At 36.4% G+C, this 52,121-nt stretch carries 40 protein-coding genes; 14 read left to right on the forward strand and 26 right to left on the reverse strand.

Going from position 1 to position 52,121, the window contains the following annotated elements; genetic code table 11:
* The 7 genes from ACTF48_RS05495 to ACTF48_RS05525 all read right to left on the reverse strand — a co-directional run.
* On the reverse strand, positions 1-2,242 hold a 2,242-nt coding region (locus tag ACTF48_RS05495), incomplete at its 3' end, for a 3-hydroxyacyl-CoA dehydrogenase/enoyl-CoA hydratase family protein (RefSeq protein ID WP_438962143.1).
* 2 nt (positions 2,243-2,244) lie between these two features.
* Positions 2,245-2,700 carry a MarR family winged helix-turn-helix transcriptional regulator gene (locus ACTF48_RS05500; protein WP_438962144.1) on the reverse strand — a complete coding sequence of 152 codons (456 nt, stop codon included), beginning with the start codon at positions 2,698-2,700 and terminating at the stop codon, positions 2,245-2,247.
* Positions 2,701-2,873: 173 nt separating this feature from the next.
* Positions 2,874-5,777: a gliding motility-associated C-terminal domain-containing protein gene (locus ACTF48_RS05505; RefSeq protein ID WP_438962145.1), complete on the reverse strand. Its 2,904-nt coding sequence runs from the start codon at positions 5,775-5,777 to the stop codon at positions 2,874-2,876.
* Positions 5,778-5,810: 33 nt separating this feature from the next.
* Complete coding sequence (locus tag ACTF48_RS05510) at positions 5,811-7,859, reverse strand: gliding motility-associated C-terminal domain-containing protein (protein WP_438962146.1); 2,049 nt, start codon at positions 7,857-7,859, stop codon at positions 5,811-5,813.
* Positions 7,860-7,889: 30 nt separating this feature from the next.
* Positions 7,890-11,159 carry a T9SS type B sorting domain-containing protein gene (locus ACTF48_RS05515; protein WP_438962147.1) on the reverse strand — a complete coding sequence of 1,090 codons (3,270 nt, stop codon included), beginning with the start codon at positions 11,157-11,159 and terminating at the stop codon, positions 7,890-7,892.
* A gap of 89 nt (positions 11,160-11,248) precedes the next feature.
* Positions 11,249-12,091 (reverse strand): ABC transporter permease, encoded by an 843-nt coding sequence (locus ACTF48_RS05520; protein WP_438962148.1) that lies wholly within the window; start codon positions 12,089-12,091, stop codon positions 11,249-11,251.
* Between the two features lie 2 nt (positions 12,092-12,093).
* Positions 12,094-12,990 carry an ABC transporter ATP-binding protein gene (locus ACTF48_RS05525; protein WP_438962149.1) on the reverse strand — a complete coding sequence of 299 codons (897 nt, stop codon included), beginning with the start codon at positions 12,988-12,990 and terminating at the stop codon, positions 12,094-12,096.
* 71 nt (positions 12,991-13,061) lie between these two features.
* On the opposite strand from ACTF48_RS05525, the gene ACTF48_RS05530 reads away from it, so the two are divergent.
* Complete coding sequence (locus ACTF48_RS05530) at positions 13,062-14,123, forward strand: hypothetical protein (protein ID WP_438962150.1); 1,062 nt, start codon at positions 13,062-13,064, stop codon at positions 14,121-14,123.
* Between the two features lie 10 nt (positions 14,124-14,133).
* Here the strand turns inward: ACTF48_RS05530 and rmuC are convergent, their stop codons facing one another.
* Complete coding sequence (rmuC, locus tag ACTF48_RS05535; RefSeq protein ID WP_438962151.1) at positions 14,134-15,576, reverse strand: DNA recombination protein RmuC; 1,443 nt, start codon at positions 15,574-15,576, stop codon at positions 14,134-14,136.
* Positions 15,577-15,813: 237 nt separating this feature from the next.
* Positions 15,814-17,037: a diaminopimelate decarboxylase gene (gene lysA / locus ACTF48_RS05540; protein ID WP_438962152.1), complete on the reverse strand. Its 1,224-nt coding sequence runs from the start codon at positions 17,035-17,037 to the stop codon at positions 15,814-15,816.
* Between the two features lie 341 nt (positions 17,038-17,378).
* Here lysA and sucC point away from each other — a divergent pair, with 341 nt between their 5' ends.
* Positions 17,379-18,572 (forward strand): ADP-forming succinate--CoA ligase subunit beta, encoded by a 1,194-nt coding sequence (gene sucC / locus ACTF48_RS05545; protein ID WP_438962153.1) that lies wholly within the window; start codon positions 17,379-17,381, stop codon positions 18,570-18,572.
* 314 nt (positions 18,573-18,886) lie between these two features.
* Here sucC and ACTF48_RS05550 read toward each other — a convergent pair whose 3' ends face one another.
* The 8 genes from ACTF48_RS05550 to ACTF48_RS05585 form a co-directional block, all read right to left on the reverse strand.
* Entirely contained in the window at positions 18,887-21,070 is a 2,184-nt protein-coding gene (locus ACTF48_RS05550) for a DUF3857 domain-containing protein (protein ID WP_438962154.1), read from the reverse strand.
* 35 nt (positions 21,071-21,105) lie between these two features.
* Positions 21,106-23,031, reverse strand: coding sequence for a transglutaminase-like domain-containing protein (locus ACTF48_RS05555; protein ID WP_438962155.1), 1,926 nt, complete (start codon positions 23,029-23,031; stop codon positions 21,106-21,108).
* Between the two features lie 139 nt (positions 23,032-23,170).
* Positions 23,171-23,800 carry a carbonic anhydrase gene (locus tag ACTF48_RS05560; RefSeq protein WP_438962156.1) on the reverse strand — a complete coding sequence of 210 codons (630 nt, stop codon included), beginning with the start codon at positions 23,798-23,800 and terminating at the stop codon, positions 23,171-23,173.
* 139 nt (positions 23,801-23,939) lie between these two features.
* Positions 23,940-24,776 carry an alpha/beta fold hydrolase gene (locus tag ACTF48_RS05565; protein ID WP_438962157.1) on the reverse strand — a complete coding sequence of 279 codons (837 nt, stop codon included), beginning with the start codon at positions 24,774-24,776 and terminating at the stop codon, positions 23,940-23,942.
* A 57-nt stretch (positions 24,777-24,833) separates the two neighbouring features.
* Positions 24,834-26,516 (reverse strand): gliding motility-associated ABC transporter substrate-binding protein GldG, encoded by a 1,683-nt coding sequence (gldG, locus tag ACTF48_RS05570; RefSeq protein ID WP_438962158.1) that lies wholly within the window; start codon positions 26,514-26,516, stop codon positions 24,834-24,836.
* 2 nt (positions 26,517-26,518) lie between these two features.
* The gene (gldF, locus tag ACTF48_RS05575) at positions 26,519-27,244 is read right to left on the reverse strand and encodes a gliding motility-associated ABC transporter permease subunit GldF (protein WP_438962159.1); all 726 of its coding nucleotides are present in this window, start codon (positions 27,242-27,244) and stop codon (positions 26,519-26,521) included.
* The gene (locus tag ACTF48_RS05580; protein WP_438962160.1) at positions 27,241-27,537 is read right to left on the reverse strand and encodes a putative quinol monooxygenase; all 297 of its coding nucleotides are present in this window, start codon (positions 27,535-27,537) and stop codon (positions 27,241-27,243) included. The genes gldF and ACTF48_RS05580 overlap by 4 nt, the downstream gene beginning before the upstream one ends.
* Positions 27,534-28,364: an SAM hydrolase/SAM-dependent halogenase family protein gene (locus tag ACTF48_RS05585; protein ID WP_438962161.1), complete on the reverse strand. Its 831-nt coding sequence runs from the start codon at positions 28,362-28,364 to the stop codon at positions 27,534-27,536. The genes ACTF48_RS05580 and ACTF48_RS05585 overlap by 4 nt, the downstream gene beginning before the upstream one ends.
* 160 nt (positions 28,365-28,524) lie before the next feature.
* Between ACTF48_RS05585 and ACTF48_RS05590 the strand changes: the two genes are divergently transcribed.
* The gene (locus tag ACTF48_RS05590) at positions 28,525-29,478 is read left to right on the forward strand and encodes a PhoH family protein (RefSeq protein ID WP_438962162.1); all 954 of its coding nucleotides are present in this window, start codon (positions 28,525-28,527) and stop codon (positions 29,476-29,478) included.
* A 355-nt stretch (positions 29,479-29,833) separates the two neighbouring features.
* Here the strand turns inward: ACTF48_RS05590 and ACTF48_RS05595 are convergent, their stop codons facing one another.
* From ACTF48_RS05595 to ACTF48_RS05610, 4 genes are all read right to left on the reverse strand, one after another.
* Complete coding sequence (locus ACTF48_RS05595; protein ID WP_438962163.1) at positions 29,834-30,559, reverse strand: head GIN domain-containing protein; 726 nt, start codon at positions 30,557-30,559, stop codon at positions 29,834-29,836.
* 209 nt (positions 30,560-30,768) lie between these two features.
* On the reverse strand, positions 30,769-31,857 hold the full coding sequence (locus ACTF48_RS05600; RefSeq protein WP_438962164.1) for a hypothetical protein: 1,089 nt from the start codon (positions 31,855-31,857) through the stop codon (positions 30,769-30,771).
* A complete protein-coding gene (locus ACTF48_RS05605; RefSeq protein ID WP_438962165.1) occupies positions 31,841-32,419 on the reverse strand; it encodes a hypothetical protein in 579 nt (192 codons plus the stop codon). The genes ACTF48_RS05600 and ACTF48_RS05605 overlap by 17 nt, the downstream gene beginning before the upstream one ends.
* Positions 32,412-32,966, reverse strand: a complete 555-nt coding sequence (locus tag ACTF48_RS05610) for an RNA polymerase sigma factor (RefSeq protein WP_438962166.1) — start codon at positions 32,964-32,966, stop codon at positions 32,412-32,414. The genes ACTF48_RS05605 and ACTF48_RS05610 overlap by 8 nt, the downstream gene beginning before the upstream one ends.
* A 278-nt stretch (positions 32,967-33,244) precedes the next feature.
* Here ACTF48_RS05610 and lon point away from each other — a divergent pair, with 278 nt between their 5' ends.
* From lon to cmk, 3 genes are all read left to right on the forward strand, one after another.
* Complete coding sequence (gene lon / locus ACTF48_RS05615) at positions 33,245-35,701, forward strand: endopeptidase La (protein ID WP_438962167.1); 2,457 nt, start codon at positions 33,245-33,247, stop codon at positions 35,699-35,701.
* 511 nt (positions 35,702-36,212) lie between these two features.
* The gene (gene porQ, locus ACTF48_RS05620; RefSeq protein ID WP_438962168.1) at positions 36,213-37,244 is read left to right on the forward strand and encodes a type IX secretion system protein PorQ; all 1,032 of its coding nucleotides are present in this window, start codon (positions 36,213-36,215) and stop codon (positions 37,242-37,244) included.
* On the forward strand, positions 37,244-37,936 hold the full coding sequence (gene cmk, locus ACTF48_RS05625) for a (d)CMP kinase (RefSeq protein WP_438962169.1): 693 nt from the start codon (positions 37,244-37,246) through the stop codon (positions 37,934-37,936). The genes porQ and cmk overlap by 1 nt, the downstream gene beginning before the upstream one ends.
* 55 nt (positions 37,937-37,991) lie before the next feature.
* Here the strand turns inward: cmk and ACTF48_RS05630 are convergent, their stop codons facing one another.
* From ACTF48_RS05630 to ACTF48_RS05640, 3 genes are all read right to left on the reverse strand, one after another.
* On the reverse strand, positions 37,992-38,471 hold the full coding sequence (locus ACTF48_RS05630) for a hypothetical protein (protein ID WP_438962170.1): 480 nt from the start codon (positions 38,469-38,471) through the stop codon (positions 37,992-37,994).
* A gap of 1 nt (position 38,472) precedes the next feature.
* Positions 38,473-38,931, reverse strand: a complete 459-nt coding sequence (locus ACTF48_RS05635) for a DUF1801 domain-containing protein (protein ID WP_438962171.1) — start codon at positions 38,929-38,931, stop codon at positions 38,473-38,475.
* A gap of 234 nt (positions 38,932-39,165) precedes the next feature.
* Positions 39,166-41,343, reverse strand: a complete 2,178-nt coding sequence (locus ACTF48_RS05640) for a YfbK domain-containing protein (RefSeq protein ID WP_438962172.1) — start codon at positions 41,341-41,343, stop codon at positions 39,166-39,168.
* A gap of 59 nt (positions 41,344-41,402) precedes the next feature.
* Between ACTF48_RS05640 and ACTF48_RS05645 the strand changes: the two genes are divergently transcribed.
* The 6 genes from ACTF48_RS05645 to ACTF48_RS05670 all read left to right on the forward strand — a co-directional run bounded on the left by ACTF48_RS05645 (position 41,403) and on the right by ACTF48_RS05670 (position 46,701).
* Positions 41,403-41,618, forward strand: a complete 216-nt coding sequence (locus tag ACTF48_RS05645; protein ID WP_438962173.1) for a hypothetical protein — start codon at positions 41,403-41,405, stop codon at positions 41,616-41,618.
* A gap of 58 nt (positions 41,619-41,676) precedes the next feature.
* The gene (gene rpsA, locus ACTF48_RS05650) at positions 41,677-43,554 is read left to right on the forward strand and encodes a 30S ribosomal protein S1 (protein WP_438962174.1); all 1,878 of its coding nucleotides are present in this window, start codon (positions 41,677-41,679) and stop codon (positions 43,552-43,554) included.
* A 408-nt stretch (positions 43,555-43,962) separates the two neighbouring features.
* The gene (gene pyrR / locus ACTF48_RS05655) at positions 43,963-44,508 is read left to right on the forward strand and encodes a bifunctional pyr operon transcriptional regulator/uracil phosphoribosyltransferase PyrR (protein WP_438962175.1); all 546 of its coding nucleotides are present in this window, start codon (positions 43,963-43,965) and stop codon (positions 44,506-44,508) included.
* Entirely contained in the window at positions 44,508-45,446 is a 939-nt protein-coding gene (locus tag ACTF48_RS05660; protein WP_438962176.1) for an aspartate carbamoyltransferase catalytic subunit, read from the forward strand. Before pyrR ends, ACTF48_RS05660 begins: the two co-directional genes overlap by 1 nt.
* Positions 45,439-45,771 carry a ribonuclease Z gene (locus ACTF48_RS05665; protein WP_438962177.1) on the forward strand — a complete coding sequence of 111 codons (333 nt, stop codon included), beginning with the start codon at positions 45,439-45,441 and terminating at the stop codon, positions 45,769-45,771. The genes ACTF48_RS05660 and ACTF48_RS05665 overlap by 8 nt, the downstream gene beginning before the upstream one ends.
* A gap of 24 nt (positions 45,772-45,795) precedes the next feature.
* Positions 45,796-46,701, forward strand: a complete 906-nt coding sequence (locus tag ACTF48_RS05670; protein WP_438962178.1) for a ribonuclease Z — start codon at positions 45,796-45,798, stop codon at positions 46,699-46,701.
* 170 nt (positions 46,702-46,871) lie between these two features.
* Here ACTF48_RS05670 and ACTF48_RS05675 read toward each other — a convergent pair whose 3' ends face one another.
* Entirely contained in the window at positions 46,872-47,387 is a 516-nt protein-coding gene (locus ACTF48_RS05675; protein WP_438962182.1) for a DUF2892 domain-containing protein, read from the reverse strand.
* Between the two features lie 395 nt (positions 47,388-47,782).
* Here ACTF48_RS05675 and rpmH point away from each other — a divergent pair, with 395 nt between their 5' ends.
* Positions 47,783-47,947 (forward strand): 50S ribosomal protein L34, encoded by a 165-nt coding sequence (gene rpmH / locus ACTF48_RS05680; protein ID WP_438962179.1) that lies wholly within the window; start codon positions 47,783-47,785, stop codon positions 47,945-47,947.
* Between the two features lie 189 nt (positions 47,948-48,136).
* Complete coding sequence (gene carB / locus ACTF48_RS05685; protein WP_438962180.1) at positions 48,137-50,989, forward strand: carbamoyl-phosphate synthase large subunit; 2,853 nt, start codon at positions 48,137-48,139, stop codon at positions 50,987-50,989.
* A gap of 88 nt (positions 50,990-51,077) precedes the next feature.
* On the opposite strand, the gene ACTF48_RS05690 is transcribed toward carB, so the two are convergent.
* The coding region (locus ACTF48_RS05690) for an FMN-binding glutamate synthase family protein (RefSeq protein WP_438962181.1) at positions 51,078-52,121 on the reverse strand (1,044 nt) is incomplete at its 5' end.

Raw genomic sequence — 52,121 nt, forward strand, 5'->3', positions numbered from 1 at the left:
TGTTTGCGATTTTCTTATCATGTTCTGATATATATTTTCCAGCTTCCATCTGGTCTGTTCCTACCAGAAACATTCCTAGTGCCTGTTTACCCAATACCTTAATGTCCTTGCGTGGCGCTGGTTGCGTGTAACCTTTATCAGCTAGTAAGCGTGCTTGCGCTTTCGCGAAAGCGATACGACGATTATCATTCACGACTACATGATCTATTCCTTTTCTAAGAATTCCCAGGTCATAGGCTTCATAAGCGCTGGTAGCAACTTTTGCCATACCTACAGTTAGAAAGTATTCTTGAAGTCGGTTTAATTCCACATCATTTTTCTCAAAAGTGTCACTAGCGCGCAGTGCCATTTCCTTAGAACCACCACCACCAGGAATAACTCCTACGCCGAATTCCACGAGACCTATATAAGTCTCGGCACTAGCAACGGCTACATCACTGTGCATGGTCATCTCACATCCACCACCTAAGGTCATTTGATGTGGCGCGACTACGGTAGGAATACTGCTGTAGCGCAGTCTCATCACGGTATTCTGAAACTGGCGTATGGCCATATTTAGTTCGTCATATTCCTGCTCAACAGCCATCATGAATATCATCCCAATGTTTGCACCTACTGAGAAGTTAGCGCCATTATTTGCTACTACTAAACCGTCAAAACGATCCTCAGCAATGTCAATCGCTTTATTTAATCCAGCCAGTACGTCGCCACCTATAGAATTCATTTTTGACTGAAATTCTACATTTAGAATTCCGTCGCCAATATCGTGAACGGTTACACCGCTGTTTTTAAATACCGGAGCATTTGCACGTAAATTGTCTAGAATGATAAACCCATCCTGACCTGGTTTTTTTACGTAATCTTTATCTGGAATAGAGTAGTAGTAGGTGGCACCATCTTTAACGGTGTAGAAAGATTCAAAACCTTTCTCCAGCATTTCAGTTATCCAAGCAGCTGGTTCTTTTCCTATCGCTTTCATGAGTTCCACACCTTTTGCAACGCCTACGGCATCCCAAACTTGATATGGACCATGTTCCCAACCGAAACCAGCACTCATCGCGTCATCGATACGATACAATTCATCAGAGATCTCTGGAATTCTATGTTGAACATAAGCAAATAAGGACGCAAATGACTTGCGGTAAAATTCGCCAGCTTTGTCTTTTCCTTTAATCAATACCGGAAAGCGATCAGCAACATTGTCTATGGTTTTAGTTAACTCCAGCGTAGCAAACTTAGCACGTGGCTGTTTTACATACTCCATAGCATCTAGATCTAGTGCTAGAATTTCTTTGTTTCCATCTTTATCAACGTTCTTTTTATAAAAACCTTGACCTGTCTTAGAACCTAACCATTTGTTTTCCATCATGGTATTGATGAAATCTGGTAGTTGAAACGTGTCCTTATGCTCGTCATTAGGACAGTTTTCATACACGCCATTTGCAACATGTACTAAAGTATCTAATCCTACCACATCTACGGTTCTAAAAGTAGCCGACTTTGCACGACCTATAACTGGTCCGGTTAATTTATCTACTTCAGAAACGGTTAAGCCCATTTCTTTAACCGTGTGGAATAAACTCTGAATGGAAAATATACCGATGCGATTCCCTATAAATGCAGGAGTATCCTTAGCAAGAACTGATGTTTTTCCTAAGAACTTCTCACCATATTCCATTAAGAAATCCGTTACCGCTGGATCGCAGTTAGGACCTGGTATCACTTCAAACAACTTTAAATATCGCGGCGGATTAAAGAAATGCGTTACGGCAAAGTGTTTCTGGAAATCCTCACTACGTCCTTCATTCATAAAGGAGATAGGTATCCCAGAAGTATTTGATGTAATCAAGGTACCTGGTTTGCGGTGTTTCTCTATTTGTTCAAAAACGGACTTTTTAATGTCTAGTCGTTCTACAACCACTTCTATAATCCAGTCTGTATCTTTAATTTTAGATAGATCATCTTCTAGATTTCCTGTGGATATTCTACTAGCAAAAGACTTATCATAGAGTGGAGCAGGTTTACTTTTAATTGCAGCTGCTAGGTTATCATTAACCATACGGTTGCGCACGATTTTATCCTCTAGCGTAAGACCTTTGGCCTTTTCTTTATCGTTAAGTTCACGTGGTATGATGTCTAGTAATAAGACTTCACAACCTATGTTTGCAAAATGACAAGCGATACCACTTCCCATAATACCAGAACCTATGACGGTTACATGCTTTATTCTACGTTTTCCCATAATTATTTATCGGCTTTGGCTTCTTGTTTAAATATATTCTTCTGATTTACTAAATCATTAATTTTTGTAGCTACTTCTAGAAAGGTGTTTAATTTTTCCGGTTCAATATTCTGTTTTACTGCTGTGTCAAAAGATTTCACAACATTCTTAGAAAAGTTCCTCATTTCTATTCCAAAATCAGTTAAATGAATCAAAACACTGCGACCATCTTCAGGGTTTTTTTGTCTAGAAATTAGTCCTTTTTGTTCCATCATTTTTAGCGTACGAGATAGAGAAGTGGCTTCCATGCCCATCTTAGGACCTAATGCGGTACTAGGTGTGCCATCTACAGGGTCGATACTGATAAGAGCAAAACCTGTGGCCATGGTGCTTCCTTTTACAGCAGCTTGTTCATTATACATTTTTGAAATAGAGATCCACGTGGATCTTAATATATAGTCTATGGTTTTATCTCTCATTCATTAGTATTAATGTTCAAATATAATAAATATTACTATGCATGCATAATAAATTAGTTGAATTATAACGTTTTCGGAAAAAGGAATTTGAGTTGTGATATTCGCTTTCGCGAAAGCATAAAAAAAGTCCCAGTTGTTACACTGGGACTTTCTATAGAATTAGTAGAGAAAAACTAGTAGTTGATATAAAGCCAACTAGCCGTATCCTCTTCATCTGCTTCATTATATTTGATCAAATAGAAATAAGTTCCTACCGGAAGTAATCCGTCTCCAGCTAGTGCTCCTTTATTAGGGATACCGGCAAACTCTTCATAGTTGTTTGCGCTAGTTTCAAACACTACAGAACCATTACGGTTAAAAATTTGTAGCGTAAAGTTGTCGTATTGCTCTGCAAGTCCCGGAATAGAAAACGTATCGTTCACACCATCACCATTAGGTGAAAAACCTTCTGGGAAGATGATTTCACAACGATCAAAGATGATTGTAAATTGAGATGTGTTAAAGCATCCTGTTGTATTATTCTCCAGTCTGGCAAATAATAAATCTGTTGTAACGCCTGCTTGAAATGGAACGGTATAACTTAATGGAAGTGCGTTTGTATCGTTTTGAGCGTCTGCATCAGTTGTGTAATAGGTGATGGTGTAGTCTGCAGGGTTTAAACCATTCAAAACAGCGTCATCTTGAACCGATAATTCAAACAAGTTCTGATTTAAATCAACAGTATCATCACAAATATTAGTAAGGTCTGGAGCGTTTCCTATAGCAGGTGCCACTTGTACGGTAATGTCAAAATTAGTAGTTCCTGAACAACCACTAGCATTTACTAATCTAGCATAGATGGTTTCAGTTCCACTTACAGAGTAAGGAGAAGTAAGAGGTGCGTTTCCACTGTCTGCATCTGCTTGAGAGCTGTGATAAGTTACCGTTCCAGTTCCACCATTTAAAACAGCGTTATCTTGATCTGTAAGCATAAAGTCTGAGTTGCCATCTAGTGGAGCATCATCACATACTTCTATGTTTGCAACTGTACCTAAAGTAGGGAAAGGCAAAACAACTAAGTTAAATGGTGCTGTTCCAAAACAGTCTATATCATTTACATTTTGTAATCTCACATATAAAGTTTGAGGGCTTGACGTATTTGTGTAAAGTACAGATGTGTCTATGGCACCCATATTCATATCAGCATCTAATTGTGATTCATGGATAGTGTAAGTCACATCTACTGGGTTCCCAGCTTGTGCTTCAATAGTTGTGAGGAATGATGCTAGATCAAAATCTTCAAAACCATCCTGGCTTGCATCATCACAAAATTCAAAGTCTGGAATATTACTAACCGTAGGTACTGAACTTACTGTTAGGGTAAAAGAACCTATAGCAGAACATCCATCATCAATAGGAGAAGTGTTATTTGCTATACGTACCCATATCTCGTTAGTACCTAATTGAGCGTTAAAGTTATCAGGTAATGGATTCTGGTCTAAATCAGCATCAGTAGAATTAGCATGGTATGAGATGTCAAAGGTTGCAGCATCTTGTGTTCCTAAAACATCGGCAGTGAATTGTGTTAAGTCTACGATTTCATTACCAGAACCGTCATCATCACAGTAATCTAGTAAAGTAACATCAACAGGATCTACGATTCCATTCTCAAATATGGTGATGTCTTGAGTGAAATCTCTAATATCACCAGATACGTTTGTTACATTTACTTGAACGGTATAGGTTCCAGCTGCCGCATAGGTATGGTTAACCACACCAGGACCAGAAACGGAAAGTGTGTTTCCATCACCGAAGTCCCAGTTAGAAGCTGCTACCTGAGGTAAACAAGCTAAGATAAATTCTGTGGTGTCGCCTTGACACTGATCATTTACTGTGAATGAACTTGCAAAACTAGATTGAATAAAAACAGGAAGCCCTTGCTTACCTAAGCCTGGCGCTATATTAACTGCTTGAGGAATGTAAGAAGGAGTTGCAGTTTCCACTCCATCTATACGACCTAACCAAGGCTCATCAAATCGCGCTACATAAATTTCACCATCTCTACCTAGTTGCAAGGTTCCACGAGCTTCAGAAACGTTAGCAAACTCATTACGAGTAGCAAGTATGTTAGATGGGTCACACAAGTCATATTGAACAAGTCTTTTATTTCCTCCTGGACCATAATTAGGACTTATGTCATGATACAAGTATTGAGAAGAAGCTGAAAATTCAATTCCATAGACAAATCCAGTATCTAGTTGTAGTCCTGCACCACCAAATTGACCATTACCAGGATTAAAGTCATATAGGAAACATCCGTTATTTGGAGCTGTGAGGCCAAAGTTATGATTACCTAAAGCTAATTTAGTTCCGTCTGGCGATACACGTAACATTCCGTTATCACTTCCTGATGTTGCTGCTGTTGCAGGGTAATAGGATAAATTATTAGCCTGAGGAACAGGAGCTGGGAGAACAAAAGAAATGTTAGGACCAGGAATACCTCTTATTTCCCAAGCAAATAAAGCATTAAAGTCACCGCTACCTGCAACAGTTGAAGAGGAGTTACTTCTTGCAAAAGACATCACATAAGCATTATTTGATCCGGTTTGTATAGTGGCAGCAACTTTCTCTGCACATCCACGACTTAGAATTATATTTTTAATACCTGGAACAACATCTCCTAAACCACTGTTAAGATCCATCTCGACACGAGAGTATGCTAGTACACCACTAGTTCCAACCGTAACAATAAAATAAACATTAGGAGTTTCTGGAGCTTTTACGACTATCGCAGATTGAGTAGATGATGGGTTTCCTAAGAGGCCATCTCCATTAGGCATGATATTTCCGTTTCTGTTATAAACTCTAATACCATCAGTGAAAAATAATAAATTCCCTAATTCATCTGATATAGCACCTACACCTTCATCTTGATCAAATCCAGAATTTACAACAAATGGTTCCGAAGATCGATTTTGCGGGTTGGGTGTAAATTCTACGGCAGCGCCGTCGCCAAAGATCCACCAAGAGGATTCTTCTTGTCCCGAGGCAGTAAATGATATTACTAGCGTAAGTAGTACGAGTATTGCTTTTTTCATAGTGTTTTAGTTATATAGGTAGTTTAAGTTGGTTTAATTTAAATAAACATAACCAGCTATGGGATTAACTCCAGGCTCGTTAAATTCTATGATATAAAAATAAGTTCCGGTAGGTAATCTTTTACTAGAGTTATGTGCTAGACCTTTATTACTGGTACCATCCCAGGAAGGAGTGTCGTTATCACCTTCCCAAATTTTCATTCCATACCTTGTAAATATAAAAATTTTATGTTTATCATATACATCTCTCAATCCAGAAACGATGAACGTATCGTTTTTTCCGTCATCATTAGGAGTTACCACATTAAATATTTCAATGGGGCAATTTTCTACTTCTATTTTAAAGGATGTTATTTCATAACAATTTGAGTTGCTAACTCTCACATAAAGTGTTTGTGGACTGCTTGTATTAAAATAAGGTAGATTTGTGTTTATAGCATTAGTGTTATTAATAGCGTCTAGTTCAGACTCGTGAATGGTAACTATCTGTCCAGAAGTAGTGCTCACCTCAGGTTCAATTACCGATAAATCAAATCCAGCGGTATCAAACCCTTCATCACAAATTAAAATATTTGTAGGTTCATTATCGATAGTTACTTGCTCAAAAACAGTAATGTTTATCGTTTCAGTGAAACTAGAGACTAGTGTCTCAACGTTTACCGTAACAGAGTAAACTCCTGGAGCACTGAATACATGACTAGGGTTAAGTGCTGTAGAAAGATTATTTGCACTCATAGGATCTCCAAAATCCCAAAGAATACTTTCTACTTGTGCGTTAGTGTTAAATAAAAAATCTTGTTCTTCTCTAAAGCAGTGATCACTTGCTATGATATCACCATTTAACAAAAATGACTGCACAAATATGGGTAACCCATATATAGCTTGCGCTCCTGTAGTGAGTTGAAAGTCATTATATACATAGTTTGAGCCTGTACCAGCACTGTCGGGATTATTTATAACACTGAGGAAATTTTCATTTATTCTAGAATGATATATTTTATTATCTAGTCCTAGCTGTAAAGCTCCTCTAGAAGCATCAATGAGGTCTGTATGAATAATGGTTTTACTAGTAGCAATATTTGGTGCGGTAAGATCAAACTGTAATATTTCACCCCTTAAAAATTCATAAATAGTGGTGGTAGATGGTAGCATAAAATCAGCCTCGGCATAGAGGTAACGACCATTCCCTGAAAATTCAACACCATAAAAGCTGGCGCCGTCTGCTCGAGTCATTAACGGTTGCGGATTTGAAACCACGCCTGTGGCATTATTAAAATCATATAGATATAACTCGCCGCCATTTGCATAAGCTAGACTGCGTGCTTCAAGAACATTTGTAATACCGGTAAACTCTGCCGTAGTATTATTTGAAAAATGAGCCGCCACGAGTTTATCTCCTCGTGCATTCAATTTAATATAGCCTCTCATGGCAGCTACGTCTACATTTGAAATAGAAGAAGTAATGAGCTCTATAAAAGGACCTACCGTACTAGTGACTGGTATGACATTTAATCCAGCAGCACTGAGTTCATAGGCATAGTAAGTATCTTCAAATTGCGTAAGTACCCAAAAGCCGTCACCAGTTGCATTAGAAATAGCAGTAAGTTTCTCTGAGGTTAATGGTAAAAGATTAATATTTTTCTGACCTGGGACAATATCACCTGTACCACCATTTAGGTTCATGTCAACTACTGAGTAATGAAAACCTGCATTTAAACGATATTGTTGATCACTTGTGTCTACCGTAAAAATGTAATAAAGATGATCGTTTCCAGGTTGAGGAACTATAATAGCGCTAGAGGTACTCGAGGAATCGCCTAATAATCCAGTTCCATTAGGCATTAAAGTGTGAGTAGTATCATAGACCAGAGAACCATCAGTGTAAAAAAGAAGGTTTCCCATGTCATCAGATATGGTAGCGCATCCTTCTCCAGTAACCAGCTGTCCTACATTAGTGCCTACCGCAGTACCAGACGAGAAATCTATTCCAGCAGTGACTCCAAAATACCACTGTGAAGATTCTAGCTGTGCTTTCGCGAAAGCGAAACATAAAAAAATGATGCTATATAATAAGTATTTCATTGCCTAAAAGTAAAAATAGGCATTTTCTTTTTATCTTTTTAATGAAAAATGAGATGAGAATGTGGAACCATCTAATAAGGTTGCCTGAAACCAGTAATCACTGCTAGGCATAGGGTTACCATTATATGTCCCATCCCATCCCACACCATCTGCGGCGATCTGTTTTAATAGTTTACCATAACGGTCAAAGATGAAAATTTGAGCATTGGGTTCAAAGGTGAAAGATGTTCCTATTAATTGCCAGTAGTCGTTAAATCCATCATTATTAGGAGTAAAGAATCGTGGATACCCTATGATGCTGAAATCTTGCCTTACAGTTCCACAACCATTTTTATCTCTTACATATAAAGTGTAAAAACCAGGTGTAAGCCCTTCAAATACTGGAGTATCTTGAAAAGGTTCTTCTAGATCGACACGATATTCATAATTCCCTAAACCGCTTACGCTTGCCGTTGCTGTGCCATTACTGGCCGTACCGGCATGGATCACATCTATGCTGTTAATGGTGGCCACGTCACTAATAATAACCGTTACTACACGGCTGCTTGTACATCCATTTACATCAGTAACTGCTACGGTATAATCACCACCGGTAGTGACTTGAATACTAAAAGTGGTTTCGGTAGTATTCCATAGATACGTATAGTCTGCAGGTGTTCCTGTAATAATTCCTGCATCTATAGTTAAAGGTTGAGGATCGTTTCCACAGTAGTCTACTAATTCTACAGGTTCAATAACAGGTAATTCATTAACTATTAATTCTACTTCACTAATCCCGTAGCAATTCCCGTCTGGAGATTCTGCTCTAGCATAAATAGTCTGACTGTTAGGAATGGTGTTAGTATATGCAACAGGTAAAAGATTTTGTTCAGTTAAGGCATCATTAATAGTTTCATAATAGTTAACGGTTACGTTTGCTGGTGCTGCAGCAAGTACTGAAGATTCAGCATCGGTTAGATTAAAAATATTGATACCATCATTATTTCCATCATCATCACATGTAGAAAGAGTAGTGTCTTGTGCGTCACTAGCACTTACAGATAAGGTGATTTGAGAAGTGGTAAAACATCCTGTGATATCATCAGTAACTCTTGCAATAACGATTTGTAATGGTGTAGTGTTTGTGTAGCTCGTATTATCGAGTGGAGATGTATTGGCATCAGCATCATTCTGATCGATATGGTAGCTCACGGTTACTCCAGTAGCTGATCCAGTTACGGTTTCATTAAATTCTGATAAGTTAAAAATAGTTCTGCTGTCTAGGGTACCATCTTCATCACACTGAAATGCACTAGTGTCATTTGCAGCTGGTTTAGGGTTAACGATAAGGTTAAATGAGGTAGTTTCTATGCAGTTGTTTGCACTATTATTAACTACTCGCACAAAAATGGGTTGCATGAACGCAATTGTGTTGGTGTAATTAGTAGGTAATGGGGCATTACCCGAAATAGCATCGGGTTGAGATGTGTGATAGCTCACGGTAAAATCTACAGGTGATTGAGTGTCTAAAATAATTGAATTCTGAAGACTTAAATCAAAGGTCTGAAAACCATCAAAATCATCATCACAAATTTCTAAGTCATTTACCGTGTTTGCCACTGGTTGAGCAAATATTTCAATATTAAAACTAGTAGTATCAAAACAATCTTCATTATTATTATGAGCTATACGTGCATATATAGTTTGAGAAGCAAGACTAGTCGTATATGGCAGTGCGATAGGGTTAGAACCAGTATCAGCATCTGCTTGAGAGGTATAATATTCTATATTAAAAACAGTAGGGTCTTGAGTTCCCAATCCTTGTGGAGTAGCCATTGTTGCGAGATCAAATGATTCTGTACCATCATTGTTTAAATCACAAACTGCAACAGCTGCAATAGGATTTATAACGGGTGTTTCAAAAATTTGAACATTTTTACGGTAGGTTCTTATGGCGCCATTTATAGTGAGCGTTAAGGTTACATTATAAACCCCAGTGGTAGCATAGGTATGTGTAGGGTTTTCTAAACTAGAAGAGGTTCCATCACCAAAATCCCAATTTACCGAAGTAGGAGGAACATCTGAATCAAATTCAAAGGTTGTATTATCACCTAAACAAGTAAACTCAACATCTATTAGTGCAAAGAAACTTTGTATAAATGGCGGTAAACCTTGTGTAGATAGCCTTCCTGCAAGAGGTATAGCATCATGTTGATAATTACATCCTTGACCTAGTACATTAGGGTTATTAATAACTCCTAGAAAACCACTACCATCACTATATGTGTTTGATAAAGCACGATATATTTTTTTATCTATTCCTAATTGAAGAGAACCTCTATAACCTTGTCTTGTATCTATGATTATTCCTGATGCTTCTGGTATTGCACTATTCATGTCAAATTGGAATAAAGTAGAAGAATGAGCGCTTGGGGTATTCCCACCAGCATCATTAGAAGCTGTAATGTATAAAAGGTTACTATCTGGTGAAAATTCTACTCCATAACCATTACGATTAGTACCTGAAAATTGAAGCTGTCTTTCATTTGAAACTACGCCTGTAAGTTGATCATAGTCATATAGAAAAGTTCCATTTTCCATATTACAAGATACCATGTACTGTCCATCAGGAGATATTTTTAGATTTCCACGTCTTCCACCAAATGTAATAGTAGAAGAAACCTGAGATCTTACAGGAACTGGATTTACACCAGTAGGACCTACAGTAAAGGTGTAAAATGTGTCAAAAGAGGTGCCTATACCATTAAATTGAGCTAGTGCAGTTACCAGAATTTCATCGTTAACACCATGATTAATTGCTGTAATTTTCTCAGAACAGGTATTTATAAGGTTATTTGGGTTTGCGATATTAGTTACTACCGCACCTTGTCCTAGGTTTGCAGTCATGTCCACTTCATACCAGTGAAGTCCTGAATCCTGTCCTCCAGTGGCAGATGTATCAACGGTAAAGATGTAATAGGTGTCTGGATCTTGAGGTTTAGGGATAATAATAGCACTTTGAGTACTAGAAGGGTTTCCTCTCAAGCCTTGACCATTTTGCATAATCAAGTGATTTCTATCAAAAACAGTGATACCGTCTGTGTAAAAAAGTAGATTTCCATTCTCATCTGAAATGGAGGCGCAACCTTCATTAGTATTTAATTGACCGTTTGTTAAAGGAGTTACAGCTCCAGTTACTGGGTCAAAACTAAGACCTGCATTAAAACCAAAGTACCAATTAGAGGCTTGCAGTTGAGCAATAGCTTGTTGGGCTAGTGCAAAGAATAAAATAAAACTAAGTGTAGCTATTTTTTTTTTCATCGAACTCATAGTCGCGAAAATACTAAAGAACTATCACAATGTTATCTTAATAAGGTCCTAGAAAAATTCAAAGTGTGAACCGTCTAGATCTATAAATCTCTCTTTTTTATAAGTAGGTACGACCAGTAAATAAAAAGCGTGCTCCATATGAGAACAGATATCACATCAAAGTAACTTACATCAAACTGCCATTTCATTCCATTTCCTGGAATTAAATTTAGTGTTTCTTTTACTAAACTAATTTTAGGAAAAGGATTATAGAGTAGGTTACTCATAGCATTCATAGGCAAAATGTGGCTTACATAATCATAAGTATTCCAGTCATATTTAGAATCAAAAACAAAGCTTATGATATTTAAGAAGCCCTCAAAAATCCACCATACGGCAATAAACCCTAATGCAAACGCACTACGCTTCACTAATACTCCAGCAAATAAACAAAAACAGAAGAGGACTAAATGACCTAGAAAGAAGGCAGGCAAATATTCCATTTTTGAGAAAATGATTCCTACATCATTATAATCAGAATAAATCAATCCTAGGATCAAGGAAACTATAAAAACCAATAACGTTACTATAAGAGCTAGTGCTGTGGCTAGGTAAAACTTAGAGAGCACTAATTCTTTTTTACTGAGCCCATCAATAAGGTTTTGCTTAATGGTTCTATTACTGTATTCACTTGCTGTTAATGATACTATTACTATCGCAATAAATATTTTGAGAAAACTAATGCAGTAAGTAGAAACGTGCCATACTACAGGGAAGTTAAAGACTCCTAGATCAGCAACTTTACCTTGCACGCTCCCAAAATTAAAAGGAACCACGCCTATCAACATTGATAAAATCACTATGCTTAGGTAAATAATGGTTAGAACCTTAGAGCTTTTGCTGTATTTGAATTTGTGAAATTCTATATCAAGTAATCTTTTCATAATTAAATGTGGTTGGTAAGTTTGATAAATTGATCTTCTAAGCTTTGTTTTTTAAGGAAGAGCTTATGGAGCACTATATTGTTTTTAAAGGCATCAGCATTTATTTTGCTTAAATCTATAGATTGGTTAAGAACAACTTTAAAACCTTCATTTTCTTCTTTTACAGATATGGCATAAGGTTGTCCCTTTAAAAATTCAAAAAGACTATCTCGATCAGCAGCGTCTAGGTGTACCACACCATAGTTGTTATTCATTTCATCTACAGGACCGCAGTATAGTGTTTTACCTTTTCTTAAAACGATCACGTGAGAACACACTTTTTCTACTTCATCCAGGAGGTGAGAGGCTAGCAAAATCGTAGTTCCAGACTTTGCAATATGTTGAATAATATCTCTTATTTTTCTAATTCCTTGTGGATCTAAACCGTTAGTAGGTTCATCTAGAATGAGTATTTCAGGATCATTTAATAGAGCACTAGCTATGGCGAGTCTCTGTTTCATTCCTAGTGAAAATGTATTGAACGGGCTATGCTTTCGCGAAAGCAAGTCCACAACGGCTAATTTTTCCTCAATTTTATCTTGTGAGATATTTTTAATCTTACAGACCAATTTTAAATTCTGAATAGCGCTCATACTAGGGTAGAAGTTAGGTCTTTCAATTATGGCTCCTATACGTTTAAGAGCGTCGTGATTAGTAGTTGTGCCTTCAAACCATTCATAAGAACCTTGAGTAGGATTTACTACATTTAGTACCATACCTAGTGTCGTAGATTTACCACTACCATTAGGCCCTAGGATTCCATACACATGGCCTTTTTCTATTTTAAAACTTACATTATCCACGGCTTTTAGACCGCTGTAATCCTTAGTAAGATTTTTTATTTCTAGAATAGTTTTCACAAGCGATATTTTTTGGTTATTATGTAAGACTTAAAAATAATAAAATTGTTACCAGATTAGGGTGAAAATAAATGATAGAAGAAAAATTACTTTCCCGTAAAAAACCTACTTATCCTGTAAGCGATGCGCTTAATGCTTACTTGAAAAGATATAATAGACAAACTAGTATACAAGTTTCTTATGATGATTTGTTGCGATTTCAAGGTTGTATTACTGTTTATGATAAGAATGAAGAAGACTCCTTATGGGTGCGCTGTTATTATTCAGACTCTGAAAGAGATATCATAGATGCAGCGCTTAAAAAGGTTTATGATATTTTACATAGTGATGGTAGTGATGATTTACTTGATTACTTAAGTGTAGATGCGGTAGATTATTGCACTTTTGGAAACACTAAACCTTTTAGGATTAAAATTAGAAACATCTTAAATGATGGGTTTACCTATTTCTATGTAAAAAAAGCTGATGCTTCTAGAGTGTATGGCTTAGAGTTAGAACATTTATTATCTCCACATCGTATTAATTTTTTAGTGTACGGTAACACTTTACTAGAGGAACATATTGCTGGTATTCCAGGAGACGAGTTCATAGCAGATTATCTCGATGATTGCACAGAGTCTGAACGTACTCAAATCGCAAAAGAGTTTGTAAAGTTTAATGAACGTTGTTTTATTAGACTATTAGGAGATATGCGAGCTTATAATTATGTAGTGATCCCTACACATGATTTTGATAGAGTTAGTTATGCGATACGCGCCATAGATTTTGATCAACAGAATTATGAAGGTCGTTTAAAAGTTTACCGACCACAATTCTTTAAGGAGAACTTACCTATGGTAAATAATGTCTCTGATCGTTTAAAGGAACAAAGTGTAGTGCAGTATAAAAAAGAAGAACGAGCCCTGATTTCTAAAAGATTGATAAATACTCAAAGTCGTTACCGTAGTCTCATGAAGTGCATGAGAGCCGATAAGATCAGTACACCAGAAAAAACAAAACAATTAAGTAGAGAGTTACACGAGTTCACAAAAGATATAAAATTTAAGAGATCTCGTAATATGGGAGCTATATTAGCTAATGTCCTTGATTTTGTGAAACGCAACTATCAACATACTCATAAAAATATATTCTGATGAAATTTGATTACTTATCACTAGGTTCTAGAAAATCAGGATCATTTTCTATGGCGCGATGGAGTAGATTTTCATTGAGATTTTTATTGGCTTTAGCACCTAATTTTTTCAAACGTTCTACGCGACCTACTAGGTTTCCTGAGCCGTCAGTAAGTTTCTTCATGCTTTGTGAGTAAGTCTTGTTTACGGTGTTGAGCTGGGTTCCTACTTTAATGAGATCATCTGTTAGTAATACAAACTTATCATAAAGACCACCAGCAGCATTTGCTATGTCTAGCGCATTTTTTTGTTGTTTTTCATTTTGCCACATGGTATCTATGGTACGCAGTGTTGCCAGTAACGTAGTAGGAGTGACTATGACTATGTTTTTATCAAAAGCATCACTATATAAATTCCCATCGGCATTTAGTGCCATGGCAAAGGCAGGTTCTATAGGTACAAAAAGCAATACAAAATCTGGGCTTTCTATTTGATAGAGTGAATGATAGTTTTTGCCAGACAGGTCACTCACGTGTTTTTTAAGTGCACTTACATGCTCTTTTAAATAACGTTCTTGTAATTCCTCATCTTCTTCATTTACGTAGCGTTCATAAGCATTAAGCGATACTTTTGAATCTATAATCATTTTTTTGCCTCCAGGAAGGTTAATGACTACATCTGGGAAAACGGTTTTACCATCTTCGGTCTTAAAGCTTTGCTGTACTTCATATTCTGAACCTTTTTCTAAACCTGATTTTTCTAGAACACGTTCCAGCACTAACTCACCCCAGTTTCCTCGCATTTTTGCATCTCCTTTAAGAGCTTTAGTAAGGTTAGTGGTTTCTTTACTCATTTGCTCGTTGAGTTCTTTGAGTCCTATAATTTGCTGTCTTAGAAGACTTTGTCGTTCTATGGTGTCCTTGTGAGTATCTTCTACACGCTTTTCAAACATTAAGATCTTCTCCTGCAGCGGATTCAATATTTGTTCAATATTCTTCTTGTTTTGATCGGTAAACTTGGTGCTTTTTTCATCGAGAATTTTGTTAGCAAGATTCTCAAATTCCTTAGTGAATTTCTCGTTGAGCTTATGGATCTCTTGTTGTGCCTCAGAGTGTTTTTCTTCTGCTTTAGCATATGCGGTACGTTGCTCAGCCAGTAGAATTTCCAGATTACTTTTCTCTCGATTTACTTCTATATATTGTTTCTCTAGTTTATCGATTCTATGATTAAGATCTTGCTGGGTTTCTAATTTAGAATCGAGTTGAGCTTTTAAATTTCCAGATTCTAAGCGCAATTGATCACGCTCCATAATGGCCTGTTGCTGTTGAGCAAGTTGAGCCTGTAACTGTTCCTTTTCAGATTCTAAAAACTTTATAGCACCGCCTAAACGGGTTTTCATAAATAACCACGTTACCGCAGCACCTATGAGAATACCCAGTAAAACAATTCCTAAAACATACAGATCAGACGACATAAAAAAATGATTTATGTAAAAGTAAAAAGGAACGAGTGTCCTAGAAAATGAAAATCCATCAAGTTATTAAAAAAGTGTTTCTTCAATCACATTTTTACTCTATGCATTATAAAACACAATCCTTTTTTAATGTAAACAAGCTCCTGTAAACGTAGAGATATTATTAATCTATTAAAGTTTAATAATATACTCTACGTTAATATGTTATCTCAGTAAAAACTTTAAGAGTTACGAGACTTAAACCATTGTGCCTAGTTCTAGATCTACAGGAACTTGATGTTTTAAGATATCTTCCATAGTCTCGCGTTCTCTTATCAAGTGTGCGGCTCCATTGTGCCAAAGTATTTCTGCTGGACGGTAACGTGAGTTATAGTTACTAGTCATGGAATAGCAGTAAGCGCCAGCGTTTGCAAATGCTAGAATATCTCCTTCGGTGATTTCGCTTATTTGTCTATTTTGAGCAAAGGTATCTGTCTCACATATATAACCTACTACACTATAAAAACGGTTACGACCATCAGGATTAGAAATGTTTTTAATACCATGATAAGAGCCGTATAACATAGGACGGATTAGGTGATTAAAACCACTATCTATACCAGCAAAAACTGTAGAAGTCGTTTGTTTCACCACATTAACTTTGGCTAGAAAATATCCAGCTTCACTCACTAGAAATTTACCAGGTTCAAAAGCCAGTGTGATATCACGTCCATAATCTTCACAGAACTGGTTGAAACGCTCACTAAGTTGCTCGCCTAGATCTTCAATATCTGTAGAAACGTCTCCTTCTTTATAAGGTACTTTAAAACCACTCCCAAAATCTATAAACTCTAGGTCTTTAAACTTTGCTGCTGTTTCAAAAAGAATTTCAGTCGCATAAAGAAACACGCCTATGTCTAGAATATCACTACCAGTATGCATGTGTACACCATTTACCGTCATATTGGTATTTTCTACTATGCGTAACAAGTGCGGTATCTGGTGTATAGATATACCAAATTTAGAATCGATATGACCTACAGAAATATTTGCATTTCCACCAGCCATGACATGAGGATTAATACGCACACATACAGGAACAGAAGGATGTTTAGAACCAAACTGCTCAAGAATTGAAAGGTTATCTATATTTATTTGCACGCCCATAGCGGCCACCATTTCAATTTCTTCTAGAGAGACTCCATTAGGTGTATAAATGATTTTATGTGGCTCCACACCAGCTGCGAGTCCTAACTGTACTTCCTGTAGACTCACGGTATCGAGTCCAGCGCCTAACTGTTTAAACAGCTTTAAGATAGATAGGTTTGAAAGTGCTTTTACAGCATAGTGAATTCTTAGAGATCTCGCTTTCGCGAAAGCGGAATTCAAACGTTCATACTGCGACACGATACGATGCGCGTCGTACACATAGACAGGACTACCGTGTTCCTGAGCTATGGCCAATAAATCTTGTGATTGCATGTTTAAAAAATTTAAGTTGACAAAATTACTAGGTTAGGACTTATAAATAAATAGTAAATGATAAAGTTTTTCTTCTAATTATTTTGAGATGATGGTAAAACCAATTTGTGTTTATAATGTCGTTTAAATAAATTGAATTATTTTTTTGCTTAGTTGAAGCTTAAAATACTTTAAGATGCATGATAACTAGATGAAATTAAAAAGCGTTACAAGATCAGTAGATTATCAGATCATAAGGAGTACTTATTCACAACCTGTTCCTAAAAAAAAAACATTTATTTCAAATTGAAGTTTCACTTTCTTATTTTTGCTATACAAAATTTGAATTTTAAAGAACATTTATGAATCTTCACGAATATCAAGGAAAAGAAATATTAGCGAGTTATGGTGTAACTATACAGCGCGGTAAAGTAGCAACAACTGCTGCAGAGGCTGTTGCCGCTGCAAAATCATTAACTGAAGAAACCGGCACTGGATGGCATGTTGTAAAAGCCCAAGTACATGCAGGTGGACGCGGTAAAGGTGGTGGAGTAAAACTTGCCAAAAATCTTGAACAAGTAGAAGAAATAGCTGGAGAAATCATAGGAATGGATCTAGTAACACCACAAACTAGTGCCGAAGGTAAACGTGTTCACCAAGTACTTATCGCTGAGGACGTATATGAACCTGGAGAAGCAGAGATAGAAGAATTCTACATGTCTGTTCTTCTAGATCGTGCGCAAGGTAAGAATATGATCATGTATTCCACAGAAGGAGGAATGGATATAGAGACCGTTGCTGAGGAGACACCTCATTTAATTTTTACCGAAACTATAGATCCTGCTCATGGTTTACAAGGTTTCCAGGCGAGACGTATCGCTTTTAACTTAGGATTAAGTGGTAAGGCTTTTAAAGAAATGACCAAGTTTGTAAGCGCTTTATATAATGCTTATGTAGGTTCAGACTCAGCTTTATTTGAAATAAACCCAGTTCTTAAAGCGTCTAATAACACGATCATCGCAGTAGATTGTAAAATCACACTAGATGAAAACGCTTTATTCCGTCATAAAGACCTTGAAGCATTAAGAGATACCAGAGAGGAAAACCCTACTGAGGTAGAGGCTAAAGCCGTAGGATTAAACTATGTAGATCTAGATGGTAACGTAGGTTGTATGGTAAATGGTGCTGGTCTTGCTATGGCAACTATGGACTTGATCAAACAAGCTGGTGGTGATCCTGCAAACTTCTTAGATGTAGGTGGTACTGCCGATGCTAAAAGAGTAGAAGAGGCTTTTAAAATTATTTTAAAAGATAAAGGAGTTAAAGCGATTCTGGTAAACATATTTGGTGGTATAGTACGTTGTGACCGTGTGGCACAAGGAATTATAGATGCTAAGAAAAGTATGGGTGATGCTATGAATGTTCCACTAATTGTAAGATTACAAGGAACTAACGCTGAGATTGCAAAAGAGCTGATCGATAATTCTGGAATGGACGTACAGAGTGCAATAGAATTTCAAGAGGCAGCCGATAAAGTACAGGCTGTAATAGGATAGTATTTTATTAAGAGATTTATTGCTCTATAAAAACCAAAAAAGACCGCTTAATGTATTTAGGCGGTCTTTTTTTATGGTCTAGAATTATTCATAAATTTTATCATCTAGTCAAAAAATAATTCAAATTAAGAATACGGTATTAGAAACATAAATTGGTTTAAGTCCATAACTAGGTGAAAAATGATCCATATAATTTAAACTAGATTAAATCACCAAATGATATTAGTGCTGCTGAATGAGTTTGTTTTTATAGTCTTCTTTTGGCAAAAGTGAAATCAACAAACATCAACTCAACAGATTAGAAAAATGGGCTTTTAACCTTTTTGTAATAATACTTTAGCCTGGTTGAATTCAAAGGCTGCGTCTAACCAAGGAGTCATGTCTTTCCATTGTTCACTTTTAAGATAATTGCTCTTATAAGTTTTAGTGGTTTTTACTCTTAGAATATTTTCTTCCATAACGGCCGTAGTAATAAAATTACCGGTGGTATTATCTATAGATGTGTTTAAAGCGTCTACTCCTTTAACAGTATAGCCTTCAGGGATTTCTAGATTGATTTCATAAATAAAAGTTTTTGCAAAACCTAAATAAACGTCTACAGAACGTTCTCTTTCTTTTTTCTCAAGCTCTACTTGACTACCTATAAACTTACCTAGTTCTATGATTAAATTACTACCGGCTTTTTTAATGTAACCGTCTTTAAGAGTCATGTTTTCTGTCACAACTAGTGGGCTATTATTACCATAACGCCCTGTTTGAACCACTTGTGTGGTATAATCTTTTACTGTTGCTGCACTCCATTCACGATCAGTAGATTTTTCTCTACGTTCCCTGAATTCTTCTAGCTTTTTGCTCTCGAGCGCATTGAATTGTTCAGTGTAACGTTTTATCTCTTTTTTACTACCACATTCATAAAAGTGTTCTTGATCTTTATAAATACTGTAATCCTCTTTTATAAAGTCGCTCCAGTGAATCCATGAAAACATATACTCACTTTCAAAATGACCTGATGCAGACAGGTCTCTTTTCATATTAAAACCTTTCTTATCATCGCTAAGACTTAAATCTATAGTTTCCTTATAAACATTATCTGCGGCTGTAGATGTAGATAGAATAGTGCGTTTTACTGATGATATTTTCTTTTTCTTAATAACAGAACCTATATACGCTTCAGCTCCTTCTAAAATTGCAGGGAAACGTTCTAAGGTCATATTTTCATTAAAGTCAAAGAAATATAAAGGCTCTTCTGTATTAAATCTAATCCCTACACGAGCATTAGATTTAATTAATAAATCATCTAATTTACCATCATACCTCGGTTGTGCTAGAACGATATCATAATCTATATTAAAGGCCTCACTGATAGCTCTGAGGTCATTAATAACCTGCGCATCTTTTTCATAGATACCATAGTACAAACTAGAACATTTATTGCGTGTATTTCCTGCAACTATTTGTGCTTGATAAGCAAAAATGGGTTCAAAGAATCTGGTGTATCTATTAAACCTTATATATTCTAAACCTGCTTTAAGTTTTGCAGACTTAGTTTTAAATTTTCCATTTTTGATATGAGAAATGACTTCTTTTGCACTACCACTATAGGTCTTATTGAATTTACGATCAAAGTAATCGAGTACATCTTTTTGAGTAGCGGTAGCTTTGCGCTCACCATCTTCACCTTTAAAGATTTCGGCAGCGTTTTCATTTATTTTTTTACGAGCAAATGCGACCTGTAGTTTAACAGATGGTTCTTCAACCAGTGGATAATACCACCTGCTGGTTTCTAGTTTCTCCACATTTTGTGCCTCTACTACATACATTTTTGTAGCCCTTCGTTCCGTTTCCTCTTCTTTTACTGGTGGAGCACCATTATAGGTGTTCATGTTTAAGAAAAAGTCATTTTCTACTTCTACAGCGATGCGGTAATCTAATATAGGGTAGTTATCTTTAATAGTTGTTTCTACTGCAGGATAAATATCAAGACCATCATAGTCTCTTTCTTTACGATCTGTCTGTATAAATAAATCGATAATATCTCCTATTTCTAAGTTAGGTATAGCAATTTTACGTATATCATCTTCTATAACTTCCTCTTTTTCAATATCTACAAGGGTGATTGCCCCATCGGGTTTAATGATGCGTATTCCTATAGTGGTTTCTTTGCGAGAGGTTGTGGTCCACCCAAAAGAAATTTTAGAATCTTTACTTAAAGATATTTCAGAAAAACCTTCTAATGATGCTTGATCCTGGATCTTAATCATCTGGTGTTTATTAGATTTAAAGTACACTACCTTACCGTTATTTATGTACTGAATGTAACGGTGGTCTTTAAGTATGACAGCACTTTCCTCATTCCATTTTTTTGGAATGGATATAGCAGCAATGTCATTTCCTGGTTTATTCCAAAACTTTTCTTGTAATTCTTTTTCAAGTTTGCTTTGTCCCTGTGCGAGTATGGTAAGACAAAGGGCAATAGTAGTTAATAATGATGATCTCATAAATGGTCTTTATTGTAATTTATTGTGGACTGGTATTATCCTTTTTTCAAAACGATTTGCTCGTCATAAAAGTTTTTAATTTTTTCTATGGCTGCGTTCCAAAGGGCAAATTCACTTTTTTTAATCAACCTGCTTTTGATTTTAATTTGTGAGCTGTAATCTATTTTAGATCCCTTAAAGCTATAATGAGCATCTACTTTTAGTAGCTTATTATCTATTGAAATACCTTTAGGTAAGGATTCAATGGAATAACCAGCTGGTAGGTCTAGGGTAATGTTCTTATATTCAACTCTAGTATTTCTCATTTTATAAGAGTTCTTGCGATCTTCTTCCATAGTCCAGTTTGCTAGGTAGCGTACAGGATCTAGTTCTAAATATAGACTATTATCAAAACTACTTACCGCATTTGATACCTTAATATCATAATTGAGCTTAAGAGCAGCATCTCTATCTGTAGGGTCAAAATTACTCACGTTTTGCACCACTGCATTATCATTCCCATCAGTAAGAACTTTTAACATGGTTTCCTCTCGTTTATTTTGTTCCATACCTGTAAAACCATATAAAAAACTACTGGCTTGTTCTCCAGTAAGTTCTTTATTCATTTTACCTATGAGATCATTGCCATCTATTTTAAAAGTAGCTCGATACACTTCTTTATTGAACTCTGGGTTTGCTTGTGGTACTCTTTCAAGAATATAAGAATCTCCATTTTCTATGAGTGCTTGTTTCCCTTGAATACGAGTAGCAAAAGTTCCAAAAGAATTGAATTTTTCAGTACCATCTATAAAAATGGGTTTACCGTCTATCATAACAGCAGTAATCATGTGGTTATCTACACTTAACGATGGAGTAGAGTAGTCATAAGAAATATGATCTGTACCTATCCATACGAGTCTCGCATCATAACCAGCCTCCACAAGCATGGTTTTTAAAAGAATAGCCATTCCTTTGCAGTCTCCATACTTCTTGTTAAATACATTTTGAGGACTATCTGGTTGGAAACCAGCAATTCCATCTTCAAATGCTATGTATTTTATACGGTCTTGAACCCAGTAATAAATGGCTTTAATTTTCTCATCATCAGTATTTAAACCAGTAATGAGTTCTTTTACTTTAATAGCAATATCCTGAGTATCTATATTCACTCCTTTTACAAGTGTAGCGTACCAGTTATATAAATCTTGAGTCTCTTTAAATAAGGTCACTTCACTTCCTTTATTATTTTTAAAAGACTTAGGAAGATATAACACATGCGGATAGATGTAAGAGTTACCAGGCATGCGGTATTCCCTTTTCATAGGTTCTAAATTTGTGATCTTAAATGTTACAACTTCATCACTACCTACTTTTTTAGATGAGCGCTTAATATCATTTGTATTAAAATGATATTCCTTTAGATCTATTTCTAACCATTCTGGAATAGTAATGGTCATTTTACCTTTCATAACTCGATAAGGTTCTACAAAGTAGTCTGTAGTAAAATATTTTACATCTTTATATTCCTTTATCTCAGTAACCTTACGTTTATATCCTTGTAAAGGGAAAGTAAGCGGTGCATATTTTATGCGATAATCATTATGGAAAATAGATTCTGTAGAATAAGCTTCATCCTGAACATACCAGTCCATTTTCTTGTTGCGCTTATCTCTTAGTTCCAGTTTTTCTACACTAGATTCATTATCATAGCCAGTGCTGTATCCTATATCTGCTCGAGAAGCTATGGACATAAAAGTTGTCGTTATTTCTTCACGCACTTCTACTTTCTGTGTCTTATTATTGCGTGAAAAGTTAATTTCTACAGATTTATCTGCGATAACTACATCTTCTTCTTCATATTTTTCTTTTAATGATTGTGCTATTGCAACTTCTTGAGAGGTAGGTTTATCTTTCTGAGCATTTACGTTTAAGATGAAAATTAGGAATAATAATAAGCTTGTTACTGGTGTAGATATTTTCATATAATTAATGTGTGAAATAGTAAAAATAGGTTAAGGCGGTTACTTCTGGTCTTATATGTTTAATGGAATTGTGGTGCTGTTGTTAAAACGCTTTCGCGAAAGCGTATAATTTACATCTAAAACGCTACTTAAAAAGCTATTAGTCTAAATGATAGATCTCCATGATATCTTCAAGAATCTTAGCAAAGTCAATTTTTAAATCAATTAACTCACCAGTGGCGAGATCAAAAACCCAACCATGAACTGTGATGCCGCGACGTTTAAAAGCGATTTGAACATCACTGGTTTTAAGCACATTAATACATTGCTCTTCAACATTAAGTTCAATAAGCCTGCGGTATCTTTTATCTTCATCACTGATAGCGTTGAGTTCATTTTTATGCATTCTGTACACATCGCGTATATTCCTAAGATATGGGTTTAATATCCCTAAATCTTGTGACTGCATAGCTGCTTTTACACCACCGCAGCCATAATGACCACAAACGATAATATGTTCTACCTTAAGGTGTTCTACTGCATAATTAATCACACCCATGGCGGTAAGGTCTAGATTTGATGCCATATTTGCAATATTTCTATGCACAAACACTTCACCAGGACCTAATCCCATTATTTCTTCGGCAGTAGCGCGGCTATCTGAGCAACCTATATAAAGAATATCAGGATCCTGACCTGAAGCCAGTTTCTCAAAATACTTGTTATCTACAGCGAGTCTAGACTTAATCCACTCTTTATTATTATCAAAAATTTTATTGATATTCTTCATGGTTGATTCCTTATGGAGCATGAAAAATAAAGAATTAGGTTGACTTTAGAGCTTATTAAAGGTTAGAATAGTTTCTTTTTCACTTACTTTTCACTGAAAATTATTTCCTTAGCTATGGCTATGCAAAGAATTTTTAACTTCAACTAAGCAAAAAATCGAGTAATAATTTATTAATTTCATGTTTATGAGTAACGTATAACCCGTGAGGAGCACCTTTTACAATCTCTAGTTTTGAGTTTGATACTATTTTATGACCTTGTTTTGAACTAGGTTCCATGGGAACGATCTGATCTGCGTCTCCATGTATAAATAGAGTAGGTACATCTATCTTTTTAAGCGCATTTCTTAAATCAGTGCGTCCAAAGGCGTTTATACAATCCAGAGTTCCTTTAGGACTTGCATCTATAGCGATCTGGAAATTATAGTTGAGTTGAGCTTGTGAAATACGATCTTTAAGTTCCTCATAATTTACAAATCCAGGTCCAAAACTTGCCAAAAATCCAGCGCGATTATTCTTAATTCCTTCTTCCATTCCTTTAAAAACATCATCAGGTGCGCCGTGTGGATTATCGTCTGTTTTAAGTAGGTAAGGAGCGATAGAGCTCATAAAGATTAACTTATCCACTTTACTGGTGCCATATGTGTCTACATATTGAGCTAACTCGCCACCACCCATGGAAAAACCTACTAAAACCACATTTTCTAACTCGAGTTGTTCTATAAGGTCTTTTAAGTCGGCTGCCATGGAGTCATAGTCATATCCATTCCATGGTCTAGATGATTTACCGAAACCTCTACGGTCATAAGTTATAACTCGATAACCATTTTCTACGAGAACTGGTACTTGATATTCCCACATAGCTCCACTGAGCGGCCATCCATGTATAAGAATAACGGGTTGTCCTTTTCCTTGATCTTCAAAATATATACTCACATCAGCATCGTGCTGTATTGTTGTTTTTTCTAAATAAGGCATAATTTATAAAGGTTAAAAAGATTTAATAGCTGTTAACTAGATTTATATATAGTGTCCCTAAATCGAGTACGTTCTCTTTCTGAAATAATGAAACACAAACCCTAATAACCCAACAGCGATTAGAGGTAGTAGTACATTAATGAGCTGCCATTTAGTACGTTCATCATAACTTCTTTTTGCGTCTAAGAAAGGAATAGTGATGTTTTTACTGCGCAGTTGTATCAAACCAGTGTCATCCAGCAGGTAGTTCACGGTGTTCATTAGAAACTCTTTATTTCCATAAAGAGCACCAGTACGCATGTCATAACCTAGTTCCTGTGCTTTACCTGCATAAACTTGGTTTTTCATCACATCACCATCGGCTATGAGAACTATAGCGCTATGAGTTCCTTCATCGATGTGGTTGGGTAATTTAAAAGGTTTAATTCTGTTTTTAAAAGCACTAGTAAAGTTCCCTTCGGCGAGGACAGCTAGTGGTTGCTCACCAGCTTTAGTAGCTAGAGGATCTATAGGTTGATCCAGTTCTGATAAGGAAACACTTGCCGGTAAAATCTTAATTTGTGAATCTGGCGATGTGCTCAGCAATATGGTTTTATGGATTCCATTTTTAAGCGTGTCTATGGTTCCTGTATATTCAAATTTTACTTCTTCTAGATTCTTAGTGATCGGGTGATCACTCTCTGATTTTGAAATAGGAAAGTAAGGCCAGTCAAAGGCTTGGTATTGCGTGTTACGACCTTGACCTGTCGCCAGAGCAAGCCCACCAGCACGTTCATCTTTAACGATACCATTATTGAGACGTAAACCATATCTAAACAGGAGTTGATCCATGTTAAGCTCACGTGCGAGCGCATAACCTTTGCGCTCTTCATTAGACAAGCTATCAGTTTCCATTGTTATAGGGTCTACTGCTAGTAACATTTTACCGCCATTCATTAAGTACTGATCTAGTATATAGTTTTTTGCGTCGCTGAAGGCAACTGTAGGTTTAGGTTCTATTATAAGGTCAAAACTGTTAATGCGGTCCAGCACATTTTGCTTAGGTAAGCTGTCATTATTTATAATAAATTCAAATCCAAAAGGAGCTACTTTATAATATTGCTGCAAGGTTTTTCTAAAGTCCTGAATTTTTAAGTCAGGCAATTCACCACTATCCTCAAAAATGGCAATGGTCTTCGTCTTTTCATTAATAACTTTGCTCATTCCGTCGGCAAACTGGTATTCTAGTTGCTGGATAGATGAGTTTACACGTTCTTCCATGGTGGCTCGTGCTACTGTTTTCAGTAATGGAATAGCCGTAGTTTTTCCTTGATAGACCATTATAGCCCATGGAAAAACTACTACTTGAGTACTTTTTCCTCCTTGATTAATAGTCGCCATTGCTGGTTTAATACCAAATTTTCCCAGCTGCTCCGTTATTAATGCTACGTTTTCAGGATTTTCATCTTCGGTAGGATTAACAAAGTTAAATTTCACATTTTCATTAATCGCTGCATACTCTTCTAGCAGCTGCTTGGTCTCTGATCGCAATTTGCGGAATTCTGACGGTAGTTCACCTTCTAAAAAAACATCTATAAGCATAGTGCTCTCGATACGTTCTGCTAGGTTTGTAGCTACTGGAGAAATAGTATAACGCTGGTCTTGAGTAAGGTCATAGCGGTCGTGCCATATACTAGCTCCATAGTTGATAAGAATGAGCGCAGCAATTAGAACGATAAGTGGTGTTATAAACTTTTTCATCTTTACTGCTTCTGGGTGATTAATTTTAGGCTCATTTCGCTTAAAGCGAAAAACAATACCGCAACACTTAAAAAGTAAATCACATCTCTAGTATCTATAACGCCTCTGGCCATGCTTTCATAGTGGTATTTTAAACCTAAAAAAGAGAGTCCATCATTATCGATAACAGTAGAAAAACCTTCAAAACCAAAGTACATGATAAAACATAAAATCGCCGCAAGTAAAAAGGCAATGATCTGGTTAGAAGTGACTGATGAGCAAAAAATACCAATCGCTACGTAACAAAGTACTAACAGTAAAACACCCAGATAACTGCCCATAGTACTGCCCAGATCTAGATTATTAGTAATTTCTCCTAGCTGTCCTATAGTAAAGACATAAAGTAATGTAGGTATTAATGTGATGATAATAAGTGTGATACTTGCCAGGTATTTTCCAGCCACTATGCTTCTAAAGGATATAGGCCTAGTAAAAATCATCTCGAGTGTTCCCAGATTGCGCTCCATAGTAAAACTGCGCATGGTTACGGCCGGAATAAGAAAAATAAATAACCAGGGAACAAGTAAAAAGAATGGTGACAGGTCTGCAAATCCATAGTTGAGGATATTGAACTCACCATCAAATACAAACAGAAATAAACTGGTAACCATTAAAAATATACTAATGACTAAGTATCCTGTAATACTTGAGAAATAACTACGTAACTCTTTTAAATAAATGGCTCTCATAAAAGGCTATGTACTTTATGGAATGAATTTGCGGCTGGTTTTTGATCAAAAAGCACTTTGGTTGCTGGCCATACCTTACTGAATAACTCAGAATTGCGGTATTTATTAAGAGCTTCTTCATTTTCCCAGTAGCTGTAGGTGTAAAAGCTGCAAGAATCATCTTTATCTTGGTATAGTTCGAGTAAACTACAGCCTTCCTGTGCGCGTATAGATTCTTTGTGAGAGGCAAAAAGCGCCTCAAATTGAGCGACAGCATCGGGTTTAAAATGCATTTTTACGATACGTACAATCATGCGTCGTTAAATTTTATACTGATAGGTGTATGGTTTTTGAGTCCAAAAAGACTACTTGCACTGCCTATGGTTAATGGGTTAGATTTATATGTAGCAATCTCTATGTAACCAGCGCTATTAAAAATAACAATAGCCTTGCCGTCTATATCCCTGCGTGACTCTTCTTTAGTAAAATCTATAAAATCAGAGTAATGGTCATAAATTTTAGTATGTTTTTCACTACGAGCCGTTAAGGTGAAATCACGACCTTTACCGGTAGATTTAAACAACTCACGTGTAATATTAGTCACTGCATTTCCATAATTGTCTATATAAATAACCTGACCATTTATAGTATTACTACCTGCCGCAGGTTGCATACCTGATATGTTTTTTAAACCTTCAATAGGTTTCCCTATAACTTCTAGTGTGCCACCACGAGCTATGTGACAAGCGGTTTGTACAAAGGCATCCATCACTGTAAAGTTAGAAGTGATGCGATCATGTATATTAATTTGAACGATCTTATCTGCATTAAATTTTGCAGTTAATAAACACATGATTCCATTATCTGCACAGACGAAGTAATGGCCGTCCATGTAAATGGCTACATGTCTATTTTCTGGAGTGTGTTCAGCATCTACACCTATGATATGAATTGTTCCTTTAGGATAGGTGTAATAAGCGTTTTTAATAATATAAGCCGCCTCAGCAATATGAAATGGAGTGACTAGATGTGAGATATCAACGATACTTATTTCTGGTAGCTCACTGTAAATAGCTCCTTTTACCGCTCCTACATAAGGGTCTTTTAAACCAAAATCTGTCGTGAGTGTAATAATGGGCATAAAGTAAGTAAGCAGTTGTTAATTAAATGAGCATTAATTTTTTTAAAACCTTCGTTTTTAGGAAATCAATTCTTTAAATTGTTGCAGGTTTAGAGCTCACATTGCTCTTGAGCAAATTTAAAAAAAATATATACGTAATCATTCATTTAATCTTAGGCATTTGAACGAACTTATCATCGACCTTTCAGAGTCTAATCCTAGAGAGTTTTTTGGGGTTAGAAATAAAAATTTAGCATTCTTAAAACAGCATTTTCCTAAACTTAAAATTGTAGCTCGTGGTAGTACGATGAAGGTTTTTGGGGATGAAGAGCAACTACAGGAGTTTGATAAACGCGTCCAGATGATGCTGGAGCATTACGGTAAGTATAATACAATGGATGAGAATATTATGGAACGGGTATTAACTAGCGATTCACGTGAAGACTATGATAATGCCAAAGGTAGTGGCGATACACTAGTACATGGCGTGAGCGGTAAAATCATTAAGGCCAAAACTCCTAACCAGCGCAAACTCGTAGATCTTTGTAAAAAGAACGATATGGTATTTGCCATAGGTCCTGCAGGAACTGGTAAAACTTATATGGGTGTGGCTATGGCCGTAAAAGCACTTAAAGAAAAACAAGTACGCCGTATAATTATGACTAGACCAGCCGTAGAAGCTGGCGAGAACCTTGGATTTCTCCCAGGTGATCTCAAGGAAAAACTAGATCCCTACATGCAACCTATTTATGATGCACTGCGCGATATGATTCCAGGAGAAAAACTCTCCAGTTATATTGAAAAAGGAATCATACAAATTGCACCGCTCGCATTTATGCGCGGTAGAACACTGGATGGCGCATTTGTCATCCTTGATGAGGCTCAAAATACCACGCACGCACAAATGAAAATGTTCTTAACCCGTATGGGAAAAGATGCTAAGTTTTTCATTACTGGTGATCCAGGACAGATCGACCTGCCACGACGTGTCATTTCAGGACTTAAAGAGGCCTTATTAATTCTCAAGGATGTAGATGGAGTAGGAATGATGTATCTAGATGACAAGGATGTGGTGCGTCACAGACTGGTTAAAAAAGTGATTGCTGCTTACAAGGATATTGAAAATAGGAATTAGTATTCAATTTCTTAGTTTGTAACATACATTCATACCAATAAGAACAATTAAAGAACCTACTATTTTCTTTTAATCGTAGAATCCTCTGTTAAAAATGCTCTTATAACTATCATTGTTACCTTATTTTTTGCTTTGCACTCTAAACTATAAATAAGTAATTTTTAGAACATTGAATTATTATTTTTAGTGTTGCAAAGAGTTGTTTTTTATGATATGTATCCTTAGTTGTACTTATGGTTTTTCAATTGTTTAGGACTTCCTTGGTAGAGTTAATGGAGAACAACCTTTCGCAAAAGCGAAAACAAAAAAAAGCCCTGAAACAATTCAGAGCTTATACAATTAATGAGTTAGGAGCTTACATTTTATCAATATCACCGCTTCCAGTAATTTTTTTATCGGCATTACGTGTGTTTCCTTTATAGCGTATGTCGCCACTACCGGTTACACGAGCTTTAAAATCGCCGCCGTTAATATATACAGCTAAGTCACCACTGCCGGTAACTGAGGCTTCTACATTATTTGCTTTTAGACCTGTGGCTTTTAAATCACCGCTACCTGTAACACTAGCGTTTAGATTTTCGGCTCTACCGGTGAGAATCATTTTACCACTTCCTGTAACTGATGCTTTTAAGTTCTCGGACTCTATATTTAAACTCATATCTCCTGAACCGCTCACTTTTAAACTAAAATTGCGGGCTTTAAGATTCATGTCGCTCATAATTTCACCACTTCCTGAAACGCTAGCATAGTCTATTTTTTCTACAGGAACAGTAACCTTAATCGCTCTTTTAGGATTGATATTGGTATTGTTTTTAGTGCCTATAATGAGTTTACTACCACTTACTTCAATTCTTAAGTGTTCCATGATATTGGATTCTGCTTCTACCTTAATGGTTCCTTCTGTTCCAGAAATGAGTGTTACATCCATAGAGCCAGCAACAGTGACTTCATCATAATCTCCTGTATTAAATGTTTGTGAAATGACCTCGCCATTTCCCTTAATAGATTTGTTACCGAACCACTGTGCACTAGAAATTTGTGCGGTGCATGCTATAATGCATAATAAAAGGATCTTTTTCATAATTATTGTTTTTAAGTTTAAGTTTAAGTTTAAAGCGGTTCTCGACTTTCGCTCAAACTGACAAGTTTTATTGAAATTCAAAAATCTATTTTTGTTAATCGTTATTCACTAATCGGTGTTCGATATTCAAACTGTTTGCAACCTACCTTTGCGGCAGGCAGGCTCCGCTCGAACTGATATTCAAATTCAAGTTCATTTTCCTTTGATGATTATTCCATCGCCTTTAATTTCACACCACCATATGAAGTGCGTATGTTTATGGTATTCCCACTATTTTGTGATCCATTATATCCTGCTTTTAATTTATCAGTATAATCGCTGTCTGATCTTGTAATGGTTGCGGTATCACTTAATGAGATTCCAGCAAATTCTGTGTCTATTTCAAAATCAAAGTTTGCGTCATTTTCATAATATACCTTGACACCCGTAAAATCACTGCGTATAGTCACTTCCTTAAATCCAGCTTTTAAACGTGATACATTTATGGAACCATAATCGGTATTAAGATTTAAAGACTTAATAATAGTGCCTATTTTAAAGCTTACATAATCGCCACGACCGGTAAAATCTACCGCTTCACCTATGGTTATACTACCGTAGTCTGTATTGATATTTAGATCGATTACTTTTTTGAACTCACTATGAGTGTAGTCTGCTTTAAGTTCTATTTTCTCAGCCTCATCTACTGTAATGCTGCTGTAGTCTGCATTTATAGTAGCACTTTTTACGTAGTCTATTGTAGATTTATTAGTATAATCCATTTTTATATAATTATCTTCATGGAGTAGCTCACCGATGTCCATTCTACCATAATCGCAGTTGAGCCTGGCATGACCGCTTAATTTATCCAGAGATAGCGTTCCATAATCATTACGAGCATCTAGATCGTTTGTTATGGGCATTTTAACTACATAATTAATTTCAACACTCACCTTATTATTACTGCCAAACCAACTGCTCCAGCTCCAGTTTTTACGGCTAGAATCTACTTGCGTTCTAGCACTCACACGACTGGCGCTCGATTCAAAGATCACGTCCACTTCTTTAAGCTTATCATCTACATCTTCCTCATCATCTCCAGTAACTTCTACCTGAACCTCTATGGCTACCTTAGGTTGATTCCAGGTAGTGATGGTCATACTACCATATTTATTATCCAGTAGGATTAAGGCATCTTTTTCTACGGTATATGATTTGTTGATGCTTTTTTTCTTAGTGTGCTTGCCTTTTACCGGACCAGCTAGCACTGCGAGCGGCAGGAATAAGGTGAGTAAAAATGTTTTATAATATAGTAGCATCGTTGTGGAGTTTTAATTGTTTTAGGGATTCTATGTGATCAAGTGCCGCTTCTAGCAATTCTATTCTGTTTTGAAAATTTTGAATCATCGCGGCTATGACTTTGCGGCTATTACCGCTGTTATTTAAATCTATTTTCAGTTTTTGGTAATCATTTTCCAGCTCTTTGAGCTGTTGCTTAGTGTCGGCTATTAAGCGTTCTGTTTCTGGGCTGTTTTCTTCTTCTAGTTTTTTTAATTCTTCAGTAATGGTATTAGAGAAAAAGTCTTGCGCATTTGCCATTTCTGGAGAGACACTGGCTAGATCATGAGTAGTCGTTTCATTCCAGTTAAAACCAGCAACACCTAGTAAGATGGCAAGTCCAGCAACAAGTGACCATTTGAGCCATGGGGTTTTTCTAGCATGGACATGATCTTCAGTAAATCCATCTCGATATAAAGGCACAACTTTTTTATCTTCTTGAGCCTTTTGTAAACGTTCTAAAAACCGATCTCTATGACCGCTCGGTAACTCTGTGGTATTAAAGTCCTGTTCTTTAAACCAGTCTTCCATTGATTTAGGCATGAGCTTTAATTTTAGTTCTTAAACTTTCTTTGGCACGTGAGATTGTGGTGCGACACATCGCATTTGAAATCTTCATAATCTCACATATTTCTTCATTATCCATTCCTTCTATCAAGTGCAGCGTTAGTATCTGCCTGTAATTATCTTTTAATTTGTTCATGATATGGAGTACTTTCTTTGCGGTCATTCCTGCGTTCTCCATATCTATTTGTTCCTCATCTGCTTGCGATTCTATGTGGTAAGCCACCTCTTCATAAGCAACTGTTTCCATTTTATTCTTCTTGCGCAATAGCGACAGACTGTTATTAATTACAATACGTTTTAACCAACTGCCAAAAGTCGCTTCACGACTCCACTGGCTCATCTTATGAAAGGCCGTAATCATACTTTCCTGCATCACATCTTCGGCTTCGGCAGGATCTTTTACTATGCGCAGTGCTACGTGGTACATCCCACGTGAGTAGTTATCATAAACTTGCAGTTGCGCTCGTGGATCACCTTGCTCGCACAGGTTGTATAGCTTTATTTCGGTTTCGGTTAGTGTCACTTGGTTAGTGTTACATGTTAAAGATGCATCTTTTTTAAACTTGTTACAGTGAACTGGCACTGAATTTGAAAACCTATAAGAGTTAAGGTATTTGGTTAAAAGTATAAGTGCCTGCTAGTAATAAGGTTTTTTAAAATTAGAATGTTGATTTATAGCGTTTTAATTGTAGTTATCTCGCTTTCGCGAAAGCGTAATTACCACAACCTATTGCTCAAAAATAAGTGTAAATTAATTGAAGAGCTGCCGTGTTTTGTGACATAGTGGCGAGAAGAAAGCATATGTTCAATCCAAAGAAAATTAAATTAGACAATTTGTCACTCGGTGATTTAGATCATGAGGCAGAGTTGATCCCATTATTAAGTACTGAAGATGAGGAAGAGATGAATAACGAGTCTGTTCCAGAGGTTTTGCCCATATTGCCATTGCGCAACATGGTGCTATTTCCTGGAGTTGTAATCCCTATTACGGCTGGAAGAGACCGCTCCATCAAGTTACTTGAAGAGGCTAATAAGTCCCATAAAGTGATAGGTATAGTTGCTCAAAAAGATGAATCTATAGAAGAACCTGGAGCAGATGATTTACACAAAGTAGGTGTGGTAGCTCGCATTTTAAGAGTTCTTAAGATGCCTGACGGTAACACTACGGTCATTATACAAGGTAAGAAACGTTTCCAGATGGGAGAAATTCTAACAGAACAACCTTATATAACGGCTCGTGCAGTAGATATTCCTGAGGCGAGACCACTTCCTGATCATACTGAGTTCAACGCGATCATCGATAGCATTAAAGAATTATCTCTAGAAATTATTAAGGAGAGTCCTAATATTCCTAGTGAAGCTAGTTTTGCGATTAAAAACATTGAGTCTAACTCATTCTTAGTAAACTTTGTAAGTTCAAATATGAACTTGCAGGTTAGTGAGAAACAGCAATTACTGGAAATAAACGACCTTAAAGATCGTGCGCTGGAAACATTGCGCTACATGAACATCGAGCAACAAAAGCTGTCGCTTAAAAATGACATACAGTCTAAGGTTCATTCAGACATTAACAAGCAGCAACGTGAGTATTTCTTGCACCAGCAAATGAAAACCATCCAAGAAGAATTAGGTGGTGGCGTGTCATCTCATCAAGAGCTGGATGAAATGCGCACTCGTGCTAAGGAAAAGAAATGGGATGATAAGGTAAAGGAGCACTTTGAAAAGGAACTTGCTAAAATGCAGAGAATGAATCCGCAGGTGGCAGAGTATTCTATACAGCGCAATTATCTAGATCTCTTTCTAGACTTACCGTGGAATGAGTTTTCTAAAGATAACTTTGACTTAAAGCGTGCTATGAAAATTCTAGATCGTGATCACTACGGTCTTGATGATGTTAAAAAGCGTATTATAGAATATCTGGCGGTTTTAAAACTGCGTAATGATATGAAATCTCCTATCTTATGTCTTTATGGACCACCAGGAGTAGGGAAGACCTCTCTAGGAAAATCCATGGCCGAAGCGCTAGGACGTGAATATGTGCGTATCTCTTTAGGTGGTTTACGTGATGAGGCAGAGATCCGTGGTCACCGTAAAACTTACATAGGTGCCATGCCAGGACGAATTATCCAAAGCATTAAAAAGGCCAAAACCTCTAACCCAGTTTTTGTGCTGGATGAGATAGACAAGTTAAGCTCTTCTCATAATGGAGATCCGTCCAGTGCGATGCTAGAAGTACTAGATCCAGAGCAGAATAATGCTTTTTATGATAATTTCTTGGAAATGGGCTTTGACCTGAGTAAAGTCATGTTTGTGGCGACTTGTAACTCGTTAAATACCATTCAGCCAGCTTTACGTGATCGCATGGAGATCATTAATGTGACCGGTTATACCATAGAAGAAAAAGTAGAAATAGGAAAACAACACTTGTTACCTAAACAGCTTAAAGAACATGGTCTTACTAAAGATCATCTAAAACTAGCCAAACCGCAAATCGAAAAAATCGTAGAAGGTTATACTCGTGAAAGTGGTGTGCGTTCCCTAGATAAGCAAATCGCTAAAATGGTACGTTATGCTGCAAAAAGTATAGCCATGGAAGATGATTATGATTTAAAAGTGACTAATGATACTGTAATAGAAGTACTAGGTTCTCCTCGCATGGAGCGTGATAAGTATGAGAATAATGAAGTTGCTGGTGTGGTTACAGGACTGGCATGGACTCGTGTAGGTGGTGATATATTATTTATAGAATCTATATTATCTAAAGGTAAAGGAAACTTAACCATAACAGGTAATCTAGGAAAGGTCATGAAAGAAAGTGCTACCATAGCCATGGAGTACATCAAGGCAAATGCTGACACACTAGGAATTCCTACAGAGGTGTTTGATAAATACAATGTTCACATTCACGTACCAGAAGGCGCTACTCCTAAGGATGGACCTAGTGCTGGTATTACCATGTTAACGTCGCTAGTTTCTTTATTTACACAACGTAAAGTAAAGAAAAGCATAGCTATGACAGGAGAAATTACATTGCGCGGCAAGGTACTTCCTGTAGGCGGAATTAAAGAAAAAATTCTTGCTGCAAAACGTGCTAAGATTAAAGAAATCTTACTCTGTGAGCAAAATAAACGTGACATAGACGAGATTAAACCTGAATACTTAAAAGGATTAACCTTCCATTATGTTACTGACATGAGTGATGTCCTAGAACTAGCGCTTACTAAGCAGAAAGTTAAAAATGCTAAGAAATTAGTTTAGTAATAGTGTAATGGTTATTAGTTATCATTGTTTTAGATAACGGTTAAGAGATGGATTAAAAAAGCTCTTTTCCTTATCAAGGAATGGTGGGCAAAGTTTGCGGTAGCTAGCTATGGTCGGTAAGGTTGTAAACGGCTATTTGTTTTAATCTCATCAGCTTGCGCTGGTCAACCTCTCCTGATTCCACTTCGACAAGCGAAGTTAAATCTGTCCTCTCCTTTCTAAGGAGAGGAACTTTTATAAGGTAGATTTTTAAAAAAAAAGCTCCTTTCTATATCAAGGAATGGTGGGCAAATTTTGCGGTAGCCAGCTATGGTCGGCAAGGTTGAAACGTTTTAATTTTAAAATACTTCCTAATAAATTAAGTTATAACAATTTGGTATTAAAGACTTAGAGTGTTCTTTATTCCATCGATTAGGTGATGATTTCTATTCAATTAATCCTAAATTCCTTAGTGAATAACTAGTACCACGCTTAAAAATAAATTAAACTTGCAGTCGTTAGTAAAGCAGTGAATAGATCTCAATCTTATATATCGTTTATAGTGGTCATGCTTGTGGCAGCAATTTTCGCGCAAGCGCAAATAGGAGGAAGAACTACGTACCAATTTCTGAACCTGCCAGCAGGAACCAAGCAAGCTGCTCTAGGTGGTCGTGTGCTCACTGGAGTGGATTATGACCCTACTTCGGCTATATTTAATCCAGCGACTATTAACCCAAAAATGGATAATCAACTTCAGGTAAATTATGCTAACTATTTAGGTGATGTAAATTACGGTACGGCTGCTTATGCATATACATGGGATCGTCATGTGCAGACTTTTCACGTAGGTGTTACTTATTTGGATTATGGAACCTTTAACGGTTATAATGAACAAGGAATTTCTACGGGCGAGTTTGGTGGTAATGAAGTCGCCGTATCTGCTGGTTATGCTTATAATATCCCTTTTTCTGATATTTATCTAGGTGCAAATCTAAAAGTGATTTCTTCTAAACTGGAGCAATATACCTCGCTAGGTGGTGCCATAGATTTTGGAGCCTTATATTATAATGAAGATAAGGATATAAGAGTAGCCCTGGTAGTGCGCAATATAGGAACTCAATTTACACCTTATAATGAGGTGTATGAAAAGTTACCGCTAGAGATAGCCTTAGGGTTTTCTAATAATATGAGAAACCTACCGCTGCGACTGCACGTCACATTAGAAAACTTACAACAATGGAATATTGCTTTTTCTAATGACGCAAATGCTCAAACAGACCTAGACGGTAATACTATAGAAGATCAACCAGGATTTTTTAATAATGCGTTACGTCATACTGTTTTTGGGGTAGAGATTTTTCCAGAAGAAGCCTTTCAGGTACGTTTAGGATATAATTTTAGAAGAGCACAAGAGTTGAGTATTCAAGATACCAGAGCTTTTTCAGGTGTGAGTGCAGGGTTTTCTCTTAAAATTAATAAAATGCGATTTAGTTACACGCATGCTAGATATACGCTGGCGTCGCATACGAGCCTTTTTGGCGTGAATATAAATTTACAATAATGAGTCATAAAATTACTATAGCCATAGACGGACATTCTAGTACCGGTAAAAGTACAGCCGCAAAACAGCTCGCACAAAGGCTCAAGTATATTTATGTAGATACTGGTGCTATGTATCGAGCAATTTCTTTTTACGCTTTAAGCGAAAAGATATACCGTGACAATTATTTACACACACAAGAATTAGTCGATTCTTTAGAGAACATTCAAGTAAGTTTTCAACGCAATGAAGCAACAGAACGTGCTGATGTTTACCTTAACGGGAAAAATATCGAGAACGAAATACGCACCCTAGAAGTAAGTAGTATCGTAAGCCTGGTAGCCGAAATTTCAGAAGTACGAGCTAAGTTAGTAGCTCAGCAACAAGAAATGGGAAAAGAAAAAGGCGTAGTAATGGATGGTCGCGATATAGGAACCGTAGTATTTCCAGATGCTGAACTAAAAGTATTTATGACCGCAGCGTCAGAAGTAAGAGCACAACGTCGCTATGATGAGTTGCTGGAACGTGGTGATGAGGTTGTTTATGAAGAAGTCCTTAAAAATGTGCTAGAACGGGACCACATAGATTCTACCAGAGAAGACAGTCCACTCATTCAAGCTGATGATGCAAAACTACTCGACACCAGCGAGATGACTAGAGAAGAACAGTTTGAACAACTCGTTACTTGGGCAGTTGAGGCGATGAATTGTTAGAGAACGTCATTACGAGCTTAGCGTTGGAATTTGATATTTATAACTACTATGCAAATCACTTCATATTATAAATATGCATTTTTCCCGAATCTAAATGGAGTAAGCTTAATGTACCGTTTCGTCCATCGCTCAATATTTCATAAGAAAGAGTGTCTTGTTCCTTTTCATCAACTAGATATAAAAAATTACCAGTACTTAAATCAGTATTGGCGTGAACATGTTTGTTAGTGATATGGTAATCATACCAATTATGCTCGTTTATGTCATTAGAATTATAAAAAATCGCTACTCGATTAGTTGTAGTTACCAACCCAGCGTTTCCATCATCTTCTAGAAACCAAGTGCCTCTTGCCAAAGTTGACGCTGTTTCATTAGACTGCTTACTTTGATCATTCGCATATTTTTCATCCACTTTATTTAGGTATTTAATAAAAAAAATAAGCCCTATTACAAAAACGAGACATCCTGTAATGATAATAATATTATTAGTGGCTAGAAGGGATTTCGGGATATCCTCATCGTTGGTTTTTCTCATGTTATTTTTTTATTAAAGCTTCATAAATTGCTATCCATTCTTTCATACTCATCTTGGTACATAATTCTGCAATTAGTTCTAAAGGTATATCATCCACCTTTTTAAAACGGATGCAGCTTTTTCCCATGTCAAGTTTGTACTTGGAATGTTTAGGATATTCTGCCTTGAACCATTCCATTAGTTCAGGACTCGCATAAATACCAGAATGATACAGCGCTATAAAATTCTTTTGAGAAGCGATATTGATAAAAGGTAATGGCGTCCATTCTTTGCCTACATGATAACCTGGTTCATATTGAGACTTAGGAACAAAATACCCCAACATGCCATAGAGCATTCCTTCTTCAAAACCGTTTGGTAGATTTTTAAGAATCACGTTGTGTAAATCTTCTACGGGTTTTTTACGATCTTCTGATAATTGATCGATGTATTCTTGTGGAGTAGTGGCTTTTGAAGTCATGATGAGGTTATAAACTCAATATTACAAAGATTTTATTCAAAAGAAAAACCTCGCAGATAATGAAAAGTGCTTTTGGCTTTTAAGCCTTTTCATGGTTCCTATCTGCGAGGTGTTAGATTAATAGTCGTCCATACAATACGATAATTACAATGAACGATATATAAATGTAAATAAAAAATGTTAAAAGCGTTAAATTGCTGATTATTAATAGACAATAGTGACTTTATTGCAAGATTAATTAATAGCACTAGAAGTGTTTACACTTTTTACTAACCTTATAAATTCTGCACGATAACCATTAGGGACATGGTTCAATCCTTTTTTTGCCAGTTTGATAATATCTTTTATCGTAGTGTTACCATCATAAGCAGATCTTCTTAATTGCATTCCGAATAAGGCAACCGCTGTGGCAAAATTCATATCGGCACTTGCTTTTGTGGTGTTGTTTTTTTGTACATGAATCATTTCAACACTCTTCTTGCCGTCTGGTTTTTTATATCTGAATTTTACGGTAAATAATTCGTCACCATATTCATTTACAATTTCATTATTTTGATATTTCAGTTCTGGTTGAACACTAGTTTTCTTATTATCTACAGGAGTTATTTCATAAAGTGCTGTTACCGTATGACCGCTGCCTAGTTCTCCAGCATCTATTTTATCGTTAACAAAATCTTCATCATTCAGTACTCTATTTTCATAGCCTATGAGTCTATAAGAAGCAACGAGTGCTGGATTGAACTCGATTTGAATTTTTACATCTTTTGCAATCGTGTAAAGTGTTCCACCAAATTCTTTTCCGAAAATCTTTTGAGCTTCTTGCATGGTGTCTATATAGGAGTGGTTCCCATTTCCTTTATCGGCTAGTGTTTCGAGCTGTTCATCTTTATAATTCCCATATCCAAAACCTAGAACCGATAGGAAAACACCACTTTTTCTTTTTTCTACTATCATGGTTTCTAAATCTGAATTGTTAGAAGCACCTACATTAAAATCGCCATCGGTAGCGAGAATAACTCTGTTGTTTCCATCTTTTACAAAGTGTTCCTCGGCAAGTTGATAAGCTAACTGGATTCCTGCGCCACCAGCCGTAGAGCCACCAGACTGTAGGTTATTTAATGCTTTAAGGATCGTTTCTTTATGAGCTCCAGAAGTAGGAGGCAAGACTACACCAGCCGCACCAGCATACACCACTATGGAAACGTGATCTTGTTCTCTCATTTGATTCACCAGTAAACCAAAAGCTTTTTTGAGCAGTGGTAATTTATTTGCGGCACTCATGGAGCCCGAAACATCAAGTAAAAACGTCAAATTAGATGGTGGTAGTTCTTCTTGCTTATAAGTTTTACCTTGCAAACCTATGCGTACCACACGATTTCCCTCGTTCCAAGATGCTTTTGAAACCTCAGTATTGATTGAAAATGGATGTTCATCTTCAGGCTGCGGATATTGATAGTCAAAGTAATTCACCATTTCTTCAATCTTTACCGCATTAGGTGGTACGTGCTGACCACCATTGATCAAACGTCTCACGTTGCTATAACTGGCTTTATCTACATCTATAGAAAAAGTAGAAAGTGGTGCTAGTTGAGTACTTTTAAACTTATTTTCTTCGATTTTTGCATATTGTTCGTTCAAGAAAGTCACGTAGTCTTTGGGTTCGACGGTTGAAATGTATTTTTCGTAATCTGGAACATTTGTTTTGAGTTCTTCTGGGATCCTGTAATCGATTCCGTTTTTTGTATTCCCGCTGGTATTGATGATAATAACACCATTAGAACCACGGTTTCCATAAATAGCAGTGGCTCCAGCGTCTTTTAAAACAGTAACATTCTTTACATCATGAGGATTAATGTTTCTAAAATCACTTTCCTCTAAAGGGATTCCATCCAGTATAATGACTGGTTTAGTATGTGCATTTATGGAAGAAATGCCTCTTAAGTGTGCGGTAGTACTCGCGCCAGGTTGTCCATTTGCCACTTGAATGTTTAATCCAGTAGCTTGTCCTTGTAGTGTTTGAACAAGATTTGAATTAGGTCTTTTTTGAATGCTCGATGTCTTTACTGTACTTATAGCTGTACTGGTTTGTTTTTTGTATTTAGTTTTATATCCTGCAGCAACTACTGTTTTAAGTGATTCCTGCAATGTAATGTTGATTACCGATTGCTGTCTTACTTCAGTTTGAACAGCAGTATAACCTGCAAAGGAAAAGACAAGAATATCTTTTTGGTCAGCCAAAATGGAGTAATTCCCGTCAAAATCTGACGAGGTCGTATTTGAAGTACCTTTTATAGTAATAGTTGCGCCCAAAATAGGATCGCCGGCGCTATCGGTTACTTTTCCAGTAATTTTCTTGGCGTGAGAAACAAGTGCAAACAGCAGTAGAATCCCTAAGAGTAGTACTTTTTTCATGATATTAGTTTTAATGTTCAAGTAAAACTAGCTCTGATTAAGGCTTTTAAAAAGATAGAATGAGTGAACCCTGCCTACCAGTGAGCAAACGTAATAAATGGAGTAGGTGGTGTTTGAGATTACGCTTTCGCGAAAGCGAGATCAAAATCATCGCTGCCAGTGAATTACCCATAAAAAGTTGTATGAATTGTGGAAAAACTATTGTACTTTTGCAAACCCAAATCGAGAATAAGGAAACCGGTTGGGAATCAAAACTTTATAAACAATTCTTCTAAAGAAGTTCTGTAAGTTTCCACGCCTCTTTAGAATACAAATTTAATCAGCAAATAAAACATGGCTGAAGACAACAAAAAAGTAGCTGAAGTTTCAACTGAAGAAACACAGGCGCACACTGCACCTACTGCTACAGCACAACAAACTAACCCAACAGAATTTTTAGACACTTTTGACTGGGAACGTTACAGCGAAGGAATCGAAAAAGTTGATGAAGATCAATTGAAAGCTTTTGAAAAGCTTGTAGAAGATAACTTTGTAGACACTATCGATAATGATGTAATGACTGGAGTTGTTATCAAGATCACTGATCGCGATGCAATTATAGACATTAACGCAAAGTCTGAAGGTGCTATTTCTTTAAACGAGTTCCGTTACAACCCAAACCTTAAAGAAGGTGATAAAGTTGAAGTTCTTGTAGATGTGCGTGAAGATGCGACTGGACAACTGGTTCTTTCTCACCGTAAAGCACGTTTGATCAAAGCTTGGGAACGCGTTAATAATGCACACGATACAGGAGAAATCGTAAATGGTTATGTAAAATGTCGAACTAAAGGTGGAATGATCGTAGACGTGTTCGGTATCGAGGCGTTCTTACCAGGTTCACAAATAGACGTAAAGCCTATCCGTGATTATGATGCTTATGTAGATAAAACTATGGAATTTAAAGTGGTAAAAATCAACCACGAATTCAAAAACGTAGTAGTATCTCACAAAGCTCTTATCGAAGCAGATATTGAAGAGCAGAAAAAAGAAATTATCTCTCGTCTAGAAAAAGGACAAGTACTAGAAGGTGTAGTGAAAAACATTACTTCTTATGGTGTATTTGTAGATCTAGGTGGAGTAGATGGATTAGTTCACATTACGGATCTTTCATGGTCACGTATCAACCACCCTAACGAGGTTGTAGAACTAGATCAAACGCTTAACGTAGTAATCTTAGACTTTGATGAAGATAAGTCACGTATCCAGTTAGGTCTTAAACAATTAGAAGCGCACCCATGGGAAGCTCTATCTGATAAGATCAAGCCAGGAGATAAGGTAAAAGGTAAAGTAGTAGTTATAGCTGACTACGGTGCTTTTGTAGAGATTGAAGAAGGTGTAGAAGGATTGATCCACGTATCTGAAATGTCATGGTCTACGCACTTAAGAAGTGCTGGTGACTTTGTAAAAGTAGGTGATATGGTAGATGCGCAAGTTCTTACTATAGATAGAGAAGATCGTAAGATGTCTCTAGGTATGAAGCAATTGCATCCTGATCCATGGACAGACATTACTTCTAAGTATCCTGTTGGTTCTACTCATAATGGAGTAGTGAGAAACTTTACAAACTTTGGAGTTTTTGTTGAGTTAGAGGAAGGAGTAGATGGATTAATCTACATCTCTGACTTATCATGGACTAAGAAAATTAAGCACCCAAGTGAATTCTGTGCAGTAGGAGATAAGCTAGATATAGTGGTTCTTGAACTAGATGTAACAGGACGTAAATTATCATTAGGTCACAAACAAACTATGGATAACCCATGGGATAAGTATGAGGCTGAATTTGGAATAGGAACAACTCACGAAGTTGCTATTACTGATATGGTAGATAAAGGTGCTGTGGTTGAGTTTAATGAAGACATTACTGCTTTCATTCCTACTCGTCACTTAGAAAAAGAAGATGGTTCTAAATTGAAGAAAGGTGAGACGGCTCAAATCCAGATCATTGAATTCAATAAAGAATTTAAGAGAGTAGTTGCTTCTCACATGGTGATCCATAAAGAAGAAGAAGCTAAGATTGTGAAGCAGGCAGCTGCAAAATCTGCTGAGGCTGTAGATAAGCCTACACTAGGTGATGCAAACTCTAAGCTACAAGCTCTTAAAGATCGTATGGAAGGTAAAGCTCCTAAAGCTGAGCCTAAGAAAGCTAAAGCTGCTGCTCAAGAAGAAGAGTAGTCTTAATTTAGATCTTTTAATACTAAATCCCTTGTCAATTATGGCAAGGGATTTTTTTTTGAATACAACTGTTACAGTTTAAAAATATGCTTGTAAATAATACGAAATAGGTTCTTTAAATAGCCTTATAATTATTTCTGGTTACTTGTACTAACTTGATTTTTTAAAGTCTTAATAGATAGTTTCTTTTTTACTTACTTTTTACTTAAAATTATTTCTGTAGCTACGGTTATGCAAAGAATTTTCAACTTCAACTAAGTAAAAAATAATTCAATTTGTTTTAACGATATTATTACCACATATGGGTATTATAGATGTCTGCATGTCTACTTTTTAAAAATACGAAGTACTAAATAACATCACATTTTTTATTTAAAGCTTATCTTTGTCATTAAGCAGCAGCAATTAATGAGTCAAAAATTACTTCTTAACGCGCAGGAACTGGATATTATACTTCACAGACTAGCATGCCAGTTAATTGAAAACCACCATCGTTTTAAAAAAACAGCTCTTATAGGTTTACAGCCTAGAGGTAGTTTTCTCCTAAAAAGACTATCTATAATGCTCCAAGAACATTACGGAATAACAGACCTCAAAACGGGACTTCTGGATATTACTTTTTATCGAGATGATTTCCGTCGTGGAGAAGAACCGCTTAAAGCAAACTCTACAGATATTCAATTTATAGTTGAAGATATGAATGTAGTTATTGTAGATGATGTTTTGTACACAGGTCGTAGTATAAGAGCAGCACTAACAGCGTTACAATCATTCGGTAGACCTGCTTCTATTGAATTGTTAACTCTTATAGATCGTAGGTTCTCAAGACACTTACCTATACAGCCAGACTATAATGGAAGACAGGTAGATGCTATAGGTGATCAGAAAGTAAAAGTACTCTGGAATGAAAATGATGGAGTAGACGCTGTGTATCTTTTAAAAAATGAAAGCTAATGAGTGAATTAAGCGTGGACCATTTATTAGGAATTAAAGACCTCACTAAAGAGGATATCCATCTCATTCATACTACCGCAGATCAGTTTAAAGAGGTTATTAATAGACCTATTAAAAAAGTTCCGTCACTACGGGATATTACTATTGCAAACTTATTTTTTGAAAACTCTACACGTACTAAATTATCCTTTGAACTTGCTGAAAAACGCTTAAGTGCAGACGTGATAAACTTTAGTGCTTCACAGAGTTCTGTAAAGAAAGGAGAAACACTAGTAGATACTGTAAATAATATCCTTGCGATGAAGGTGGATATCGTTGTGATGCGTCACCCTAATCCAGGTGCTGGAGTATTTTTATCTAAACATGTAGATGCCAGAATCGTTAATGCCGGTGATGGTGCCCATGAGCACCCTACACAAGCCTTGCTTGATTCTTATAGTATTAGAGAGAAACTAGGAACTCTAGAAGGTAAAAAAGTAGTGATAGTAGGTGATATTCTCCACAGTCGCGTAGCTCTTTCTAATATATACTGCTTACAGAAGTTAGGAGCAGAAGTCATGGTATGTGGACCGGCAACCTTAATTCCTACTCATATTGAATCTTTAGGGGTAAAAGTTGAGTTCAACCTACGCAAAGCTCTAGAATGGTGTGATGTTGCAAACATGCTACGAGTACAGAATGAACGTATGGATATCTCATACTTCCCTAGCGTGCGTGAATATGTGCAACAATATGGAGTGAATAAGGAACTTCTAGATAGTCTTAAAAAGAAGATCGTCATCATGCATCCAGGACCTATTAATAGAGGTGTAGAGATTACAAGTGATGTCGCAGATTCTGATCAATCCATAATTTTAAATCAAGTAGAAAATGGTGTTGCAGTGCGCATGGCCGTTTTATATTTAATCGCTTCTAAAATTCAACGTAATAATGATTAGCGAAAATCACAAGAACTACATTTTATTAAGGGATGAGCAAGATGATATTAAAGATTTTGCTCAGTTTTTACCTTACATATTTGATCAATTTAAAGGTAAAAATGTTATTGTAGATCTACTGCAGTATAACGCAGCTATCTTAAATGATTTATTATTATTTCTTGAATTAAGTAATGCCCATAGAGCTACTAAACAATCTTTTGTCATGGTAAACGCTGCTTTATCTATAGATGATATCCCTGAGGAACTTATGGTTGTGCCTACTTTGCAAGAGGCGCAAGATGTTATCGATATGGAAGAAATAGAAAGAGATTTAGGGTTTTAAGCACTATTAAGTAAACCATATCATTTGAAATTAAAAATATTAGGTTGTCATAGCGCAACTCCTACAGCATCTACAAGACCTACCGCTCAAGTACTTGAGATGCGTGGCAATTTGTTTTTAATAGATTGTGGTGAAGGAACTCAAGTAGCCATGCGCAAAAATCGTATAAAATTCTCGCGCATTAAGTGCATCTTCATCTCGCATCTTCATGGGGACCATTTTTTTGGGTTAATAGGGATGATTTCTACTTTTTGTTTATTAGGAAGAGATACACCTCTTACTATATACGGTCCTAAAGGAATACGCGAAATTATATTATTACAATTAAAGCTTACTAAGAGTTACACGACTTTTGATTTACGCTTTCGCGAAAGCGAATCCAAAGAATCCCACCGCATTTATGAAGATGAAAAAGTGATGGTAACGACCATACCATTAGATCACCGTGTTTATACCAATGGATATTTATTTGAAGAAAAATCTCTAGATCGTAAACTGGATATTACAGCTTGTGAGGAATATGGTGTGGACAAGGCTTATTATCGCAAAATAAAACAAGGACATGACGTGGAACTCGATAATGGTAAGATGATTTCAAATCATAAACTCACTATTGATCCAGATCCTGCAAAGAGTTATGCTTTTTGTAGCGATACGATGTACAAGCCAGATATTGTTCCTATAATTAAAGGAGTAACCGTTCTTTATCATGAATCCACCTTTTTAAAATCACATGAGCATCTCTGTGAACGTACTAAGCACAGCACCGCTGCACAAGCTGCTGAAATTGCTAAACAAGCTCAAGTAGGAACACTTATACTGGGTCATTATTCCACACGATATGGTGACTATGAATTATTTAGAAAAGAAGCTCTAGAGGTTTTTCCCACCGTAGAGCTCGCTGCTGATGGTAAGGAATTTGTGTTTTAAATTCTTCATGTCCCTTAGTTCTATGACCGATTTGTTTATGAATTGTTGCTTAAACAAATTGGCATAACTCGGTAATGTTTAGGTGATGAAAATAATAAAGCCCAATCCAGAGATTGGGCTTTATTCAAAATTATTTCCTTTATTCTTAACTTGAATAAATCAAATAGGTATTAAATTTTTTTCATCTGCTGTTTCATCATTTTAATTTGATCAGCGAGCATGTTGTGTTTATCGAGTTTTTTAGCCTCAGTAAGTAGGGTAGTGGCTTCACGTTTTCTACGTTTAGTCATTGCGATTCCTGCAAGTTGGAGCTTAGCGACAGCAAGATCTTGATCCATTCTCAAGCCTAGATTAATGGCTTTTTTAAAAAACTTTTCACCTTTAGTCATATTCGACTGTGATATCATAATTCCTTGTAGGTAATTATAATAGCCTTGTTGCTTAGTAACTAGTGACGCTTCAGGATTTTTAATTTTATCTAACCATTTCATTGCCCCTGGAAAGTCTTGCTTTCTCAACTTTAAAAAGGCTAGTAAGATCATTTCATTCCAGAAATATAAGAGGATAAATATTCCCGCTAGCAGTATCAAAAAGATACCATTCATAATTTCATTTAATGTAAATTGATATACCGAAAACGCTACGATTAATACAGCGATGACTAGTTTGATGTTTTTATTAAACATGGTTTCTTCTATTTGAGTGTGCAAAGATATATATTTAAAGAGCAATTGTGGAATTTGAGGAATGTAGATTTGTACCTAATATTTTAAGCAAAAGGAGAACTTTAGGTACATATTGCTATGAATGTTTTACATAACTAGATCATAGCTACAGTTAATATGTCTTTTATTAATAAGTAATAGAGCATGATAGTACATCTTTAGTATATATAGATTTTAAAGATGGCACATCATTTTTTATAAGTGGCAAGGTTGTATAGCTTAACTAAAGTGGTAAAAAAAAATATTTAAAAAAAACTTCATGACCTATTGCCTGAGTAAAAAGACTTCTTATATTTGCACCCGATAAAAAATGGAGGTTTATACCTCATATTATATAGAGTTACAGAATTTAAGCTATGGCACAAAAAAGAACATATCAACCGTCAAAGAGAAAGAGAAGAAACAAACATGGTTTCAGAGAGCGTATGGCATCTGCAAACGGTCGTAAGGTTCTTGCACGTCGTAGAGCAAAGGGACGTAAGAAAGTTTCTGTATCTTCTGAGTTAAGACACAAGAGATAATGATTCTCTATTTATAAAATATAAGGCGTTACTTTTTTTAAGTAACGCCTTTTTTTATGTCTAGTCGTGAAATACTATCTTCCATAATAGTCGAAAACTTGTTTATTACTTCTTTAATCACAACACTATATCAAGTATAAAACTCGTTTTTAACCACGATATTTATACCACTTAAAAAAGTACCATAAAATGCCTAAAAGAACAGACCTTAAATCCATACTCATTATAGGAAGTGGACCTATCATCATAGGCCAGGCCTGCGAATTTGATTACTCAGGAACACAAGCACTGCGTTCTTTAAGAGAAGATGGAATTGAAACTATTTTAATCAATTCTAATCCAGCTACGATCATGACTGATCCTAGTATGGCAGACCATGTGTACCTTTTGCCATTAAATACTAATTCATTACGCAAAATTTTAAAGGAACATCCACAAATTGATGCCGTTTTACCTACTATGGGTGGACAGACCGCACTTAACTTGTGTATTGAGGCTCAAGAAAAAGGGATCTGGGAAGATCATGATGTAGATTTGATAGGTGTTAATATAGACGCTATTAACGTAACTGAGGACCGTGAGAAGTTTAGAGAACTCATGGGTGAAATAGGAGTGGGAATGGCTCCACAAGCGACCGCAACTTCTTTCTTAAAAGGAAAGGAAATTGCACAAGAATTTGGTTTTCCATTATGTATCCGTTCTTCATTTACACTAGGTGGCGCAGGTGCAGCCATCGTTCATAATGAAGAAGATTATGATGAATTATTAACACGTGGACTAGAGGTTTCTCCTATTCACGAGGTCATGATTGATAAAGCGTTACTGGGCTGGAAAGAATATGAGCTAGAATTATTACGCGATAATAATGATAATGTAGTTATTATTTGTAGTATAGAAAACATGGACCCTATGGGAATCCATACCGGTGACTCCATTACGGTGGCGCCTGCCATGACCTTATCAGACCGCACTTATCAAAAAATGCGTGATATGGCTATTCATATGATGCGCAGCATAGGTGAGTTTGCCGGTGGTTGTAACGTCCAGTTTGCAGTAAGCCCAGACGAAAAAGAAGAAATTATAGCCATAGAGATTAATCCGCGAGTGAGCCGTTCTAGTGCGCTGGCATCTAAGGCAACAGGTTATCCTATTGCAAAGATCGCTGCAAAACTTGCTATAGGATACACACTTGATGAGCTAGATAATCAAATCACTAAATCCACAAGTGCGCTTTTTGAACCTACACTGGATTATGTGATTGTTAAAATACCGCGCTGGAACTTTGATAAATTTGAAGGAGCAGAGCGCACGCTAGGATTACAAATGAAGTCTGTAGGCGAGGTAATGGGAATAGGTCGTTCCTTTCAGGAAGCACTTCATAAAGCCACACAATCACTGGAAATTAAGCGCAATGGACTAGGTGCAGATGGTAAAGGTTATACAGATTATAATCAAGTCATCGATAAACTCACACATGCTAGTTGGGATCGTGTTTTTGCACTGTACGACGCCATCGCCATGGGTATTTCGCTGGAACGCATCCACGATATTACTAAAATTGACATGTGGTATCTGAAGCAGTTTGAAGAATTACACTCGCTAGAAATTGAGATATCTAAGTTTGATATAAATACGCTTTCGCGAAAGCTACTCCTAGAAGCTAAACAAAAAGGATTTGCAGATCGTCAGATAGCACACATGCTGGGCTGTTTAGAAAGTGAGGTATACAACAAGCGCGATGAGATGAATATCAATCGTGTTTATAAACTGGTAGATACCTGTGCGGCAGAGTTTCCAGCAAAAACACCTTATTATTATTCCACCTTTGAGGCTGAAATGGAAACTGCTGACGGGAAACGATTTGCAGAAAATGAAAGCATCGTTTCTGATAAGAAAAAGGTAATTGTACTAGGATCAGGACCTAACCGTATAGGTCAAGGAATAGAGTTTGATTACTGCTGTGTGCATGGAGTTTATGCAGCACAAGAATGTGGTTATGAAGCTATAATGATCAACTGTAACCCAGAAACGGTTTCTACAGATTTTGATACGGCAGACAAGTTGTACTTTGAACCCGTATTCTGGGAACATATTTATGATATTATACGCCATGAAAAGCCTGAAGGTGTGATCGTACAGCTAGGAGGACAAACGGCATTAAAACTCGCAGAAAAGCTAGAACGTTATGGTGTTAAAATCATGGGAACTAGTTATAAAGCTCTTGATCTTGCCGAAGATCGTGGAGAGTTTTCAAATTTATTACAAGAGAATAATATTCCTTATCCTGAATTTGATACAGCCACCACACCTGCCGAAGCGCTTAAAGCTGCTGAAAAATTAGATTTCCCTATTCTTGTGAGACCATCTTACGTTCTTGGTGGACAAGGGATGAAAATCGTTATTAATAAAGACGAGTTAGAAGAACACGTCGTAGATATTTTAAGAAAAATTCCTAATAATGTTTTACTTCTAGATCATTACCTTGATGGTGCCATAGAAGCTGAGGCAGACGCTATTTGTGATGGTGAGAACGTTTACATCATAGGAATCATGGAGCATATTGAGCCATGCGGTGTCCACTCTGGAGATTCAAACGCTACTTTACCACCTTTCAATCTAGGTGATTTAGTAATGCAACAAATTAAGGATCATACTAAGAAAATTGCTCTAGCCTTAGAAACTGTAGGTTTAATTAACATTCAGTTTGCTATTAAAGATGATAAGGTGTACATCATTGAGGCAAATCCGCGTGCGAGTAGAACGGTACCTTTTATTGCTAAAGCTTATGGGGAACCTTATGTTAATTATGCTACTAAGATTATGTTAGGAAATCATAAAGTAACTGACTTTAAATTTAATCCGCAATTAGAAGGTTATGCTATTAAACAACCGGTTTTCTCTTTTAATAAGTTCCCTAACGTAGATAAGCGTTTAGGGCCTGAGATGAAGTCTACTGGAGAAAGTATTCTTTTTGTAGACAGTCTTAAAGATGATGAATTCTATGAACTTTACGCTCGTAGAAGGATGTATTTGAGCAAATAATTTGATGGTATCTCACTTACTGTCTAACTATTAAAATAAAAGCTTGGGATAATACCCAAGCTTTTTTACTTCAGTTTACAACAATAAATTATTTCATTCCACCAAATTTAATACCAGTCCATTCCGCCATTTCTTTTTTCCAGGTGGTAATGTCATTTTGATTAAATTTATTCAAATGATCGTGTCCACAAGCTCTTGCCATCACCTTCATTAAATCTGTAGAGGCAGAAAAGAAATTGTACAATTGTTTTGCCGATTTATCTACATTCAATAATTTCCTTAATTCTGGCTTTTGTGTAGCCACTCCAGCAGGGCAATTATTGGTATTACACATTCTGGCAGCTACACAACCTATAGATTGTAATGCGGAATTAGATACCGCAACACCATCAGCTCCTAATGCCATTGCTTTTATAAAGTCGTCTGGAACACGTATTCCACCAGTGATGACTAAGGTAACATCTTTTCTGTTTACTTTATCTAAATAATGCCTAGCTCTAGCCAAAGCGAGTATAGTAGGTACAGAAATATTATTTCTAAAGATTAAAGGTGCAGCTCCAGTTCCGCCACCTCTTCCATCTAAAATAATGTAGTCTGCACTGGCATCTAAAGCAAATTGAATGTCCTCTTCAATATGGTTTGCAGAAAGTTTAAACCCAATTGGAATTCCGCCTGTAACTTCTCTTACTTTATCTGCAAATTGTTTGTAATCTTCTGCTGTATGTAAATCGTCAAAAGTAGGTGGCGATACGGCTGGCGTTCCTTCTTCTAAATTACGTACTTGAGCAATTTTTCCGATGACTTTGTTTCCAGATAAATGTCCGCCTGTACCTGTTTTTGCACCTTGACCGCCTTTAAAGTGAAAAGCTTGCACTCGTTTTAATTTTTCCCAGTCGAAACCAAATTTTGCAGAAGCATACTCATAAAAATATTTTGAATTGGCTTGTTGTTCTTCGTCTAGCATTCCGCCTTCACCGGAACAAATACCAGTACCGGCAAGTTCAGCGCCTTTTGCTAAAGAGATTTTTGCTTCTTCAGACAAGGCACCAAAACTCATGTCAGATACAAACAAGGGAATATCTAGTTTCAATGGTTTTTTAGCATTTGGACCAATGATTAATTCAGAACCTAC

This window comes from Nonlabens sp. (assembly GCF_965660805.1).
Lineage (GTDB): Bacteria > Bacteroidota > Bacteroidia > Flavobacteriales > Flavobacteriaceae > Nonlabens.

Excerpts from the sequence above, each read along its gene's own strand:
- ACTF48_RS05600 (WP_438962164.1), bottom strand. The coding sequence starts at position 31,857 with ATGCTACTATATTATAAAACATTTTTACTCACCTTATTCCTGCCGCTC.
- ACTF48_RS05645 (WP_438962173.1), top strand. The coding sequence starts at position 41,403 with ATGAGTGAACCCTGCCTACCAGTGAGCAAACGTAATAAATGGAGTAGG.
- ACTF48_RS05630 (WP_438962170.1), bottom strand. The coding sequence starts at position 38,471 with ATGAGAAAAACCAACGATGAGGATATCCCGAAATCCCTTCTAGCCACT.
- ACTF48_RS05635 (WP_438962171.1), bottom strand. The coding sequence starts at position 38,931 with ATGACTTCAAAAGCCACTACTCCACAAGAATACATCGATCAATTATCA.
- rpmH (WP_438962179.1), top strand. The coding sequence starts at position 47,783 with ATGGCACAAAAAAGAACATATCAACCGTCAAAGAGAAAGAGAAGAAAC.
- ACTF48_RS05565 (WP_438962157.1), bottom strand. The coding sequence starts at position 24,776 with ATGCCTTATTTAGAAAAAACAACAATACAGCACGATGCTGATGTGAGT.
- ACTF48_RS05605 (WP_438962165.1), bottom strand. The coding sequence starts at position 32,419 with ATGCCTAAATCAATGGAAGACTGGTTTAAAGAACAGGACTTTAATACC.
- rmuC (WP_438962151.1), bottom strand. The coding sequence starts at position 15,576 with ATGTCGTCTGATCTGTATGTTTTAGGAATTGTTTTACTGGGTATTCTC.
- lysA (WP_438962152.1), bottom strand. The coding sequence starts at position 17,037 with ATGCAATCACAAGATTTATTGGCCATAGCTCAGGAACACGGTAGTCCT.
- ACTF48_RS05550 (WP_438962154.1), bottom strand. The coding sequence starts at position 21,070 with ATGAGATCATCATTATTAACTACTATTGCCCTTTGTCTTACCATACTC.
- pyrR (WP_438962175.1), top strand. The coding sequence starts at position 43,963 with ATGAGTCAAAAATTACTTCTTAACGCGCAGGAACTGGATATTATACTT.
- ACTF48_RS05560 (WP_438962156.1), bottom strand. The coding sequence starts at position 23,800 with ATGAAGAATATCAATAAAATTTTTGATAATAATAAAGAGTGGATTAAG.
- carB (WP_438962180.1), top strand. The coding sequence starts at position 48,137 with ATGCCTAAAAGAACAGACCTTAAATCCATACTCATTATAGGAAGTGGA.
- ACTF48_RS05530 (WP_438962150.1), top strand. The coding sequence starts at position 13,062 with ATGATAGAAGAAAAATTACTTTCCCGTAAAAAACCTACTTATCCTGTA.
- lon (WP_438962167.1), top strand. The coding sequence starts at position 33,245 with ATGTTCAATCCAAAGAAAATTAAATTAGACAATTTGTCACTCGGTGAT.
- gldG (WP_438962158.1), bottom strand. The coding sequence starts at position 26,516 with ATGAAAAAGTTTATAACACCACTTATCGTTCTAATTGCTGCGCTCATT.
- ACTF48_RS05585 (WP_438962161.1), bottom strand. The coding sequence starts at position 28,364 with ATGCCCATTATTACACTCACGACAGATTTTGGTTTAAAAGACCCTTAT.
- ACTF48_RS05665 (WP_438962177.1), top strand. The coding sequence starts at position 45,439 with ATGATTAGCGAAAATCACAAGAACTACATTTTATTAAGGGATGAGCAA.
- rpsA (WP_438962174.1), top strand. The coding sequence starts at position 41,677 with ATGGCTGAAGACAACAAAAAAGTAGCTGAAGTTTCAACTGAAGAAACA.
- sucC (WP_438962153.1), top strand. The coding sequence starts at position 17,379 with ATGAATCTTCACGAATATCAAGGAAAAGAAATATTAGCGAGTTATGGT.
- cmk (WP_438962169.1), top strand. The coding sequence starts at position 37,244 with ATGAGTCATAAAATTACTATAGCCATAGACGGACATTCTAGTACCGGT.
- ACTF48_RS05520 (WP_438962148.1), bottom strand. The coding sequence starts at position 12,091 with ATGAAAAGATTACTTGATATAGAATTTCACAAATTCAAATACAGCAAA.
- ACTF48_RS05515 (WP_438962147.1), bottom strand. The coding sequence starts at position 11,159 with ATGAAAAAAAAAATAGCTACACTTAGTTTTATTTTATTCTTTGCACTA.
- gldF (WP_438962159.1), bottom strand. The coding sequence starts at position 27,244 with ATGAGAGCCATTTATTTAAAAGAGTTACGTAGTTATTTCTCAAGTATT.
- ACTF48_RS05595 (WP_438962163.1), bottom strand. The coding sequence starts at position 30,559 with ATGAAAAAGATCCTTTTATTATGCATTATAGCATGCACCGCACAAATT.
- ACTF48_RS05500 (WP_438962144.1), bottom strand. The coding sequence starts at position 2,700 with ATGAGAGATAAAACCATAGACTATATATTAAGATCCACGTGGATCTCT.
- ACTF48_RS05640 (WP_438962172.1), bottom strand. The coding sequence starts at position 41,343 with ATGAAAAAAGTACTACTCTTAGGGATTCTACTGCTGTTTGCACTTGTT.
- ACTF48_RS05555 (WP_438962155.1), bottom strand. The coding sequence starts at position 23,031 with ATGAAAATATCTACACCAGTAACAAGCTTATTATTATTCCTAATTTTC.
- ACTF48_RS05580 (WP_438962160.1), bottom strand. The coding sequence starts at position 27,537 with ATGATTGTACGTATCGTAAAAATGCATTTTAAACCCGATGCTGTCGCT.
- ACTF48_RS05675 (WP_438962182.1), bottom strand. The coding sequence starts at position 47,387 with ATGTTTAATAAAAACATCAAACTAGTCATCGCTGTATTAATCGTAGCG.
- ACTF48_RS05505 (WP_438962145.1), bottom strand. The coding sequence starts at position 5,777 with ATGAAAAAAGCAATACTCGTACTACTTACGCTAGTAATATCATTTACT.
- ACTF48_RS05510 (WP_438962146.1), bottom strand. The coding sequence starts at position 7,859 with ATGAAATACTTATTATATAGCATCATTTTTTTATGTTTCGCTTTCGCG.
- ACTF48_RS05660 (WP_438962176.1), top strand. The coding sequence starts at position 44,508 with ATGAGTGAATTAAGCGTGGACCATTTATTAGGAATTAAAGACCTCACT.